General features: G+C 57.5%; 32 protein-coding genes, 6 pseudogenes and 1 other annotated feature (1 of these 39 running past the window's edge). Of the genes and pseudogenes, 23 read left to right on the top strand and 15 right to left on the bottom strand.

Annotated elements, in window-relative coordinates:
- The 4 genes from IVA74_RS24460 to IVA74_RS24445 all read right to left on the bottom strand — a co-directional run.
- On the bottom strand, positions 1 to 2,817 hold a 2,817-nt coding region (locus tag IVA74_RS24460; RefSeq protein ID WP_247348856.1), incomplete at its 3' end, for an amino acid adenylation domain-containing protein.
- A 371-nt stretch (positions 2,818 to 3,188) separates the two neighbouring features.
- A complete protein-coding gene (locus IVA74_RS24455; RefSeq protein ID WP_247348854.1) occupies positions 3,189 to 4,484 on the bottom strand; it encodes a PLP-dependent aminotransferase family protein in 1,296 nt (431 codons plus the stop codon).
- Positions 4,485 to 4,565: 81 nt separating this feature from the next.
- Positions 4,566 to 5,114, bottom strand: a complete 549-nt coding sequence (locus IVA74_RS24450; RefSeq protein WP_247348853.1) for a VOC family protein — start codon at positions 5,112 to 5,114, stop codon at positions 4,566 to 4,568.
- 940 nt (positions 5,115 to 6,054) lie between these two features.
- Complete coding sequence (locus IVA74_RS24445) at positions 6,055 to 6,270, bottom strand: DDE-type integrase/transposase/recombinase (RefSeq protein WP_247348852.1); 216 nt, start codon at positions 6,268 to 6,270, stop codon at positions 6,055 to 6,057.
- 395 nt (positions 6,271 to 6,665) lie between these two features.
- Here IVA74_RS24445 and IVA74_RS24440 point away from each other — a divergent pair.
- Positions 6,666 to 6,809 (top strand): annotated as a pseudogene (locus IVA74_RS24440) (IS3 family transposase); the annotation flags it as partial.
- Positions 6,810 to 7,456: 647 nt separating this feature from the next.
- Positions 7,457 to 7,731: pseudogene (locus tag IVA74_RS24435) on the top strand (SOS response-associated peptidase family protein); the annotation flags it as partial.
- A gap of 11 nt (positions 7,732 to 7,742) precedes the next feature.
- Here the strand turns inward: IVA74_RS24435 and IVA74_RS24430 are convergent.
- A complete protein-coding gene (locus IVA74_RS24430) occupies positions 7,743 to 8,153 on the bottom strand; it encodes a hypothetical protein (RefSeq protein ID WP_039800528.1) in 411 nt (136 codons plus the stop codon).
- Positions 8,154 to 8,306: 153 nt separating this feature from the next.
- Between IVA74_RS24430 and IVA74_RS24425 the strand changes: the two genes are divergently transcribed.
- The 11 genes and pseudogenes from IVA74_RS24425 (at position 8,307) to IVA74_RS24375 (ending at position 17,646) form a co-directional block, all read left to right on the top strand.
- Positions 8,307 to 8,702, top strand: coding sequence for a hypothetical protein (locus tag IVA74_RS24425; protein ID WP_247348851.1), 396 nt, complete (start codon positions 8,307 to 8,309; stop codon positions 8,700 to 8,702).
- Between the two features lie 159 nt (positions 8,703 to 8,861).
- The gene (locus IVA74_RS24420) at positions 8,862 to 9,257 is read left to right on the top strand and encodes a hypothetical protein (RefSeq protein WP_245288520.1); all 396 of its coding nucleotides are present in this window, start codon (positions 8,862 to 8,864) and stop codon (positions 9,255 to 9,257) included.
- Between the two features lie 648 nt (positions 9,258 to 9,905).
- Positions 9,906 to 10,517: an aminodeoxychorismate/anthranilate synthase component II gene (locus IVA74_RS24415; protein WP_247294233.1), complete on the top strand. Its 612-nt coding sequence runs from the start codon at positions 9,906 to 9,908 to the stop codon at positions 10,515 to 10,517.
- 2 nt (positions 10,518 to 10,519) lie between these two features.
- The gene (gene pabB, locus IVA74_RS24410; protein ID WP_247348850.1) at positions 10,520 to 12,544 is read left to right on the top strand and encodes an aminodeoxychorismate synthase component I; all 2,025 of its coding nucleotides are present in this window, start codon (positions 10,520 to 10,522) and stop codon (positions 12,542 to 12,544) included.
- Positions 12,541 to 13,542 carry a hypothetical protein gene (locus IVA74_RS24405; RefSeq protein WP_346730976.1) on the top strand — a complete coding sequence of 334 codons (1,002 nt, stop codon included), beginning with the start codon at positions 12,541 to 12,543 and terminating at the stop codon, positions 13,540 to 13,542. Before pabB ends, IVA74_RS24405 begins: the two co-directional genes overlap by 4 nt.
- On the top strand, positions 13,539 to 13,850 hold the full coding sequence (locus IVA74_RS24400) for a chorismate mutase (protein ID WP_247294229.1): 312 nt from the start codon (positions 13,539 to 13,541) through the stop codon (positions 13,848 to 13,850). The genes IVA74_RS24405 and IVA74_RS24400 overlap by 4 nt, the downstream gene beginning before the upstream one ends.
- The gene (locus IVA74_RS24395; protein WP_018458978.1) at positions 13,850 to 14,428 is read left to right on the top strand and encodes a hypothetical protein; all 579 of its coding nucleotides are present in this window, start codon (positions 13,850 to 13,852) and stop codon (positions 14,426 to 14,428) included. Before IVA74_RS24400 ends, IVA74_RS24395 begins: the two co-directional genes overlap by 1 nt.
- Positions 14,429 to 14,454: 26 nt before the next feature.
- A complete protein-coding gene (locus IVA74_RS24390; RefSeq protein ID WP_247348849.1) occupies positions 14,455 to 15,645 on the top strand; it encodes an MFS transporter in 1,191 nt (396 codons plus the stop codon).
- A gap of 306 nt (positions 15,646 to 15,951) precedes the next feature.
- A pseudogene (locus tag IVA74_RS24385) lies at positions 15,952 to 16,265 on the top strand (transposase); the annotation flags it as partial.
- Between the two features lie 114 nt (positions 16,266 to 16,379).
- The gene (locus tag IVA74_RS24380) at positions 16,380 to 16,559 is read left to right on the top strand and encodes a hypothetical protein (RefSeq protein ID WP_018458975.1); all 180 of its coding nucleotides are present in this window, start codon (positions 16,380 to 16,382) and stop codon (positions 16,557 to 16,559) included.
- Positions 16,560 to 16,572: 13 nt separating this feature from the next.
- Positions 16,573 to 17,646 (top strand): PDDEXK nuclease domain-containing protein, encoded by a 1,074-nt coding sequence (locus tag IVA74_RS24375; protein WP_247348848.1) that lies wholly within the window; start codon positions 16,573 to 16,575, stop codon positions 17,644 to 17,646.
- 131 nt (positions 17,647 to 17,777) lie between these two features.
- Here the strand turns inward: IVA74_RS24375 and IVA74_RS24370 are convergent, their stop codons facing one another.
- Complete coding sequence (locus IVA74_RS24370) at positions 17,778 to 18,314, bottom strand: hypothetical protein (RefSeq protein ID WP_247348847.1); 537 nt, start codon at positions 18,312 to 18,314, stop codon at positions 17,778 to 17,780.
- Between the two features lie 701 nt (positions 18,315 to 19,015).
- Here IVA74_RS24370 and IVA74_RS24365 point away from each other — a divergent pair.
- The gene (locus tag IVA74_RS24365) at positions 19,016 to 21,214 is read left to right on the top strand and encodes a hypothetical protein (protein ID WP_247348846.1); all 2,199 of its coding nucleotides are present in this window, start codon (positions 19,016 to 19,018) and stop codon (positions 21,212 to 21,214) included.
- A gap of 406 nt (positions 21,215 to 21,620) precedes the next feature.
- Here the strand turns inward: IVA74_RS24365 and IVA74_RS24360 are convergent, their stop codons facing one another.
- The 3 genes and pseudogenes from IVA74_RS24360 to IVA74_RS24350 form a co-directional block, all read right to left on the bottom strand.
- On the bottom strand, positions 21,621 to 22,424 hold the full coding sequence (locus tag IVA74_RS24360) for a DUF87 domain-containing protein (protein WP_247348845.1): 804 nt from the start codon (positions 22,422 to 22,424) through the stop codon (positions 21,621 to 21,623).
- A 95-nt stretch (positions 22,425 to 22,519) separates the two neighbouring features.
- Positions 22,520 to 23,492, bottom strand: a pseudogene (locus tag IVA74_RS24355) (IS481 family transposase).
- A gap of 200 nt (positions 23,493 to 23,692) precedes the next feature.
- Positions 23,693 to 24,070 carry a hypothetical protein gene (locus tag IVA74_RS24350; RefSeq protein WP_247348843.1) on the bottom strand — a complete coding sequence of 126 codons (378 nt, stop codon included), beginning with the start codon at positions 24,068 to 24,070 and terminating at the stop codon, positions 23,693 to 23,695.
- Positions 24,071 to 24,745: 675 nt separating this feature from the next.
- On the opposite strand from IVA74_RS24350, the gene IVA74_RS24345 reads away from it, so the two are divergent.
- On the top strand, positions 24,746 to 26,605 hold the full coding sequence (locus IVA74_RS24345) for a caspase family protein (RefSeq protein ID WP_247348841.1): 1,860 nt from the start codon (positions 24,746 to 24,748) through the stop codon (positions 26,603 to 26,605).
- A gap of 28 nt (positions 26,606 to 26,633) precedes the next feature.
- Positions 26,634 to 27,599, top strand: a complete 966-nt coding sequence (locus IVA74_RS24340; RefSeq protein ID WP_247348839.1) for a hypothetical protein — start codon at positions 26,634 to 26,636, stop codon at positions 27,597 to 27,599.
- Positions 27,600 to 27,602: 3 nt separating this feature from the next.
- Here the strand turns inward: IVA74_RS24340 and IVA74_RS24335 are convergent, their stop codons facing one another.
- Positions 27,603 to 28,088, bottom strand: coding sequence for an ABC transporter substrate-binding protein (locus IVA74_RS24335; RefSeq protein ID WP_247348837.1), 486 nt, complete (start codon positions 28,086 to 28,088; stop codon positions 27,603 to 27,605).
- Between the two features lie 98 nt (positions 28,089 to 28,186).
- Here IVA74_RS24335 and IVA74_RS24330 point away from each other — a divergent pair.
- Positions 28,187 to 29,418, top strand: a protein-coding gene (locus tag IVA74_RS24330; RefSeq protein ID WP_247348835.1) for an IS3 family transposase whose coding sequence is annotated in 2 segments (ribosomal slippage) — positions 28,187 to 28,478 and positions 28,478 to 29,418 — 1,233 coding nt in all. Because the reading frame shifts where the segments join, the coding sequence is not laid out codon by codon here.
- Positions 28,471 to 28,587: a sequence feature (AL1L pseudoknot), on the top strand. Its footprint overlaps the gene before it by 117 nt.
- Before the next feature lie 62 nt (positions 29,419 to 29,480).
- Positions 29,481 to 29,669: pseudogene (locus tag IVA74_RS24325) on the top strand (ISL3 family transposase); the annotation flags it as partial.
- A 146-nt stretch (positions 29,670 to 29,815) separates the two neighbouring features.
- Here IVA74_RS24325 and ybgC read toward each other — a convergent pair.
- Positions 29,816 to 30,259, bottom strand: coding sequence for a tol-pal system-associated acyl-CoA thioesterase (ybgC, locus tag IVA74_RS24320; RefSeq protein WP_247348833.1), 444 nt, complete (start codon positions 30,257 to 30,259; stop codon positions 29,816 to 29,818).
- A 1,579-nt stretch (positions 30,260 to 31,838) separates the two neighbouring features.
- Between ybgC and IVA74_RS24315 the strand changes: the two genes are divergently transcribed.
- The 4 genes from IVA74_RS24315 (at position 31,839) to IVA74_RS24300 (ending at position 36,018) form a co-directional block, all read left to right on the top strand.
- Positions 31,839 to 33,377 carry a coproporphyrinogen-III oxidase family protein gene (locus IVA74_RS24315; protein ID WP_247348832.1) on the top strand — a complete coding sequence of 513 codons (1,539 nt, stop codon included), beginning with the start codon at positions 31,839 to 31,841 and terminating at the stop codon, positions 33,375 to 33,377.
- Positions 33,374 to 34,588, top strand: coding sequence for a hypothetical protein (locus IVA74_RS24310; protein ID WP_247348829.1), 1,215 nt, complete (start codon positions 33,374 to 33,376; stop codon positions 34,586 to 34,588). The genes IVA74_RS24315 and IVA74_RS24310 overlap by 4 nt, the downstream gene beginning before the upstream one ends.
- Before the next feature lie 71 nt (positions 34,589 to 34,659).
- Entirely contained in the window at positions 34,660 to 35,169 is a 510-nt protein-coding gene (locus IVA74_RS24305; protein WP_247348828.1) for a GNAT family N-acetyltransferase, read from the top strand.
- A gap of 450 nt (positions 35,170 to 35,619) precedes the next feature.
- Positions 35,620 to 36,018, top strand: a complete 399-nt coding sequence (locus IVA74_RS24300) for a hypothetical protein (protein ID WP_247348826.1) — start codon at positions 35,620 to 35,622, stop codon at positions 36,016 to 36,018.
- Here the strand turns inward: IVA74_RS24300 and IVA74_RS24295 are convergent.
- The gene (locus tag IVA74_RS24295) at positions 36,013 to 36,246 is read right to left on the bottom strand and encodes a hypothetical protein (RefSeq protein ID WP_247296097.1); all 234 of its coding nucleotides are present in this window, start codon (positions 36,244 to 36,246) and stop codon (positions 36,013 to 36,015) included. The two genes, IVA74_RS24300 and IVA74_RS24295, sit on opposite strands and share 6 nt — an antisense overlap.
- 484 nt (positions 36,247 to 36,730) lie before the next feature.
- Here IVA74_RS24295 and IVA74_RS24290 point away from each other — a divergent pair, with 484 nt between their 5' ends.
- Positions 36,731 to 37,123 (top strand): avidin/streptavidin family protein, encoded by a 393-nt coding sequence (locus IVA74_RS24290; RefSeq protein WP_039798703.1) that lies wholly within the window; start codon positions 36,731 to 36,733, stop codon positions 37,121 to 37,123.
- A 943-nt stretch (positions 37,124 to 38,066) separates the two neighbouring features.
- Here IVA74_RS24290 and IVA74_RS24285 read toward each other — a convergent pair.
- The 3 genes and pseudogenes from IVA74_RS24285 to IVA74_RS24275 all read right to left on the bottom strand — a co-directional run.
- Positions 38,067 to 38,765 (bottom strand): annotated as a pseudogene (locus IVA74_RS24285) (ornithine cyclodeaminase family protein).
- A 437-nt stretch (positions 38,766 to 39,202) separates the two neighbouring features.
- The gene (locus IVA74_RS24280; RefSeq protein ID WP_247348824.1) at positions 39,203 to 40,486 is read right to left on the bottom strand and encodes an FAD-binding oxidoreductase; all 1,284 of its coding nucleotides are present in this window, start codon (positions 40,484 to 40,486) and stop codon (positions 39,203 to 39,205) included.
- Between the two features lie 65 nt (positions 40,487 to 40,551).
- A protein-coding gene (locus tag IVA74_RS24275; RefSeq protein ID WP_247348822.1) for a type II toxin-antitoxin system HipA family toxin crosses the window boundary here: on the bottom strand, positions 40,552 to 40,788 show its 3' portion. The gene runs 1,008 nt beyond the window's last position; the window shows 237 of its 1,245 coding nt (coding positions 1,009–1,245); the start codon falls outside the window, past its right edge — the gene reads right to left on this strand; it ends in the stop codon at positions 40,552 to 40,554.

Genomic DNA, 40,788 nt, shown 5'->3' with positions numbered 1-40,788 from the left:
TGCGCCGACCTCACCACTGAACGGATCGGCCAAGAACCGCTCCGCCGTCAGTTCGGGCCGGTTCAGATAGCCACGCGCGACCCCCGCCCCGCCAATGTAAAGCTCTCCGATCGCCCCAAACGGAACAAGTTCGCCATGACCGTCCAGCAGATAAATCCGCGTGTTCGCAATCGGTCGGCCGATCGGGACAACTGACCTATTAAATCCAGCGGAATAATGCCAAGCAGCCGCGTCAATCGTCGCCTCAGTTGGTCCATAGAGATTGACAAGCGGCTGAGATGTCAATTGCAACCATCTGCTCGCTAATTCTTTTCTAAGAAGCTCTCCACCACAGAATGTGAAACGCAAAGAACCGATATACTTTTGCTCAACGTCGGTAAGCGCAAGCAATGCTGCAAGAAGCGACGGGACCAATTGCAGAACAGTGACACCATACTTATCCAGTAGCTCTAAAAGTTTTCGAACATCTAATTGCAGGTCGCGAGGAAGAAGAATTGAACGCGCCCCAATCGACAAGGCTGTCCATAGCTCCCATACGGCGGCATCAAACGCGGGGGAGGTTCGCTGCAAGAAAACGTCGTGGGTAGTGAAATGGAATTTATCCGCCTGCCAAATCGTGTGGTTGACCAAGCTTCGATGCTCGACCATGACGCCCTTTGGAGTGCCGGTAGATCCCGAGGTGTAGATCACATAGGCGAGATGGCGCGAAGTCAGGCCAAGCGCACGCGGGTCGGGATCCGAGGCCGGCAGCTTCGCCCAGGCCGATGTCGCCGTCTCGAGATCGACCACCGTCAGATCGGCCAGCGCATCGGCGCCCAGCGCGGATCGTCCCGCAGCATCGGCCAGCAACAGTTGCGGCTGCGCATCCTCAAGAACCTGCTTGAGCCGTGCGCACGGATAGGCCGGATCCAACGGCAGATAGGCGCCACCCGCCTTGAGGATTGCAAGCAGCCCCACCACCATCGCCACGCCGCGCTCAAGGCAGATCGCCACAGGCTGGTCCGGCTTCACCCCGAGCCCGATCAGATGATGCGCCAGCCGGTTCGCCCGCGCATTGAGCTCGCCATAGCTCAAGCGCTCGTCCTCATGGACCACCGCCACCGCGTCCGGCGCCTTGGCGACCTGTGCCTCGAACAGCTCGTGGATGCACCGATCCGACGGATAGGCCGTCGCCGTCCGGTTCAGCTCCTCTAGCAAGTACACCCGTTCGTCGAACGGCAACAGTCCAATCCGTTGCACCGGCCGATGCGCATCGGCAGCCACCTCAAACAAAAGGCTTTGCAGATGCTGCGTGATGCGGTCGATCTGGTCGGCCACCAAGCGACTTGCATCAAAGTGCAATCGAAAGCGCCCGTCTAGAGCACAAACCTCAAACGTCAATAATTCACCGGATAGGATTGCCTCTGAACTCAGGCTAACACCGGTAGCAGAACAGCTATTTGCCACAACCGTGATGCCAATCGGCCATGGTCTGCGCGATCGTAGCAGCTCAATACCCCCCAACGACGGACAACGTGCGATAAGATCCCGCGCAAAGCTATCGTACTCCCTCAGCTGAGCGCACTCGGCCGCCACCACTTTGCGCACCGCAGCAAAACCATGACCGAGGTCAATGGTAATTTCCATTGGCACGACAGAAGCGACAAGCGCGTCTATGATCTTCAACCCGGCTCGCGAACTTTTCGGTGCGGGAGTCCATCCCAACTGAAGCTCTGATTGGCCGGTGACGCGGGCGAGATAGATGAGCCACGCGCTTATCAGGTATTCCGCACGATCGGTCGGCGACAGCTCGGCCAAACCACTTGGAACGAACCACGAGCTCGACTGCCATTTGTAGCGAGCTCCAGCTTCTCGAGACGACAAAAAAGGAAACTGCAATGCCTTGAACCGCTCAAACCGCTGTCGCCAAAAACGCTCTTGAGGCGCCAACATTTCGTGGGCGACAGTTATGCTCCGCGCCTGATCATCGCCTAAAACTGGCAGACAATCCCCCACATCCAGATCGAAATCCCTCGCAAGCACACGCGCGTCCAACGCGTTACCATCCGCGCTGCCAAACGAGACATCAACATCCTCCGTATCTGTTGCCACACGCCAGTGGCTGGGGTGGATTTCGACTAACGTACCTGCCGGACAACCCGTGCGTCGAGCCGACACCTCCAAGCTCCTAACTACGACAACGTCGTCGCCTACCAGAGCCTTGGACAGACATAGCGGATTTGAATGATACGGCCCAAAGTCTAAGGCTCGCATCATCGCTGACAAATTTTCCGCAGCACGATTCCACCGCATGCAGCCTGCCGCATCTGGTGGTCGAGACCTCGGAAAATCGCTTCTCGCCACTACCGCCTGAGGACGAACACTGAGCTCTCCGTTCGCCAAGCCAGTTAAGAGCTCGCGGAAGCCCACGATGGCGGCTTGATCACATTTACGGTTGAGAGTTAGCGCAGTATCGTTGGGCGCGATCGATACCTGACGTTCAATCACCAGGTCATCGGTATTCACACCATGATCGATCCGATGCCAGCTAATTGCGTATTCGACCTCTTGCGCCAGCAGCGCCCAGGACGTGGCATGAGTTCCTGCATATCGTGGCAGCGGGCCGTCGTGGTAGTTGAAGGCGCCTTTGTGGACACGACGAAACACATCCGCTGGCAATTTGAATGGATTGCCGACAAGAAAAATCAACTCGACCGATTGGGCATTCAGTAAGGCGGAGAGCTCTTCAACACTCGCTGCGCGCAAGATATTGGCGCGTGCAGCCCAATCGCCGAATATGACATCGGCACACAGCACCCCTCGGATGACATGGCCCATCTCCATTGCTAGCTGAGCGCACCTGATAGCTAGCGTCCCACTGCCAACAAAGACGCTAGACGAGGTTGATGGGGCTGCAGATTGCTGTCTATCACAATCGCCTATTTCGCAACTCGATGAGACTGGCACAGATCCCTCCTAACGTGCGCCGTGCCCATAACAAGCAATCCGCGAGCCGCGAACGAGGCACACTTGTCTTCAACGGTCACGCGGTCGATCACTTCAGAACAATCCCCCCGGGACTCAGGATCTCGCGCCAATTGACTATTTACGTACTGTGGCGCGTAACCCGATCGAGCGTCTGGTGCTGCGTCTGAATACCGCCATAGGTGCGCGGCTGGCGTCCACCAAAGGAAAGCGATCGACTATCTTCACCCCCGGGCCCCTCCGTCGCGCAGCCTCAGCAATTTCTGCTCCAGGCGCCGCGCTACATAGTGACCTAAACCTGTCACACTGGTTCGGATTTGCTCGGGAGTAACCGCGCTAAAAGCTAATCGTATCCTGCAGTCTTGAGAGTTATCCAACGCGAAGAAGCTCAACGGCGTAACGATGACATGGTCACGCCTTGCACACTCGTCTGCGCAGTCCGCGCCAAATCTGAAAGGAAGATCAAGAGTTAGAAAGAAGCCACCGGAGGGACGGCTCCATCGAATTTGATCAGAGAAAGGCGAAAATACAGTGTCCAGCTCACACAACATAATGTCGCGATTTTCACGGTACCAATCCAGAGCCGGTCGTATCCAATCGCCTAAACGTCCTCCGTTTTGAATCAAGAGCCCCGCGACGATCGCTTGGGCAATTTGGCTCGTATTGACGGTAACGAAGCTCTTGCGCTGGACCAGATCTTCCCAAAGCGACCGACGAGCAGCAACGTCTCCAAACATCGTGTCGGGCAGGCTTGCAGCTCCGACGCGAAGAGCTGGGCTTATTGTCTTCGAGAATGTGGAAAGGTAAATAACACTTCCGACCTCATCCAAAGCGGCCATCGGGGGTACCGGATCGCCGTCATACCGAAACAGCCCATATGCGTTGTCCTCTAAAACGACGAGCCGGTGTCTGGCGCACACTTGGAGGATGTTGCGTCGCTCGTCTGCATCGAGAACACGTCCGGTCGGATTGTCAAAATCGGGGATAAGATATATTGCCCGGGCCTGTTGACTTTTCTGGCGCAATTGCAGCACGGCGAGCTCGATCGCGTCAGCAAGGCAAGGTTCTGAATTGGACAACGCCGCGACAGCGACTCCTGTAGCCTTGGCTGCACCGATCGCACCGATATAGGTGGGATTGCAGACCAGCAGCACATCCGACGGCTCCGGACAGAGCGCCGGCAGGCAGAGGGCGACTGCTTCCTGGCATCCTGAGGTGATCAGTACGCGGTCCGCGCTCGCCGGAACCCCCTCATCGCATTGCACCTGTTGCGCAACGAGCTCGTTGATGATGCCGGCCGTTCGTCCATACTGCAGCAAGTGAGCCCATCCGTGGGCGCCCCCGTGACCACCAACTGAATCGTTTTGATACACGTTCACCGCGTTCAACAAAACCTGGGGATTGAGCCTATCGAAGAACCGGTCACTCGGTCTGCCTGACGCTAGCGAGACAGCTGACGGAAACAGACTGGAGACTTCGTTCAGGAAGTTCATTACTGATTTTTGCGACCTGACATTCATCCTGGACTCTTGGAAAAGCGTGGAAGGATAAAATCACACCGGTGTCCGACATGACTCATCGAGGTGTACACGTCCTATTGCTCAATATTTTCCAGACTGCTCAAGTTGGTCGAAAAGCTGCTGGACATTCGATTCGAGAAAGCCAGTCTCTCCGCCTCGATGAATGATTTCGAAGCTAAGCCCCGTTTCAATGGACCGACTTGAGAAGGCCTGCGTCAATCCAGGACCTCGAATCACACTCGTATCGAATCCCAAGCCACGAGATTTTAGAGCCTCTACAGCAGCATCGACGTCATCGACCTCAAGAGCGATATGAGCAACTCCAACGCCGTGATGGCGCACGAGCTCTGAGACCTGAGACGTCGGTTCAGTGCCCTGGCACAGAACAAACCTGATTCCTCGGGTCTCAAGCTCGGCAGATAGCATGCCGGTCGCTCGACCCTTGATGTGAAACCGGCATTTCAATTCAAAGCCCAGCACGTCCCGAAAGAACTCAATAGAGGCTTCAAGGTCGAGCACAGCAATCGCAATATGATCGATCCCGCGAAATTGTGACAGCGAACTCGCGCTTGTTCGGTTGCCATCTATAACGGCACCCTGTTTGGCCTTACCACCGGTGGTCTTGGGCATAACATCCTCGCTCTCACTCGCAGAATTTGAACAGCGAAGCGACCCATCGCGAACGACGCTGCTACCAACAGATCAGTTCCGTTCTAAGATCAAGATCCCTCACCATCCTTTGCTCGAGTTCCGACAACTCAGCCTTATACCTGGCCACATCCAATTGAGCGCGAAGGAGCTTCGCTTTGAGCTCTTCTCGTAGCCTTAGGGCTTCTCGGAATTCCGGCGACTCCAGCATAAGTAAAGAGCACATGTACTAACCAGTGAAATGAAGGCAGCCGACCAGCGCGGTCTTTCGAGACCGCGCGGGGCAGAAGGTCGACTGTCGGACCGCCTCATCCGGCTCATCGCAAAACCTACATTATATCCGGACTTGGCGGGCGTCGCTGCCGCCCTCCAAAATCCGCAGCAACCAACGGCTCTGCCCCGCGTCCCTAGCAATCAGTGTGCCGCAAAAGGGGTGGTGCGAGTGTTGCTTAAAGAATGGCAAAAACCTCGTGCTTCGCACTGAGGCGGCGGGCTACGCGCCAGCCTTACTGTCGGACGTCCTACATGCACGTCTTCAACCGGACACGGCTCATCACAACGACACGGACCGTCAGTGAAGAGATCACCTCTGGTGCCGTTGGAACGTGTTCCCGCAACCATGATTGAAATGGACCCCGATTTTAGGACCAGAGGCTTAGTTGGAAAAGGGCCGCTCCGTTTGATAGACGGAGGGCATGATGACGAAAAGACACGACGGAAGATCGACGCGGCGTTGAAGGCAAAGATCGCGCTGGAAGCCGTGCGGGAGCAGGCGACGGTGGCCGATCTGGCCAGCGCCATGAGGTTCACGCGAACCAGATCTATGCCTGGAAGAAGCAACTGCTGGACCAGGCGGCCCGAGCTTTTGACGCGGGTGTCCGGCGGGAGAGCGAGGACGTGCGCGAACGCGAGGCCACAAGATCTATCCCAATCTGCTGCGCAACATGACGATGGTGTTGAAAATCTCCGGCGTGCCGTACGTCGCCAGCGCCTCTTCCAGAGCCGCCACGCAGAACGAGACGTCCATCGTGTTCGACAACCGCCACGCCAGAACCGCACGGCTCGCCCAGTCGATGACGGCGACGAGATAGAGAAAGCCACGGCCGATGGGCAAATACGTGATGTCGGCCGCCCACACCTGGTTTGGCCGGTCCCGGCGCCGGCTTCGTCGTGTTCGGCTTCGGTCCCAGCGCCGCGATGCCCATCTTGCGCATCAGGCGCTGCACGCGTTTGCGATTGACCTGAAGCCCCTCAGCCTTCAGCATAGTGGTCATTCGCCGCGAGCCCAGGAACGGCCAGGCGGTGAACAGCTCGTCGATCCGCTGCATCAGGGCAAGGCCGTTGTCGTTGGCCGGCCGTGGCGGCCGGTAGACCCCAGAGCGCGCGATGCCAAGCAACATGCATTGCCGGCGGATCGACAGCGCCTGGGTCGGCGCGATCGAGCATTCCTCGACGGTCCGGCGTGCTCATCTTCCGGACCTCCGTGCTAAAAAATCGCGCTCGACTGTCAGTTGTCCGATCTTGGCGTGCAGCTTCTCGATCTCCGACCAGGGCAGTCAGTTCACCAGTGCGCCTTCACCCGGCGCGTTGGCGGGCGCAGGGATCAAGATCTCCATGGATGGCCGCGGTCGTTGGATGGACAACGTCTTCATCGAGCGGCTGTGGCGGTCGCTCAAGCAATGAGGACATCGTGTGCTGTGGAAGTCAGGCTTCGGCATGAAGCCTTGCGAAGCTTTGTCAGAGATGGAGGAGGGCCCTCCGAGGTCGGCCTGCAGGGGAAGACTTCAAACCAGTCCGAGCTGCGAGGGTAAAGAGCCCTGGTGGTGAGCGTTGGAAGAAAAGGCGGAGGAAACTCCGTCAGGTGAGGTCCGAGGAGACGAACGTAAGTAAACCGCTGATGACGTGTCGTAACATGTTCTATCGACGTCGAAACCGGGATCAGGATGTCTATCCCGCGAGCAAGGGTTGGGGGGAGCCTGCTGACTGCCCAACCGGCGTCCGGCATGAAGGCGGCGTGACCTCGGATCAGGCTTTGACAAGGAACACAGGAACCTGTCGCTCCGATGTGAAGGGAGGACTCCAAGCGGCCCGTCGCCGCAAGGAGCAGAGTACCGATGCGGAGCACAGGGGCGGCATCGAACCCTCGCCTATCCAGCTGAAACTACATCAATTTTTGATCGAAGGCGTTCCAGTGTACCTGCCAGTGGACCCAGCGCTCTTGGCGTCGCTGCCGCGGTGCGACACTGTGCCGCCGTACCCAAGTCGCGTGCGTATCACGCTCTGCGAAAGAGATCATCAGCACCGTGCTGTGCGCTATCCCACGCGAAGAGGGTCGCCCGCTTCTGGCCTTCGCCGGCCTCTGGACAAATTGGACGGGCGTCCGAAAGGCAAGGGCAGGCAAAGATACCATCGATGTGTTCGGCTTCTTGACGTGCGATCCGAACGCCGAGGTCAAGCGCGTTCATCCCGAGGCAATGCCCGTCATTCTGATGACGGAAGAGGAACGCGACATCTGGATGCGGGAACCGTGGGACGAGGCGTAGCGTCCCATAAGATCGTCGCGACCGGCGAGAAGGAAGATCCCGGTCCGGAGACTTGAAGCGGAACGATCTACGACGTCGCTTCCTGGATCTGGACCGACGGCTGGCGAGAAGCGGAGTTTCCAAAGATTAGCCGCAAATAGGACACGGCATAGATCAAAGCTCCAATGCCGAAAAGCAACCACAATATGGGCTGCCAAACCGGCACGTAGGTGAGATTTCCGTCGTAACGATAGGCCGTCTTGGAAACGTCGGGGAGGCCATTCGCCGGCCAGAAATGTGCCAATACACCGACCTCCTCCTTGCAGTTTTGAGGACAGCTAAAGTTGCCGTCGATCGCAAAGTACAAACTTCTGCGCAAAAATGTTCCCTCGAGGATAGCCAAACCGAGAAGGGGCAGCGCGACGAACAGGATCAACGACCAGATCGCGACAGTGCGGGCCTTATCCGATATCAGTCGAAGATCGGATTTGGTGGCCACCTATCGAACCAGGCCCCGTCCGTATGTCGCCTCGCAAAAGCCTTCGCCCACCACAGCGACCAGACACAAAGCGTGGCGACAACGGGAACACCGAGAAGGGCAACAGCATGAGCGTTGAGCGAAGACCAGTCTAGTCCGAGGATTTCGAGAATCTTGCCCGCTCCGGACTTCGCGCCGCGCGTCAGAAGAAATAGCGCAACGGTGCCTGAAAGCGTAAGCCGACGCCTTGCCCCACTGTTCGCGGAGCATGTCGTCTGGGCTTTTTTTATCGGCCATGTATTCGCGCCCTTCTTGCTACAAACCCAGACGTCTGCCGAGCTTCCTTATTTCATTGTTCGGGCCTGGCCCGTGCTCGAGATCGTGTTTTGCGTTATCAAGGTTTCTTACAATGTCATTGTTCGGCCCGAGCCCATGCTCGAGATCGTGGAGCGCATTCGTAAAGGCCTTCACGATCTCGTTGTTCTTCCCGAACTCCGCGCCTCCGAACAGAACTTTCAATATCCGAGTCGACCGATGGGCACGCCGCAGCGGCGCGTGATGCCGCCTTGACGCTGTCGGTCAGCGCGTGACGCTGAGCGATGATTTCCGGCGGCAGCTCTGCGGCGTCGGCTGAATTCATCTCGAGCTTGGCACTCACGATGTAACCGTTTTGCGTCGCCTTTAGGAGCGCGCCTTCGACAATCGTTGTCGTCTGACGGTGAAAACAACGTGTTCGCGACCTATTTCAAGAAGTACAGGCCCAGCCTCGGAGATCATCTGTCGGCGTTGCTGCTGCAGGTCTATCTTCACTACGACCCCGCCATCGTCAAATTGCTACGCCACCGCCTACCTCTACCACGACAACGCATGGACTTTCTGTTGCTGCTCCCGGACCGCCAGCGGATCGTCATCGAGGTCGACAGCAAGCATCATTTCTCAGAGGACGGCAAACCCTCGCTGAAGGTCTACGCCGACATGGTGTCGGCCGACCGGGAATTGCGGCTTGCCGGATATGAGGTATACCGCCTCGGTGCGAACGAAGTTGTCGGCGACGGCTCCGAGGCGAGAATTGCGGATTTCTTCGACAAGCTCTTCCGACTCCATCGAGTCGGCAGTGAGAACTGATAGTGCGAGGTTGAATTGAAGCGCCACACGCTCGCACGGGCGCTTCGTTCGTAATTCTGCGGGATCTGCGATCATGAGCGAAGGGCGGGAATTTCAGGAGATCGCTCATTGCGGTGGGCAGGTGATCTTCACCGTCGACAGAGGCGACGAGGCGGCGCGTCAGTGACGAGAAACCCCTCCCTTAGATGCACCAGAAACGCATCCTGGCAGGTCTCATCATCCGGGCCCGCTGCGTTGCAGTTAATGATGCTCAGCGAGCTCGCCTACCTGGCCCAGCAATCAAACCGCACAATGCATGCGACAGCCACGCAGCCAACCCGATCAGCGTCCAAGAGCCCCAACCCTGCACTCGTTCTATAGCGACATGCCAAGCTTTGCGCGCCGGTCAACTACCAACGCTGGTGATTGATCGAGATGAACGATACATGGCAATTCTTGGTTAATGAACGTTAGGCTGGTTAATGAACGTTAGGCTGAGCGTCGCGTGCCAAAAGTTGGCGCTAACGGACCTGATCGATTCCACTCGCTCATCGCCGGTAGGAATTCTGCGCACTAAGGCCGCTCCAGCCATGATGACTGTGCAAGGGATTAGGCCACTCGCGGCGGGAAAGAAATATGGCAGCAAACGGGGCAGGCTCCGAGAGATCGGTGATCCTAATCGACAACTTCGACTCATTTACATTCAACATTGCCCAGATGATCGGTGAGGTGAATGGTAGAGACCCCATCGTCCTCGATAACACCGTGCCATGGAGAGAAATCCGCAAGATCCCCCATGATCGCATTATCCTCTCGCCGGGGCCGGGAAATCCTCATACTCCAAAAGATGTCGGCGCTACGATGGATGTTTTGGCCGGCAGCGCCGTTCCGGTCTTGGGAGTATGCCTGGGGCATCAATCCATCGCCCATTTTCATGGCGCATCCGTCTCCCGCGCGCCGGAGCCCCTCCACGGCCGGATCCGCACCATCACAACCTCCGGGACGGACCTGTTCCTGGGGCTGCCCCGCTCCTTCGATGTGACAAGATACCATTCGCTGGCAGTGACCGGTGAGCTTCCGGAATGTCTTAAATGCACTGCCATGAGCGAGGATGGCGTCATTATGGGACTCCGGCATCGGCACCTGCCGCACTACGGCATACAGTTTCACCCGGAATCCATCTGCTCACAATACGGACGAGAGATGTTTGCTAACTTCCTCTCCGATGTATGCGCCCCATCGGTAGCGCGGTCCCCACTTGTGCGCCTGGAGGTGGCCTGATCATGCTGGGCATGCCCCGCCTTAGCGACTTTCCCTTCGAAACGACCAAGTATGACGCGAGAAGTTCGACGATCTCATGCAGAGCCAGCGCTGAGGATGTATTCGTGCACCTCTTCCGGGGTACACAGCCTGCTTTCTGGCTGGACAGCAGTATGCTGGTGCCCGGGCTGTCGCGTTGGTCGTTCATAGAAGGGCTTGGCGGACCGGGCAGCTATCTTGCATCCTACGATGCGTCTCGACAGGAAATCGAGATTACTCGCGACGGCCAGGCGCCCCAGCTGACCATCTCCGGATCGATTTTCAAGTTCCTCGCCGATAACCATGCCACCTGCAAGCTGCAGGATGAGGGCGACGTGCCAGATATTCCCTTTAAAGGGGGCCACGTGGGCTATTTCGGTTACGAACTGAAATCTCTCACCTGCGGCGTCAGCTCCCCACCCTCTAAATGTCCAGATGCAACCTTCATCTTCTGCACAAGATTCCTCGCCTTCGATCATGAGAATGGCAGCATCCATATCGTCGCACTCTACCCCAAAGCCGAGGCCGCATTGGCTGACGAGGTCGCCCCTTGGATCAGCAAGAACGAACGTGACATTCGGCGCATCGAAGCAGCCCCCAGCACTACCCCATCGTCACCAAACGCAAAAAGCGCTCCGCTTCAGTTTAAGCTTCGTCAGGGGCGAGCCCGGTACCTAGAACAAATCGAAAGATGCCTTTCCGAGATCCGCGCCGGCGAGACTTACGAGGTCTGCCTGACAAACGAGATTACTGTTGCGGCAGAGATCGACCCGCTTGATCTGTATCGGGTCCTAAGGCGGAGAAACCCGGCCCCTTACTCGGCTTTCCTCAGACTTGGAGATCTCTGTGTTGCCTGCTCGTCCCCGGAGCGATTCCTCAAGATCGATCGCAACCTCATTGTCGAGACCAAGCCCATTAAGGGCACTGCGGCTCGACATGAGGTCCCAGCCGAAGATGAGCGGATCGCAGAAGAATTGCGTCTGGACGAAAAGAGCCGGGCCGAAAATCTCATGATCGTGGACCTGATGCGGAATGATCTCGGCCGCATCTGCCGCACCGGAAGCGTTCATGTGCCAAGCCTCATGCACATCGAAAGCTACAAGACCGTACACCAGCTGGTCAGCACCATTCGTGGCGAACTGGTGTCGCCTGACGATATCATCCCCTGCATTTCTGCGTGTTTTCCAGGCGGGTCGATGACGGGCGCACCTAAGATTCGAACCCTAAAACTCCTCGATGAACTGGAACAAGCGCCGAGAGGTATCTATTCGGGGGCGATCGGTTATCTGTCTCTGTGCGGCCAGCTTGATCTGAATATCGTCATCCGAACGATCGTCTGCCGGGGACGCCAACTGAGTATCGGTTGCGGCGGGGCCATCGTCGCGTTGTCTGACCCCAAGGCGGAGTTCGAAGAGATTCTCCTCAAGGCGCGCCAACCGATCCGTGCGATTGCCGAGGCCATGACAGGCAACCCAGATCATGACGTGGCGATCGATGGCGCAGACGATGATGCAGGCGCGGAAACAGTACCCGATTCTGCACATCGTGTCCGTCTGGCGACATTCCAGGACAGGGACACGATTGCACAATGCGTGGGAAGGCTTCTCACGGAGCTCGGAGGACCGGGGCCGCAATTCGACCGGCAGACGGCGGTCAGCGCTGCTGGGCAAATCGCGATGGATTCGCGGCTCGGCTTCGCCCTGATAATGGAGGATGTGCCGGCAGCCGAAGTGATCGGCATTGCTGTCGTCTCCCAGGTCACCGCAGTAAGGGCTTCAGGCCACTATGGCATCCTGCAGGAGCTCTGGGTCGATCCCCGCTATCGCTCGGCTCAAAATGGGAGACGGCTTCTGGCCGCCCTGGATGGCGAGGCGCGGGTGCGGGGCTGGCCCATGGTCGAAGTGTCTCTTCCCTCGACCGACCGTTCCGGCGCCGAGAGGCTCGTCGCATTCTATGAAAGCATGGGCTTCGTATCGGCGGGAGAACGGCGACGAAGGAGGCTTCTGTGAACTGGCTAACCGTACACACGACGCCGGTCTCACCTAGCCCTGGGGGCCTTATCGCCGATGCGACGGGGACGAGTAAGCCTTCAAGGGAAGTGGGGGATCGAATCAACGAGATCCGAAGCGGATTGGAAAGCTCGCCTGGTGTCCAATTTATCTCGACCCCTGAGACCGTCACGGACGAGGTCGTATCGATCCTGGGCAGCCTTCATGATCCGGGCTACCTTGAGGCACTCCGCTTCGGGCCACATCCACAAGAGCCAGAGATCACCGAGCTTGCTAGAAGATATACCGCGCCCGGTGTGCCGCAAAACACATCCGTCGACGCGGGGATATATCAGCGCGCCCTTTTGTCCGCCGCTACCGGCTTCGCAGCCGCGACCACAATCGCCTCGAAGCGAACTCTAGTAAGTTACGCACTATGTCGGCCGCCAGGGCACCATGCTGGGCGCAGCTTCATGGGTGGGTATTGTTTGCTGAACAACGTCGGAGTCGCGGCGCTGAGCCTGCGCGCATCGGGCTTCCGCAAGCTGGCGATCCTCGACCTCGATTTCCACCCTGGCAATGGAACAAGCGATGTGCTGAGCACACACCCGGATATCGGTTTCGCCAGCCTGCACGCCCGGACTGACGTCAATTTCCCCTGGATCCCGCAACTTCAACCAGCACTCGGCAGCCACAGGTATCTTGAATTTCCGACCGATCCGAGCCCGGCAGCATACACATCGGCGCTTCGCGGGCTCTTGGAATCCGACTGGGCCGCCACGCTGGACGTTCTGGTTGTCAGCTTGGGGTTCGATATCGTCGTCGGAGATCCGCATGGTGGTTGGACACTTCCGCCAGAAATCTACCGAGAGATCGGCCTGGCATTGGCCTCGATCGGCAAGCCGATCTGCTTCGTACAGGAGGGCGGCTACCGGCTGGACACGTTGTCGGCCTGCGCCAAGCATCTAGCCGCCGGCCTGCGACTTGGAATGCAGGAAATGGGCAGGAGCCATGCATGACTGATACCTTCACCCCCGACGCGGGCCTTCTTCCATTTCGGGAGATCATCAACAAGCTGGACAAACAACTGGTGGACATCCTCAGCCGGAGGCTTTCCGTCTGCGCTGAGGTTGCACGCTACAAGAAGGAACGCGGGATCGCGATGATGCAACCCGATCGCGTTACAGAGGTAAAGGCGCGTTGCGCCGAGATTGGGGCGGAACGCGGCCTGCGCAGGGAATTCACTGAAGATCTTTATTCGCTGATCATAGGAGAAGCCTGCGAGCTCGAAGCCATGATCATAGACGAGCAGATGGACGTCTCCTGATGGTCCGCATCTACACGCTCGGCCCAGCGAGAAGCTGTCACCATCATGCGACCTTGAAATATCTCGAGTTCCAAGGGATCGAGCCGCAAGACATCATACTCGTCGACGATCTCGTGGCTGCCGCGGCCGAGGCCGCAGATCGCGGCGACAGCTATGTCCTCCAATGCAGCGCGCACCTGAATGTCCATCTCGTGACCGAGAAATTCCGCGACCGTCTGCAGGTCGTCGACACCTTCATATTGCCCACCCAGAGCATCGCGGTCGTCAAACGCAAGGACGTAAAGGAGCCTCGGTCGCTGGGTCTCCCCGAGCCAACGATGGGGTATATCGACAAGAATGCTTGGAATGAGCTGATTTTCGAAACGACAAAGCCGGTTGTAGAGAAAAAACTCCTCGAAGGCGTGTATGATGCGGGCGTTGCTTACAGCAGATCGGCGCTCGAACATCCCGAAAAGCTCGAGATCATGCAGGAGATTGGCGAGGTGGTGACGACCTGGCTATTGTACGGTCCCCGCCCTCGCTACTCCGACACGATCATCGCCAGCCCCTATCCTGAGTTGCATGACGTGCTGCCTTGAACACACGAACCTGAACGAGCACCGTCATGACCTCCTCCCCTCCTGACGCGCGAACGAAACTCGTCATTGCCGCTCTGACCATCGCCGCCTTCGCTATCGGCCTGGACACATTTGTCATCATTGGGGCGCTCGATGTGATCTCTCGTGACCTCGGGATTTCAACCGGCGCGGCGGGCTGGATCATTTCGATCTACGCACTCTGCTACGCTGTCTTCGCGCCGCTGAATGCCTGGATGTTCAAGGCCATGAGCCGTCGCAATGTCCAAATCCTGTCCGTTTCGATCTTCATCATCGGTAACCTGATCTGCGCGGTCGCGCCGAACTTCCTAATTCTTGCTGCTGGTCGCGTCATTTCGGCCTACGGCGCGGCGATGTTCACCCCGGCGGCTACCGCACTAACCGCCGAGCTCCTGCCGCCTACCCGCAAAGGTTTCGCGTTGTCCCTCATCTTCGGCGGCATGACCGTTTCACAGGTTGCTGGCGTCCCGGCCACCAGCTGGATCGCAGGTGCTATCGGCTGGCGCTTCGCATTCGGTTTCGTCGTCATTGCCGGGCTTCTCGCATTGATGATCTTCGCCCCGATGATGTCTGGAATCCCTGCCAAGATGCCGGAGCGCGGAAACGGACCGACCTCCAAAGAATTCTCCAAAATCATCTACGGTATCCTTTCCGTGACACTATTCGTCGTTGTTTCCGAGTTCATCGTTTATTCCTATGTGAGCGTCTTCATCACCGGTTTTCTGCTTGCCGGGGTTCCTCTGCTCTCGGCCGCGCTCTTTGCCTACGGTTTCGGAGCCGTGACGGGAAACGCAGCGTGTGGCGTTCTGACTGACCGTTTCGGCCCCTATAAAGTCCTCATCGCAGCCATAGGCGCACAGCTAATCCTGCTCGTAGGTTTGGTTGCATTTGGACACCATGGTGCCCTCACCGTGCTCTTCGCCTTCCTTTGGGGCAACGTCAGCTACATGTATCTGGTGCCGATCCAGCACCGGCTCCTCGGCCTAGCCGGGGATAGGTCGAAGCTGGTCCTGGCAATGAACAGCTCGACTACCTTCGCAGGGATCGCCATCGGCGCTTTTCTCGGCGGCATCCTCGTCGAGATCAGCGGAGTCACATCGCTGGCCGTGGCGTCCATCCTGATTGGTCTCATCGGCGTCGGGCTGGCTGTTGCCTTCATGCGTGATGCAGCGCCTGCGGAAGCTGCGAATGCGGCATGAACGGGGTGAAATCGAGCACGATCGACCACCAGGATGCTTGTCGGGTCTGCTTGGTCAAGCGCGGAGCAAGCCGCATACGCCCTTCGTCAGTCTAGACTATGGACATCACCATGCAGCACGTGGTCGATAGCGCTTGTCAGCCATCCATCTGGCTCGTGCCAGATGACTCTCGTGCGCCCGCTTCGCTCGCCCTGATTCGCTCTTGCTCACGCGGCATTGCGCTCAGCTTTACCTCACCTGCTAAGTGCAGTTGACCTCTCCCGCCAAATGAGGCCAGTCTGAACTGGAATTTCCAATTATGATCCCGTGTCGGGACGAGGAGAGCTCCATGAAGCATCGAAGTTCAGCGAGGCCCAAATCGCATTTGTTTTGAAGCAGGCGGAAGACGGTGCGCCGGTGGCCGAAGTCTGCCGCAAGGCCGGGATCAGCGACGCCACCTTCTATGATTGGCGCAAGAAATATGCAGGACTCATGCCGTCCGAGATGAGGCGGCTGCGTCAGCTCGAGGAAGAGAACGCCAAGCTGAAGCGGATCGTCGCCGACCTGTCTTTGGACAAGGCCATGCTGCAGGACGTGCTCTCAAAAAAGCTCTGAGGCCTGGCCGCAAGCGCGAACTTGTCGACAAGTTGCGCAGCGACTGGAAGGTATCGATCGTGCACTGTACGTCTACAAGTCGAAACGCGGCGACCAGGCCGACCTCAAGCATAGGATCAAAAAGCATCTGCGAGATCCGCGTGCGCTACGGATATCGTCGCATCCATATCCTGTTGCGCCGGCGGCGGGGCGAGATCACGGTCGCGATGATAAGCGGCCTCGCCTCGAATCTCGTTCCCAGCAACGTGAAGGAGTTTGGCGCCGCCAATCCTAGGGTCAAGCTCAACCTGGCGCTGTTCAATACCGGAGCGGAGATCTAGCTCGCCGTTGCCAGTGGCGAAGCCGATCTCAGCCCGAAATCTGAAATACATGCGCGCTTTCGCCGAAGCCTGGCCCGACGGCGAATTCGTGCAACAGGTTGTTGCACTATTGCCCTGGGGCCATAACGTCCGCCTCCTCGACGCCCTCAAGGCACCCGAGGAACGCAGCTGGTACGCCCGCCAAGCGATCGAGCACGGCTGGAGCCGGAACGTTCTCGTCCATCAGATCGACAGCAATCTATTCGCCCGTCAAGGCAGTGCGCTGACCAACTTCTCACGGATCCTCCCGTCCGAGCAATCCGAGCTTGCCCAGCAGATACTCAAAGACCCCTATACGTTCGACTTCCTCTCGCTTGGCCCAGAACTGTTGGAGCGCGATCTCGAACGCGGTCTCATCGAGCACCTACGCTCGCTCATCCTGGAACTCGGCAAGGGGTTCGCCTTCGTTGGCAGCCAATACCACCTCGAAGTCGGCAGACAGGACTATTATCTCGACCTACTCTTCTATCATCTCCGACTGCGCTGCTTCGTGGTGATCGAGTTGAAGATCGAGGACTTCAAACCCGAATTCGCGGGCAAGATGAACTTCCACCTGTCAGCCGTGGACGAGAAATTGCGCCATCCGGATGACAAGCCGACGATCGGCATCATTTTGTGCACGGGGCGCAACGAGGTGATCGTGGAATACGCCCTGCGAGATTCCAGCAAGCCGATGGGCGTCGCTCAGTATCAACTCTCCCATGCGCTCCCACCCCAGTTCGAGGAGGATCTCCCAACTGCGGCGGAATTCGCCCGGGAGTTTCCGCTGATGTCCGTGGTCAAACTTCGCATCGAAATCGAGCGCGCGGTTCGCGACCTCGCCTCGGAACGAGGCCTCGTCTTCGATCGGCCCGTTGGCATCATAAACATGCTGCGCGATCTACGACGGCAGGGACCGGTGCCCGCCAGCACCGAGCAGATGCTCGGCGCGCTGCGGGTCATGAACGAAGCCTCGCATGGCGTAGACGTCGACTCGGACGCGGCGAAGCGGGGCCGTGGAGATTGGGACGGTCTTCCTCGCCGATCTCAAGGCATTGAACGCCGATGATTGAGACGCTCAACGACGAACCTATCGAGCGTCACAAGCAGGCGCTGATCGAACCGGCCGCCACGCTCTATGCCGTTCAGCAGGTGTACGGAGATCAGGCGAAGGCCAAAGCCATGGTCGCCTTTGGACGACTAATCGACGCCCACATGCTCGTGACTGGCGTGCTTGCCAGCGGTCTGCTGCGCATCAATGGGGCCATTGTGGAAGGTGATCAGACCTCCTTCGAACGCGATGCCCTGTTCGCGGCCTTCGTGATCGGCCTGGAACCATGTGAGAGAGCGATCGCAGAGGCGCGCTATCTGCAGGCGCACGCCATGCTGCGCCAAGAACTTGAAATCCTCGCTCAGCTCAAGGCTGCGCGCGCGCTGGATCAGCGCTTCAAGCTGGTCGCGAGTAATCTTGAACGTGTCGTTTCCCATCCAGCTCGTGATCTGTGCGGAACGAGCAACTAAGAGCGGTCGGTATTTGCCCTCATCTTCGATCGCTCGAAGTGCGCAGCCGTGAAATTTGTACAATTTGGCCGCCGCGGCCGCACCGCGCAGATCGTCGCCTGTAACAGTGACGCGGTAGAAGGTATCGGAATGGCCCAGAGCCTTCATCGCCCCCTCGAGCAGGCCGTCCCAGTTTGCGGTGGCGAGTTCGGTGACAGTGCCTTCGAGCGCAAGCATCCCGATTGCCAAATGCTCCGCATCGGATTCTGATTTGAGAATGTATTCCTAAAATCGACGCCAACCCATAGAAGATAGTCAAGACTTTCCGCGGGTATCTCGACTGATAGAACCTTTGAGTATTGGTTCCAGAGTCGGCCCAATAAAGCTTTGCGGCAGGCCCAAGTTGCCACGGGCTTAGCCAAATCAATTTCCTTGCGCTCATCGGCGGAAGGCGATGCCATTCCAAGGATTTTCTCTAGCGCCTTACCGTAAGGGCACGCGGGATCAGCGGTGGTATGTGTCCTTAGAAAATCAATCAGCTTCTCCAGAACCCCATCGAGCCCAACAACTCGCTCACGGGAGATCCCCGACCCAAGCCAGAAAGCATAGCCGCCTTGGGCAATGCTATCGCTCAACCCCTGGAAAGCCCCGTCCAGCGGATCTAGAGTTTCTTTGACCGTGATGGTCCCAGCCGTCGGCAATCGGTGTCTCCCCCCTTATTCACGCCGATGCCAACGGCTTCAACGCACGCAGAGATACACAGTCTGCGAATCCCTCTCAACCTTGGCAGAACGGCGTCGAAACATAAAGCCCGCTCGACAAAGCAGCGATAAATACAGCTGCTTCCACAAGTAGTATTCGAGCGCTCTCCGTGAGATGACAGGCTGTCATTGCAGGCAGCGCAGCCAAAACAAAAGTAGGCGAATGACGTGTCACTAATGCACGACGTCGATTTGACCGACGAAGAAGTTGCCTTGGCGCATCGCCAGGGCTCGGCCGCCCGCGACGAATTCAGTGAGACACTCGAGACCCTTACCGAGGAGGTCAGCTCGGTCGACGCTTTGGAAATCCTTGCGCGGGCCGGCTTCTCCTTAATTATGCGGGGTCCGGATCGGATCAAGCAGATCGGTACAAAGGCTCTCGAACTGTTCCATATCGAGCTCGTTCAGGCACTAGCCCTTGCACGTCCCCGTGGTGTGCCCAATGATGAAGACGACTATCCCGCAGTCACACAGCGCGTGATCGACCTGATCGAACGCAATGGGCAGGCCTACCGCGGTAAGGCACAGTGCAAAACAACCAACGATTTCCGCGCAAACCAACAGCGTGAAATGCTCGCCCTGATCCAGAGCTGGACGCTGGCAGTTCGGGGAACACGGCGCGGCTATCAGACCCAGGACTATGCGGAAGGCCTTGCCAGCGCGGTAAACGCATCGTTTCGCCACCATTTTGGATGCGATGCTAGCGCCGTGGTCGCGATGCTGTCATCGATCATGGAAAGATCGGAGTTTCGTCTCCAGGCGCATATCGGCCACCTTCGCTCGTGGGCTCAGAAGAAGTCTGGGACTGCTATGATCGAGGCCTACGTGAAAAGCTTGGAGCCCGAAGCCGCGGCAAGGGTCACAGCGGAAACTGTGCCGTGGCACCGTGACAAACGCCGCCTGCATGCTCACTTCTGGAATTTGAGTGAGCAAAGACTTCGAGAGGCCTTCACTTTCCCCCTAGACGAACTGGTCGCCGACGCACCGGCTGAGCAGCGTTCCGCATTGAAAGAGGTTGTGACATCCGCGCTTATGCTCCGCTTCGGAGATGTCACAGAAGGCGTTCTGCAACACCTCCACCTCAGCAACCCGGTCCGCCTGAAGCCGTTCATTGAGATCAATGCACACAAGGTATTCTGCAGCGGTCCGCAGATTGTCGGGACGCATCTTGCTGAAATCCTTGAAGCGCTCTGCGCTACAAAGCCCAACCTAAAAAAGCTTGCGGAGAAGGCAAGAGCGGATTGGCTCGAGGCGCGCCTAAGTGCCGTGATCCGAGAGTTTCTGCCGAGTGCGGAGGTACGTGACGCCGTTAAATGGAGCGAAGACGGGGGTCAAAATTGGTGGGAGTCGGATATCGTTGCGGTGATCGATAAGACGATGCTTATTTTCGAGGCAAAGTCCGCAAAGATCAGCGCGCCGGCAAGCCGCGGCGCAATCGGGAGTCTAAAGGAGGTTCTTCAAGCACTCGTCGTAGCGCCCTCCGAGCAATCACTCCGGTTGAAGAAACACGTAAATAATGCAAGCGGACCGATCGAGTTTGAAACCAAACAAGGGTCATGGGTTGTAAACGCCGGTGAGGTGCGGGAAGTGATCCGCATCAACATTCTTCAGGATGCGGTTGGTCCCCTTTCTTCGCATTGGCTGCAGCTAAAAAAGGTCGGTCTTATTCCGGTCGACAAGGACATCGCTCCGTCAATGTCCGTGTTCGACTTGGAGAGTGTGTTCGAAACCTTGTCTCTTGAGATCGAACGTTGTCACTATCTGAGCCGCAGGGTGGAACTCGAGCAGAATGCGAATTATCGCGCCGACGAATTGGATTTGCTCGCGATCTACGTAGAGACGCAATTCAATCTCGGGGAAGATGAGTTCGATGGCGCGCGCCAAGAATGGTACGGACGATCGCTTCGCCTCACGCCACTGTACTCCGACAAACGGATGCAGCAGCTTTCAAAGCCCCCAATCAAACGCACACCTTTCTGGGAAGAGCTTCTCCGCTCGCTGGAGAGACGGCGCCCATCAGGCTGGACCAGATTTGGCCATCGTCTCCTCAACGTGAACGGCAAAGGTCAGCGGATGATCGAGCGGTTCATGCAAAAAGGGCTGCGGGAAGTGAAACGCCGCCCCGACTTTTTCTTCACTATGGGACTCACGCAGGGGGCATCTGCGCGACTGCAAACTATCTCTGTCATGGTGGGTGCGCCAAATTCGTCAGAGCAATTCGAGGCTAATCTCCGATACGCAGCGAACAGCGCCTTCGAGCAAGGCGGCCGGGATGACATGCTCGCGCTTTATTGGTTCGTACCACGAACAGATGAACCATATGACTTCATAGGAATCTTGCGGCGTGAGGGACGGGCTACCTTTCCGCGGAGGTAGCCTTGGTGTTCTTCCCGATCTACCCCAACGACGCATCGATAATCTCATGCCCAGGACGGCATTGCCAGATAGAGGAATGTCGATAGATTGGAAATTCCTGAAACTTCTTAGGTTTAACTTACCTAGACGTATTTCTCCCTCAGGAATCGTAGGCCTTTATTATCGTGGTATTTCCGAAGATCGAGACCTTGGGCAATCATCGAGACTCGGTCGAACAATAGCTAAAGTATCCAGATGATTACTCGCGCCACCCACATCGTCGACGGTCTGCTAGCTTTCGGCCGCGATCACGGCCTGATTGTTCATGACCTCGGTGTTGTAGTCGTTGGCGGAGCGATGTGAGATGAATAGTTTATCGAACGCCGTAGTGTCGATATCGGTGTTCGCGAGATGGCCGGCAACGGCGTCACAATAGGAACCCGCAGCCTTCTTCTTGATCTTTGTCGCTGAGAAGTTGATCGAGCGCGCTCATTGCGTTCTGCAGGGAACCGAGACTGGCCGCAGCTGTGGCATTGCCGCCCTTGGCGATCGCCCACCAGTCTTTCAACACGGGTTCCTGTGTCTGTTCCGCCGCGCTCAGCCATGCACAGATCTCCTCCGCGTTCAGGAACCAGAGCGGGAGGCCGAACTCTTTGCCATTGAGATAGATGCGATCCGGCAAGCGTACCGCTGCTTTTGCGGCAGGAAAGGCTTTGGCGTATTCGCCATTAATGTCGAGAATGAAGACATGCGGGTCCTCCGCTGCGCCGTCGAGCGCTTTCATGGCCTTCTGAATGAGGTTCGACACCGAGAATGACTTGCCCGACCCGGTGTTACCGACGATGGCCAAGGGCCTCGAGAACAGGTCATTGTAGGACGCCCGGACGACGTTACGCGCCTGGCCCGTCGGAAATCCGATCTTCAAGTCGCAGTCAAAGTCCCTCGCATCATAACCCTCCGGCCTGTTGCGACGGGGCGGGATTTCAAACACGGCGCGCAAGATGTCAGGTGATCCGATTTCTGCCGGTGTATCGAGTGTTGGCAGGATGGATATACCCGGACTGAAGGACGGCTCATCGTCGGCATGCTCGATGGTACCCAGCAACTGCACGCTGGCGGTCCGGCGCGGTTTCATGAGTTCCAGGTTCAGTTCGTCGCCGCTGGTGGGATCGAAGCTCTCACGTGCCTCAAGATCAGTAATGATGCCAATGACGGTTTCGCCGGCCCCCAATGAAAAGGTCAGATAGGCGTTGATCGCGATCGCAACCTGAACCCCATCGAGGGTCGCGCGCAGGGCCGATCTTGTTTAGGGCAGCAATTCCACCTTCACCCGGAAGTGTTTAGTCCCGGCATTTGCTGGAGCGGATTGAGATTGAATCGTTGTGGCTGGGAGGTCCAGCATTTGCAGATGTATTCGTAAGGCGTGAGGCCCTTCAGGGTTTTCAGCCGCCGAGCGTAGTTGTAGGCGGTGATGAAGTCGGCAAGGTGTGCCTTGAGCTGATCGTGTCGGTCGTAATGATAGCGTTGGACAGTCGCTTCCTTGATCGTTCGGTTCATGCGCTCGACCTGGCCATTGGTCCAAGGATGCTTGATCTTGGTCAGCCGATGTTCGATGCCATTTTCCCTGCAGCGCATATCGAACATATGGATCGCGTATCTTTGCCGTCGGGCCGTCCGCGTAGCGCGGCGGGAAGGTGAACTGGATCCCATTGTCGGTGAGAATCGTGTGGATCTTGTAGCGGACCGCCGCGATCAGAGCTCCGAGGAAGGCCGAGGCGGAGGTCCTTTCCGCCTTCTTGACCAGTTGCACGAAGGCGAACTTACTGGTGCGATCGATGGCGACGTAGAGGTAGAGCTTGCCTTCAGCGGTCTGGAGCTCAGCAATGTCGATGTGGAAATAGCCGATCGGATAAGCCTTGAACAGTTTCTTCGAAGGCTTGCTGCCTTCGACCTCCGGCAATCGGCTGATCCCATGACGCTGGAGGCAGCGATGCAGAGATGACCTCGTCAGATGCGGGATGGTTGGCTGCAGCGCATAGAGGCAATCGTCCAGTGGCAGCAGCGTATGCCGCCGGAAGGCGACGATGATCGCCTCCTCCTTGATGGAAAGGACAGTCGACTTGGCTTCTTTGGGGCCTGTCGAGCGATCGGCGACAGTCTCGCGCTGCTTCCACTGCGCGACAGTCTTCTGGTTGATACCGTAGCGCTTGGCGAGCGCTCTCAAGCTCTCTTGACTATTTTGTATTGCTCGACGGACTGCCTCCGTCGTGGTGGCGCAGCCGTGTAAAACTTGACCCATAGCGCATCCTTCGAATCATGCGATAAGAATGCACCATCAAAGCTTGGGACCAAACACCTAAGCTCAAGCTGGTCAAACGGCAGATGTACGGGCGCGCTAAGCTCGATCTCCTTCAGGCAAGGCTGATTGGCGCGCCATAAAAACAATCACGATCATCGAATATGCGTCAGAGCCCAATATTGACCCCGCGTATTGCCGCATCAGCGAATGTTACCCTGATGGTGCCATTGCCGATGGCGATCCGATATCGATTGGTTGACTGCGCCAGGTGGGCTTTGGGCTTGCTCGATGAGAGGGGCTGTGGGCGGGTCGGGCCCTACATAGCCCGAGCCGTCCACAACCCCGGGCAATGGGGCAGCGGTGGTGGCCTGGTCGAGCGGCTCCTCCGCGACCAGCTGCTCGGCCGTCTTCCGTCTAAGCGCCCTCAGCAGACGCTGCACGATCGAATGCTGTCTTGTCCCGAACTCCTCGGGGTCTTTCTCGCTCAGCCGGCCGACGATGGCGAGTGCAGTTAACTGCGGTTGCTTAGCGAGCCAGCCCTCCATCGCAGCAATATGCGGATCGAGCTTGGACGGCATGCGGACCCTTATAGGGCCGACGGCTGCGCCGGTGCGTGGCACGCGGCTCGCCGGATGTCGTCGTCTTGCCGAGCGTCTTCGCAAAAGTGGCTGCGGTCGCTGGCGCGGTGCTCGTGCTGGCGGGTTGCAGGCCGCGCGCCTGTTCGAGGCAGCGACCGTCCTCTCTATCGGACCCAAAATGGTGTTCCCTCAAGGCCTGGGGAATGAAGCTGGCGAGCGGATCGGTATGAAAAAGGCAAAGGTGTCATTCGGCCTGCAATATTTGCAAGCCGATTGACAGCGATAGGCCGAACGCATCTGGCCGACGCGGTCGCTAAACAGGGCGCGACGCATCGTTTTAGGACGAGTGTCATAGGCAAGCGGGATGTTCTCGAGTGGGCCTGCGGGCGCCAGTTCCCGCAAGCCTCGTAGAACTGAAACCGGCCAATTCAAGCGAGCCGTCCTGCGACGGATGGCACTCCGGACGGCTCGCTTCAAGCCAAGTCTGCCGCTCGAAGATCCCTCGCCCGGCAGCTGTGGGCGGCGTCCACCAGGGCCGGCAGAAAGATACCTGGGCATTCCGGTGAGCATTGCTGCGCTAGGGTGCGGCCGACGGTCGTATGAAAACTCTTTCAGAAATCCCACCAGCTTACTACCATAACCTGTCCCCTCTCGTTTCCCGATGTGGAGGTTGCGATGGCGATCAGAAGGCGCGAGGTGCTTTTGGGGGGCCTGGCTTTGGCGCAATTGGCAGCGCCGCTCCCACTGAGAGGCCAAACCAGTGGGGTATCGACGCGAGCCGCCGTCGTCGTCGGCGTCAACAAGACGGGCGACTTGCCGGTCCTGCGCGCGGCTGCCTCCGGTGCAAAGTCGGTTGCTAGCTGGCTGAGCGCCGAAGGCTTCGAAGTTAAATTGATCGATGATGATGATGGTCGAGTCGTCACGGCAGACAGTATTAAACGTGCCGTCACGGAGCTGGTCAATCGAGGCACGCTCACTCAGCTTCTTATCTACTTTTCGGGGCATGGCGTCGCATTTGGGACGAGTGAATTTTGGCTGTTGACAGGCGCGCCCGACGACTTAGCCGAGGCAGTCAGCGTCACTGAGTGTATAGATCAAGCCAACCGAAGTGCCATTCCAAACGTCGTCATCATTTGCGACGCATGCCGGTCAATCCCAGACTTTGACACGACCCTTCTTCATGGAACGGTGCTTTTTCCCAGAGGGAGCTTTGTACCCGGCGTCCAATCGCCCGACGTCGATCGTTTCTTTGGGACTCGGCAGGGTGCTCCCGCATACGAATTGAAGATCGCAGCCGATGACTATGCGGGGGTCTACACGTCGACCCTCTTGGACGCATTCAAAAGCCCGCGGGCCGGGATGGTGACTAAAGTCAGGGACGTGGACGTGATATCCAATCGCGCCCTTAAGACCTTTCTGCTGGAAGAAGTGCCGACGCGCTTAAAGGCTGCAAATTCGAAGGTCATTCAGTACCCGGATTCGAAGATCGAATCTCCCGAAAGCGTATACATTGGCCGAGCAACAGCTCAACCGAGACCCACTCCGACTCCGACTCCGACGCCGACTCCCGGGCCGACGACAGGCAATATAACCGTCTCGGACATAGCCAATCACCAGTTTAGCCTCACGCGCGTTGGCCCCTTGGCTTCCCTTCGCGATCTAAACGTCCAGGCTCTCGATCGAGCTTTCGCAGACAGCGAACTCCGTCGAGTACAACGCGAACTTCTCGATACCAAGAAAGCCGATTCCTTTGACACGGAGACCGGTCTTTTCGTGGTTGGCGCTGGCGTGCGCGCGGTGTGGGTCGCAGGCGATCAAGGGGGAGACATCGTCGACGCAGGGGACGGGAGAGAGCGCCCCGCCATGATAAGCATTCCCGGCGCATATCCCCAACCGGTCACCACAGCTTTGATGTTTGAGGACGGTTCGGGCACTGTCGTCGCCGCGCTACCTGGATTTATAGGCTCTCTAACCGTGAGGAACGGACAGGTGACAAGCGTCGCGTATGCACCGTCCCCGCGAGGCTCCCGTCGAGGCGAGTACGCAGGCGAAAATGCTCGGCTTGAAGAGCTCCGGGCCTTGGCAGCTGCGTCAAGCAAATTCGGTGTTTTTCGCATCGAGGGAGATAAACAAGCGAGAACTGATGCTGGTGGACGCCTGGCAAATCAAATTCGTGTTCTCAAAAGCGTCGACCCGACATTGGGACTTTACGCGGCGTATGCCTACGCAGACGCCAATCTTCCTGATCAAGTACGATCGGTTCAATCCTACATGAGGGGAGATCTTGGAGCTGATTTATTTGACGTTGCACTGCTTGCTGACAAATTGACAGGCCAACGGATCGAGGGACTGCGAAACTCAGTCGTGCCCTTTTGCCCTATGTTGACCCAAGGATGGCAATTGCTCCGCGTTAGAGAAGTTACCCTGGCCGAGAATGTTCAGCGCGCGCGAGATAGCTTGCGGCCGGGCTTGTGGACGACGTTTGGACCGCCCGGCGTGGAGTTTATCGGCAGAGCTATCCAAGCCGCGCGATAGTGGTTTTATTCACTTTGGGGGAAAGACGATGGTGACTCGTCGTGATTTGCTTTCAGCAGCCGGAGTTGGCCTGGCAGCCTCGATTCTTCCGCTCCCACGCGCGCGGGCCGCTAATCTTGCCCCTGTACGACTAGTGTTGGTGCATGGCCGATCGCAGCAAGGGCGCGATCCCGGTGAATTAAAGTCAATTTGGATGGATACGCTCCAGCGCGGCGCCGCGAAAATCAAACGCAGCCTTCCGGATAGTCTCGAGGTGGTGTTTCCCTATTATGGGGACAAGTTGGATGAACTCGCCCGGCAGTCCGAGCTACCCTTGACTAATGACGTTCAGGCCAAGGGGAATCCTGTAGATGACGATTTCCTGAAATTCCAAGCATCGGTCGCCGAGTCCATGCGCCGTGGTGCAGGCGTAACGGATGCTCAGGTTCAACAGGAGTTCGGGAACAACACAACCGAGCGGGGCCCGCAGAATTGGGCGTGGGTTCAGGCACTCATTCGTGCGATTGATCGACATGGCGGTGGAGCTAGCCAGACCACAATCGAGACGATCATGCGAGACGTATACCTTTATACAACACGTGCCGGCGTCAGGGACGAGGTCGACCGTATCGTCGGACCTGCGTTAAATGAAAAACCCTGTGTCGTGATTGCCCATTCGCTAGGAACTGTAGTTGCCTACAACGTACTACGCACGGACCGCCGTAGCTTAAACGTGAGGGCGTTCATAACCGTCGGCTCACCACTCGCTATTAGAGCTATACGAGATCAACTGCGCCCAATCGGCTTTCCACCGCCAGCGAAAGCTTGGTACAACGCGTTTGAGCCGAGGGACGTGGTCGCTCTGTACCCACTCGACGCAGCCAATTTCCCGGTAAACCCAGCCATCGAAAACTACGGCAGCGTCAGGAATGGTACCGATAACCGGCACGGAATAATCGGGTACTTGGACGACCCGGACGTCGCCAAGCATGTCTTGGATGCCTTGACCGTATGATCATTATCTTTCGAGATAATGCGCCGGCGGATACTCTCGAGAAAAGGCCCGACCGGACAAAAATTTCTTTGGATCGTAGGTCCAAAACTGGCTTACGAACGGATATGTCTTGATTGGCTCGTTTCCGAGTAGCGCCGTGTTGCTTCGGGATATTCGCGAAGCTTTCGCGATGAAGATGATTCCAACAACGTTCCCACGTTCGTCGAATTTGACGGGACCGCGGATCGTGTCAAACACCTCAGATCCACGCAGCGTCTCGGTAAACCTCTGTCGGTCCTCGATATCACCTCCGAGTTTTTGCAAGGCTTGCTCTAGCACCGCGCCAAACGTGTACGCCGCAGCAGCATTGAGGCCAGGCGCCGAGTTAAATTCGCGCCGCATTGAGGTCGCAAACATCCGGTTCGCCGAAAACTCGAAATCAGGCAAATACCAACTGGACGATATAGTTCCAACTAGGTCGTCGCCGAACTGGCTCTGGGCTGCGTCCAAAAGGGAAGCATCCAGAGGGGAAGTTGGCAAGGATCGGAAGCCTAACACTGAACCGCCCCGGGTTTGCCGGAGGCTCCAACTCCTGAGAGGATGGAGCCATGACGAGCAAGACGACAAACAAGTTTTCACCCGAGGTCCGGACCCGAGCGGTTCGGATGGTTCTGGATCACGCCAGTGAGCACCCGTCACGCTGGGCGGCAGTGATGTCGATCGCGGCCAAGATCGGCTGCACGCCGCAGACGCTGCATGACTGGGTCAAGAAGGCCGAGATCGATAGCGGGCAGCGGGCCGGCGTTCCGACCGACACGGCCGAGAGGCTGAAGGCGCTCGAACGAGAGAACCGCGAGCTTCGGCAGGCCAATGAGATCCTGCGCAAGGCAAGCGCCTATTTTGCGATGGCGGAGCTCGACCGCCGGTCCAAGCCATGATCGCCTTTATCGAGGATCATCGTGGGGCGCATGGGGTCGAGCCGATCTGCAAGGTGCTGCCGATCGCCCCCTCGACCTATCAAGCCCATGTGGCCAAGCGGCGAGATCCCGCCAGGCTGTCGGCGCGCGCCCGGCAGGATGCTGCGCTGAAGACCGAGGTCCGGCGCGTCTTCTATCAGAACTTCGGCGTGTACGGCGTGCGCAAGGTCTGGCGGCAGCTCAAGCGTGAAGGGTTCGATGTTGCCCGTTGTACCGTGACGCGACTGATGCGGGACATGGGCCTACAAGGGGTCATCCGCGGCAAGCCCGTCAAGACCACGATCAGCGACAAGGCCGCGCCATGCCCGCTGGATCACGTCAACCGCCAGTTCAAGGCGCCGAGGCCGAACGTCCTCTGGCTCTCCGACTTCACCTATGTCGCGACCTGGACCGGCTTCGTCTACGTCGCCTTCGTCATCGACGCCTATGCCCGCAGGATCGTGGGCTGGCGAGCCTCGCGCACGGCGCATGCAGGCTTCGTGCTCGATGCGCTGGAGCAGGCATTGCATGATCGACGGCCGGTCCATCGTGGCGGGCTCGTGCATCATAGCGATAGGGGCAGCCAATACGTATCCATTAAGTACACCGAGCGCCTGGCCGAAGCCGGCGTGGAGCCCTCCGTCGGCAGCGTCGGAGACTCCTATGACAATGCTCTCGCCGAAACGATCAATGGACTTTACAAGGCGGAGGTGATCCATCGGCGCGGACCATGGCGCAGCTTCGAGGCCGTCGAGTTCGCGACGCTGGAATGGGTGGACTGGTTCAACAACCGAAGGCTCCTCAAGCCCATCGGCAACATCCCGCCGGCCGAAGCCGAGCAACGCTACTACGCCATGATGGAACACCCCGCCATGGCGGCATAACTTAAACCAAGTGGCCTCCGGCAAACCCGGGACGGTTCAGACCCCTTGTAGGCCCATGTCCCGCAAGCCTCATTGCCTCGTTCGCGAATGGGATCGCCAACGATAAGGGCGCGGTGCACGCTGCTATTACGCAACCATGGTCCAATGGCCAAGTGAAAGCTCACATCGCCAAGCTCAAGCTGGTCGAACGGCAGATGTACGGGCGCGCTAAGCTCGATCTTCTTCAGGCTAGGCTGATTGGCGCGCCATAAAAACAATCACGATCATCGAATATGCGTCAGAGCCCCGATTGGATGCCGATTACCCCGAACACTGGTTTGACTAGGTCGCAACAGAAGCTTAATGTCTTGATTTCAGTGGGGCGCTGGAAGCCAAAAGCTTGAACTAAGCGGCAGATCTATCGAAGCCCTTCCATAGCGAGCCGCAGCGACTTCGGGATGCGCTGCGCCTTTCCGGCTGAAATAAACGCCACGCGTACACGCGCCGTGACTAGGAGATCGTCTCCGCGCCTGCATTCCTGCAGCAACGCAATCGACGCTCCCCTCACCTCTTGCGGGATTGTGACGACGTCAAGCAGGTCATCCAAGACCGCCGGTTTTAGAAAATCGATCGTCATGGAGCGGACAACGAAGGCAAAGCCGGGCGCATCTTTCTTGGCTTCTCTGAGTAGCGCTTGCTGAGTGGTTCCGAGCAGGCGCAAGTAGTTCGTTCTACCGCGTTCCATGAAGCGCAAAAAATTTGCGTGATAAACAATCTGACCGGAGTCAGTATCTTCGAAATAGACGCGGACCTGCATATGATGGCCGCCGTCGCGAATTTCGCCATCAAGAGAAGCTGTCACAGTGCGGTTTCCCTACTGCCGTTCTGGGACGAATTGTCTTGCACAGAGGCGCGTTCCGCAGCAAGTGCCAATGGGCTTGGTGCGTGCAGGTTGAGGCTGCCCGGCGCAAGGCCGGTCGGAGACCGGTTGCTTTGCGAGAAGCCGGCATCCCCCTATCCAGGTTTCGGGCAAGTCCCGCACGCACGGCTGGTTTGCAGAGCTCTTATCGCTGCTCAGCAATCCCCGAGGACCGAGGTCGCCCCACTGGCAAGCGCCTTGATCTCCGCGTACATCTCCGCTTCGCAGGCCAAAGTCGGGATTGCCCGGCAGTGCGGATTGTTCAGCAAGCAGTCCTATTCCGCGAATCCTACCATTCATAGCAGTTGTTAAACTCCGACCGGTCAGCCATCGCGGCTGGATATTCCAGGTGAGATGGTCATGGAGATCGATGAAACCGGGCAGAATGATCCACGGTACCTTGACCGAAGAGTCGGCCGCGCCGATGCTCTGCGCCCGAGTTCGTCGCTCGGTACGACACGCACCGCGCCTGGCAAGTCCGCGCCGAGCGCTGCCAATAGATCGAAGTCGCTCCGTGGCCACCGCGCCGCAAGAAAGCGACGAGTTCATTTGCATATCCGTCACGTGCCGGGACGCTGCCTTCATGAGCCGAGCGATTCGGTCGTAAGGTGGCCGTTGGAGCAGATGTTCGAGTTCGGCATGAGAGGCCGCCAACGTCATTCAACATTCCGCGTTGTCGTGTTCAGCCGTGTCCGGCTGAAGACGTTAATGTCCGGGACCAGACACTGAGGCGCGAGTATTCCGTCAGTGGACACGAAGCACATGGTTTTGCCCTCTTCAAGCCAGGCTCGCAAATGTCTTTAGTGGCACGTGTATTGCTGGGACACCGTAAATGGATCCGCACGACCGTGACGATCTCGCATTCGCCGGCCCAGGAGTTCATATGAAACTTGCTCGACTCAATGCCTTGGACCTGCGCTATTGAGTGCGGTCCCGCCTAAAGCTTTGCCGCGTCCCTCGCGGATGCCGCTGTCGTTCTTCGCGTCGGGTAACTGTCAAGACCACCAGACACGACTAGCATTGAGCGCGCTTACTCCCGAGCAAATCCGAACCAGTGTGACACGTTTGGGCGGCTCTGTGTCGAATGCATGCAGCGGCATGCGAATGTTGGCGTCGGACCGGGAGGAAACCAAATCAAGCTTGGTCTCGAGCAATGGCCGCTTCCTGTCGAAGAGGGGAGCGGACAGTAGTTGTTCAATGGCACGCTGGAGCAGATCGAGCTCGGCGCCCGACCCGGCCCGGCGCGGGTCACACTCGAAGGTGGAGCACCATTTTCTCCAGCAGTATTCGCACTCCTCAGCGCCTGAAGTCTTTCCTCGGTGCCGTTTCGCACCGCCCGAAGGACATTCGGCCTCGGCCACGGCATTTGTCTTCCTCGCCGAACCATAATCATCCCGCGTGTCCCCGAGCGGATGGCGACACTCGGCCTGCTCTACGGTGGTTGCCTCGAGTAGGAGCCGACAAATCCGCGTCTGATCGAAATGCACGACTTCAGTAACGAGCCCGAGCTTAAGAGCGCGATGTGACACGAGCAACGAAGCTGCCATCGGGCCTTGCCTTCACAAGAAAGCTAGAGGAGTTTAAAAAAATGCGTGCGCCGTCCTATTCCGAGGCCTTGGAATTCGCGATCGACCGCTCGTACGACATTAACCTTGACATGTTGAGGTCACGGAATTTGCACCTTGACATGCACAACGATTATCTTGTCGGCACATATCCGCCTCTCAAGGCAATGGGCGACCTGAATGCCGAAAAGTTGTTGCTTCAGGTTTCGTCGTCAATTGATCTCTATTTTCACATGCCCTTCTGTGATCAGTATTGTACCTTTTGCCACTTCGCCAAGGAAATCAATCCATCTTCCGGGCGAGTGGAGCGCTATCTGGCGGCTTTAGATAAAGAGATGAGTTGGTCGGACGCAGCGCTGGGTGGCAGAGCTGTTGAGACTGCTTTTTTTGGAGGCGGCACTCCCTCGTTCTTAACCAACCGTCAACTCGAAACGCTATTTGGCATGATTAGCCGGCGCTTTGACTTGTCTAAGTCGGAAGTGAGTTTCGAATTGCATCCCTCTCTTGCAAAGCAAGTGGACGCTGCAGATCGCATATCCACACTGCTTAGAGCCGGCGTAAACCGCTTCGTATTGGGCGTTCAGAGTTTAGATCCGAGCATTTTACGCATATTGAACCGCGGGCACCACGTGGACGAGGTAGTACAACTCGTAAAGTTACTGAATGAGATGGGCGTTCAGAATCTGTCGCTTGATCTCATGTATGGGTTGCCGCAGCAAACGCTCCGGAGCTGGTACGACTCACTTATCGGCTTACTGGATATGGGAATAGAGAAGTTCAATGTATTCCCATTGATGTTTAAATCTACAGACCCCGTAGCCCGCCATTTGGCTAGCGGACGATATCAATTTGCCGGGGCTAAGGAGCGCATTATCATGCATTTTATGGCCGAGCACATCCTCACGAAACTCGGCTATCGCCATGGGCCGATTTTCTATTGGAGTAAGCAGTCGCAGCCGCACTCAATTCAACAGAGCCGCAAATACGATTCCTGGAACGACAATAATCTGGTCCCGTTTGGGGTTGCCGGGTTTGGTTACATGAGCCAGTGCCAGTTCTATAACGAGGCAGATTTAGATCGCTACCTATATAGGGTTGAGGCGGGCGAGAAGCCTGTGTGGAAGGGTGTTGTCCTGTCGCAAGATGATCTCATGCGCAGAACGGTAATGTTTGCCCTGCGAAGCAGTGGGGTGTTGCTCTCCCGCTTCGAGCGGGAGTTTGGGGTGTCGATCGAGAAATGCTTTGGCCGCGAGCTTGAACTCTTGAACGCGGCAGGACTCATCTGCATTTCAAACGGCCTGCTTTCGCTAACTGCCGCCGGCACTATCAATTCGGGCGCCGTATCGCTCCTATTTTTCTCGAACAATATACTCGAGCGGGTCGCGTACAACGACAGTAGGATAAGAGACAAACGAACTGATCTGCTCGAAAAGCACGATTACTCACCGGCCGCACGATACGGGTCAAGTGCCGAAATGCAAGTTGCGTTTCGATGAAGTCGCGTGCGCGCTCATTTATGGTCGCTCCTTTTTCCGTTTCCACCCCGCAAGGCTCGCCCTGCCAGGCGGAGGAGATATTTTCGCATCTGTCCGATAGCATTGATCGCCGGCAGCGAGAACGCCCGCTTGGGCTTGTCAGCAATTTTGTCGCCGATCAACTGCCGCACTGCATTGCGGAGATCAAATGCAGTGAACGACCAGATGAAGCGGTTAAGGCTCTTGGGCGTAATATCAACGCGCTGATTGCGGAGGCGGACTATGAAGCGCAGCTGCTAAGTCTGCCGCAGTCGGACTTCGAGATCGCTAAGACAGACATCCAATATCTCGTAAATTGTGCTTATCAGATGTCTGCGTTTGCCGGCCTTCATCCCGTGGACGCCGAGCTGACGGTGGGAGAGGTACTGATCCGCCTTGCGCGCTCGACTTGTCAACGGCGGCCTGGCATTGAGGTCCTCTCCTATGAAGATATGATCCTTACGAATCCGCTGCAGAACGATCCACGCGTATACTGCCTCGGCGCGGCCGGCGTCGAGGAGCGAGATTTTTGCTTGGGCCACCAGATCATCGAGAGCGAATTGCAGTCAGCAATGGACGCTCTGCTCAAGTTGCGTGATGTGGCCGACGTGGATGCGGGGCAATGTCTTGCGACATGCCTGGAGCGCCTTGAGTCAGCAAACAATGTTCTGACGCGCTTTTATGAACATATGTCGCCGGACTTATTTGGCCAATTTCGTGTGTTTTACGGAAAGAATCCTTATAAGAATACGCTTGGTCCAAGCGGCCGCTTCTCGGCCCGTATCGTGGCGGTCTCGGTGCTACTGGTCGGTGAAGAACTCTTCCACCAGAAACCGCAATTTTATAGGGATCTGTACCGGCTGTCCGAATATTATCCGCAGAGATGCATTCACGAGGTATTCCGCTGGCTGTCGTCAGGTAAAGGGAGTGCACCGCTCAAGCCAGGTTGGCTAAAGGGGAAAGCGGACTTTCCCAGGGTTGCGACCATTTCGCCAGTCGTGGAGCATCACGGCGGCGAAATCGGAACGCTGCGCACGTCCTGTGTTTGTGCACTGGATCGGTTTACCCGGATGCATCGTAGTACGGCCTTAAAATATACGGTTGAGCCGGGTCGTCCAGTTGTCGGAGTTGAGGTATCGGAAAGTGTTGAGGCTGTCCTTTCTCAGCGGCTGTTGACAGAGGCGCGCCCGTAAGCCGACGGTGGTCTCTGCGTGGCTAAAAACAAAGGCGCAGGCGTCCGCCACCGGTCGAGAGGTAATAGTCGATGTCTCAAGACGAACTGATCCTTCGTCGGTTCGAGTCCGGGGATAGCGATGATGCATGGCATCTGCACAGAAGCGCATCGCAGGATGTTGGTGTGTGTGGCCCGGAAGGGGCTTGGGAGGATGATTTACGCAATATCGGGGAAGTATACATCGCCTCGGGCGGTGACTTCGTAGTTGCGCATATTGGTCCCCGGTTCGCTGCCATGGGTGGGCTGAAACCTTTTGATGATGATATCGCAGAACTAAAACGTATGCGGGTCGACCCCGTCTTTCAGCGACGAGGGTTTGGAAGGAGGGTTCTTCGTGAATTGGAGTCGCGAGCTGTTGCTCTCGGTTTCAAGTGGATAATGCTCGATACAACAACGATCCAAGTAGGGGCCCAAAGACTTTATGAGAGCGCTGGCTATGTTCGCCGCAGGGAAGGGATGTTGCACGGATATGCAGTGATCTTCTACGAGAAGCGGCTCATTTGGCCAGGAATGCCCCCCGCTGAGCAAATGAGGTTGTGAGACCGGACAATCCAGTGAAGCTCTACGGACGCGCAACGAGCACAAATTCAATCACTTGCCCCCTGACTAGCCGAAATGCCCAATCTCGCTCCTTGGGAATGACGTGGAATGCGCTCAGATACAACCGTATCATCCGCGAGGACTTTCTCATTGAGCTTCGCGAGATCTGCGATCGGAATGAATCGTGTCACTGTAGCTGACAAGGACGTGAAGGTTTCGCGACCGATAGGCCTCGAACGCACGCACAAACTCACGTCTGGCCGAGCCAGCGTTGCATTCAAAACGAGAGCTGATACGGTGCGCCAGCGGCGGATAGGCGAAGACGCTCTGGAGTGTCGTGGGCTCGCGACGTGAGCCTTGCCAGCCGGCATACAAATCCACCTCGATTCAACCGCAACATTCTGTTGCGTATGGAATCCAAAAGTCCGCTCTTGGCGATGCGGGTGGTGGATGCACGGGCGCGTCCAATCGCCCCCTACCAGCTTGTGGTGGTCGCCCTTCCAGATCGTGATGCTACTCGGGCGTATCGACCGGTTGCGTGCCGTAGCGCTCGCAGGCTCTCGACCAAGGACCCAGCTCGCACCCTTCTGGATCACGATCGAGTACCAAACCTGCATCAAGCAGCTGCGGATCGTGTCTCACCAGCTTCGTGGTGCTCACGCCCGTATTCGGGTCAACTACCATTCGGTAGTCTCGTTCAAGCAGCTCTCGCAGGCGCTCGATGCGAGCGAACCGGAATGGATGGACCGGTTTAATCATCGGGCCAGGCTCGATCGGGCCAGGCTCCTCGGGTCGAATGCGAACAATTGGATGATGAAAATGACGGCGGGCGACGGGTTACGTTCATGAGTCGAGCTGTCGGTTCTCCGCCGAATGCCAGTCCGCGCCGTAGAGGCGGATCATCTCCCGACGGGACCGCTCGATGAAGATGCGCTCAACGCAAAAGCCTGCTGTCACTGAAGCCGCCAGCGCAAGGCCGCAGACCATATAGTCATTCATGAAATTCCAAAACATGTTGCAGCCGGCAACTCCCATAAAAGTAAGTGCCATGACCGTATTGCGAAATGCCTTAACCATGTTGCCCCCAGTCAGTGGGAACTTTACCATTGCAACCATGGCGATTAGCAGCGTTTGTCCTTGTTAGGCGCCGTCTTTCTGCTCGATCGGCCTCGGTGCGCCCGCGCTGTCGATGGCCGTGGGTTCCCCATTGCCCGGCGCAGCTCATTCGATCGCGTCGGAGTCCTGGCGCGGATTGCCCGATCCGATACAGCTCGTGGACAATGACCTCTACTCTCCGCATCTCCTCCGACGACCACAGGCGTGGCACATCAAAATAACCGAGCACCGGTTCGGCGCTCGGCCGCCCAGGCGAACCGATTCGAGGATGAGAAGCGCCGAGGGCTCGACAGGGTCGGCTACGCCGCGATCCAGCGCGATTTCGAGTATATGCGCCGCATTCCTATGCCGAACGCGAGATAATGGCAGTGAATATGACCTCAAGTTGTATCACGCTAGATGATCCACGTTGCGACCTTTAAGTGACCTCTTTTGGGGCTTCAATATGAAGAGACTTCTGGGACTCTTGCTGCTCGCCCATTCCTTCTTCCTTTCCGCCGAGGCCATCGCACAGGGGCTTCCTGCCCCCTCGTACTGGAAGAATGAACGAGGTTCAGAACTTTTTGTTTGGTCCGCCAATAGCGGGGCAATACAAGGGACTTTCACAAACCATGCTCAAGGGTTTGCGTGCCAGGGCATTCCATATCCTGCATCGGGAGCCGTTAGCCCTGCTGGCTTGTATTTTGTTGTTACCTTTGCCCAGTGCAATTCCTTCACCCGGTGGGTTGGAAAGCTCAACGGGTCTCAAATGCCGACCTCATGGACGCTGTTCTACGTTGACAAGAACGGCAAGCCCGGCAAGTTGAAGGGTGCCGATACATTCACGCGCGTATGGTAGTTTTCAATCTTCTTGCTCTGTCGTGACCTTAGATTGGAAACTCACTCTCGCGAGTTTTTGGCTGCGTCTCTTCGGGAAATGTGGGCTCGCCTTCGTGGAGCACTGGCCTGTCCAGGATCAGCTTCGATGCTGGACAGCCGGCAAGTCGTGCCGAACGGCCCGGAAAAAACATCAAAGGGCCTCTCCCGAAATCCGAAAGGACATTCTGAATTTGCGTCCGAATCGCGGGCAGATCCGTGCACTACCGTTACTTTTCAGGTCCTTGTTTTGAAGCCGAGCGCGGGCTCCGGCAGATGCCGCTAATATCTGCGGCGGTCGCGTTGCCTGAGTTTGGTTGACGACGTGAATTTTCAGCTCTCGATACCCAGAATTCTCACACAGCGCGATTCGCAGGCTTCGCCGCCGGAAGTAGCCAAGGGCGCGCTCAGTCTAACCGTTCCGCGAAGCTGCTTGCTATTGCCGGTTCATGTTGCGCGGCGACAAGATCGCACGTTCGCAACGAGTACGGACTTGATCCCTCTCTAGCCATTAGGTAGATCCCGTCATTTGGAATTGGAGATACTTAGTGACAACTGGCATCGTAAAGTGGTTAAACGCGACCCAGGCTATGGATTTATCAAGCTGGATGATGGCGGAGCCGACGTTTTCGTGCACATAGGGCGGTCGAGAAGGCCGGCTATACCGTCTTGCAGAGGGGGCCTTGATCAGGTTCGAGATCAAGACTGGCAGCTCAGGCGAGGTATCGGCAGAAAATCTGCGTACAGGATGATTCGCGCTATCAGCTACATGATGCGTCAACAGTGATTCGCCTAGGGCGTCAGCATTCTTCGCGCTTACATGCCTCGATCTGACTTCGGCGAAACACTTCAGAGTCGGCAACCTCGCATGAAGGCGCACATCAGTGTTAATACGCGATCTCGTGTTTTTTCAAAACCATTATTTCTCATGTAAGAAGATTCGCAGCCGCAAGATCTTCGATTGCGGCCCCAACAGACTTGAAGAGAGTGATCTCTTGCTGCGAAAGGCGGCCAGACTTCAAACCATTGGTTAACTCATGAAGATCCCCCACAAATCATTGAGGCGTCCCACCGGCCTGGGGGCACCCGCATAGTATCTACGAACACGCGGCTGCGGCAAACAGCATCGTCGTCGGTCCACGCATTTCTGGCGTGAATGCGCCGACGAGATCGAGATGTGTTCCTGGCCTGAGGTGCTGGCCTACGATCAGCGGCTCACGTGACGTGGTGGCGCAGCTAACGATGTCCGCCACCGAGAGAGCGTCCGTCAGATCAGCAGCCGGTTTCGCCTTGAGACCCTGATGCTCAAGCGTGTCCGCGAGAGCTTGGACACGTTGCGCATTGCATCCCCAGACCAGCACGGCTTCAATCGGCCTAACTGCGCGATGGGCAACGGCCAAATAGGAGGCGAGCAGGCCGGTTACAATCAGCAGCAGCGTGCGGCTGTCGGGGCGTGAGAGATGTCGTGATGCGAGCGCGGAGGCGGCGGCTGTACGCCGATTAGTGAGTGTTTCGCCATCGATCATTGCGCGCGGCCGGCCGGTTGCCGTCGAACAGCATGTAGAGCGAGGAAAGGCAGGGAGACCGCATGCCCCGCTCTTCGGAAACACGGTCACCAGCTTCACGCCGAGTGCCTTGCCCCGCTCTCAAGCCGGCATTGTCAGGAGACGACCTGGGCTTGCAGCGGTACCAACATTATAGCTCTGCCGCACTGGCATCGCTTCTCCGCCGCGCCGGACGGCTTCGCTTAAGGCATCGATCAACCTGGGATAGTCGAGGCCGGCATCTACCTCTGGGCGGAGAAATAACGCGACATGATTTCCTCGTTTTCATTCGAAGTTCGGACGAGTTTAGCACCCGTCGCTCGATGACAGCACGGTCTATACCGCCGCCAAAGAGGCCGTCGCCAGCGTTTAAATTCCGTGTGAAGCTCGACTGAACGTACAGAACACAAAATCTCTCGCCTCGTAGCAACAGATCGAGGTCAATGGCCGTCGGAGCGCGAAGTTGAGTCATGAGCATGCCGATGACAGTCCCATACTTGGCGAACTCGTTTGAGTAATCAGAACCGGGTATCCATTAGGTGAACAAGTTGGGACCCCGCGATGTAGAAGGCTTCCCGCGCGGCACGAAAGCGTCGCCGTTCAACGGCAGTGACCGGCAGCGGAAGATCGTTCTCCGCGATCTGACCCAGAACGTACGAAGCCAACACACTGCCAAAGACTGTGCCAGGTGCGATGCCGCGACCGTTGTAACCGCTGAAAGCAACGACGTTGCGGTCGAGCTCGTGAAAGCGCGGCAGGTTGTTCGAGGTCATTCCAATCATGCCGAACCAGCCGGTTTCAAACTCGACATGCTGAAGTCCCGGAAACAGCTTGCGCAACGATCTCTGAGCCCATGCCCGGTGAACGGATGCGCCAATACCCTCAAGGGCACCAACACTGCCAAACACGAGGCGCCCGGAGCGATCCAAGCGAAATGAAGAGAGGACCTCTCGAGTGTCCCACGCTCCCTGCCGTTCAGGCAGGATCGACTTCCTCAGACCATCCGGCAGAGAACCTGTAGCAAAGTTGAAGTAGGGCAGATGGATCTGCTCCTGCCGTACCTGCGACCAAAGTCCTTTAGCATAGGCATCCGTCGCAACGATCACCCATTCCGCATCTACCGATCCGCTTTCTGTGCTAATCCTCCAGCGCAGGCCGTTGTGTTGCGCAGTAACAGCCTCGCTCTGTGTGAATATCCTAGCCCCCGCTGCAAGCGCGGCTCTCGCTAGACCGTGCACATAGGCCAGCGGCTGTATCGTCCCGGCGCGCTTATCGAGCAGCGCCCCGCTGTATTCGCCACCGCCGACTTTCCTGCGTGTCTCATCTGCATTTAGCACTACGACAGGGGCGCCACGCTTCTGCCACTGTTCGGCGCGGGCCTCGATCTCTTGCAAGCCCTTACGTCCGACGGCACAATGCAGGGTACCGGCACGTTCCACTTCACATTCGATGCCATGCTTTTGGATGAGGTCGAACACCTTTTGCGGTCCACGGCCGAGTTGTTCAATCAACCGTTCGCCGAACGGGACGCCGAGCGTATCCGGAAGGGTGTCAGGCATCACCCACATGCCCGCGTTAACCAGACCGACGTTCCGGCCCGAACCGCCGAACCCAATTTCGGACGCCTCCAACAGCGCGACGCGCGCCCCTCCTTCGGCGAGATGAAGTGCAGACGACAGCCCGGTATATCCAGCGCCAATCACGATCACATCCGCTGCGGTGTCACTGGCGAGGGAAACAGTGTCTGGCGCCGGTGGCGCGGTGAGAGCCCACAATCCATGTGATGCTGAATTGTTTCGCATCCAGCAATCCTCATACTATTCTTGGTTCTTGATCAGCCCAGGTCGTGCTGCAATCAGTGCCGCGCCTAAGGGTCAAGGATGGGTACCATTTCGTCGATATGTGCATCGATCCGTTCGAGAACCTGCCCAGGCACGACGTCGCGTTCTGGAAGAACTGACCACCTGTCGCGCACGGCCGCCGCGGTCTCAGCTACAGCCGTCACCACTGCCCCCTCTGGAAGACGGCTGCGGTTCGCGAAATTGCGCCAGCGCTCTGGAGTCAGGGCCTTGAATGACTTTTCGCCCGCAAGGCTCAATGCTAG

Source organism: Bradyrhizobium sp. 132, assembly GCF_023074185.1.
In the GTDB taxonomy this organism is placed as follows: Bacteria; Pseudomonadota; Alphaproteobacteria; order Rhizobiales; family Xanthobacteraceae; genus Bradyrhizobium.
Note: the sequence above shows the minus strand (reverse complement) of the source record. Positions and strands in the feature narration are given on the sequence as shown.

Coding starts and splice junctions, on each gene's coding strand:
- IVA74_RS24350 (WP_247348843.1), bottom strand. CDS start 24,070: ATGCCGTCCAAGCTCGATCCGCATATTGCTGCGATGGAGGGCTGGCTC.
- IVA74_RS24295 (WP_247296097.1), bottom strand. CDS start 36,246: ATGGTTAAGGCATTTCGCAATACGGTCATGGCACTTACTTTTATGGGA.
- IVA74_RS24290 (WP_039798703.1), top strand. CDS start 36,731: ATGAAGAGACTTCTGGGACTCTTGCTGCTCGCCCATTCCTTCTTCCTT.
- IVA74_RS24300 (WP_247348826.1), top strand. CDS start 35,620: ATGCACGGGCGCGTCCAATCGCCCCCTACCAGCTTGTGGTGGTCGCCC.
- IVA74_RS24280 (WP_247348824.1), bottom strand. CDS start 40,486: ATGCGAAACAATTCAGCATCACATGGATTGTGGGCTCTCACCGCGCCA.
- IVA74_RS24455 (WP_247348854.1), bottom strand. CDS start 4,484: ATGAATGTCAGGTCGCAAAAATCAGTAATGAACTTCCTGAACGAAGTC.
- pabB (WP_247348850.1), top strand. CDS start 10,520: ATGCTGGGCATGCCCCGCCTTAGCGACTTTCCCTTCGAAACGACCAAG.
- IVA74_RS24450 (WP_247348853.1), bottom strand. CDS start 5,114: ATGCCCAAGACCACCGGTGGTAAGGCCAAACAGGGTGCCGTTATAGAT.
- IVA74_RS24395 (WP_018458978.1), top strand. CDS start 13,850: ATGGTCCGCATCTACACGCTCGGCCCAGCGAGAAGCTGTCACCATCAT.
- IVA74_RS24370 (WP_247348847.1), bottom strand. CDS start 18,314: ATGCTTGCGCTCGAAGGCACTGTCACCGAACTCGCCACCGCAAACTGG.
- IVA74_RS24305 (WP_247348828.1), top strand. CDS start 34,660: ATGTCTCAAGACGAACTGATCCTTCGTCGGTTCGAGTCCGGGGATAGC.
- IVA74_RS24400 (WP_247294229.1), top strand. CDS start 13,539: ATGACTGATACCTTCACCCCCGACGCGGGCCTTCTTCCATTTCGGGAG.
- IVA74_RS24390 (WP_247348849.1), top strand. CDS start 14,455: ATGACCTCCTCCCCTCCTGACGCGCGAACGAAACTCGTCATTGCCGCT.
- IVA74_RS24310 (WP_247348829.1), top strand. CDS start 33,374: ATGAAGTCGCGTGCGCGCTCATTTATGGTCGCTCCTTTTTCCGTTTCC.
- IVA74_RS24340 (WP_247348839.1), top strand. CDS start 26,634: ATGGTGACTCGTCGTGATTTGCTTTCAGCAGCCGGAGTTGGCCTGGCA.
- IVA74_RS24345 (WP_247348841.1), top strand. CDS start 24,746: ATGGCGATCAGAAGGCGCGAGGTGCTTTTGGGGGGCCTGGCTTTGGCG.
- IVA74_RS24365 (WP_247348846.1), top strand. CDS start 19,016: ATGCACGACGTCGATTTGACCGACGAAGAAGTTGCCTTGGCGCATCGC.